Genomic DNA, 57,671 nt, shown 5'->3' with positions numbered 1-57,671 from the left:
AGAAGGATTCCCAGTCGATCTACTCGGTGTACAAGGAACTGATAGCACTAAAGGAGACTGATTTATTCTCAAAAGGGGATATCAAGAAAGTGGAGACAGAAGATAACGCGGTATTGGCTTTTGAAAGAAACTACGAAGAAGAGAAAGCCATCGTCTATCATAATCTATCTGCAAAACCCGTAACTCTTCCCTACGATGCAGTAGGGTATGAGGTAACGTGGAGCAACGGAAAGACAGATGTCAGTAGCGAAGGAATACAGTTAGGAGCTAGAGCGAGTGTAGTGCTCATCAAATGATATATAGTAATTAGTCTAAGTTTTGAGCCACCCAGACGGGTGGCTTTTTTTTTGGTCCTGTATTGAAAAAGGGTTGTAGCAGTTAGCCATTTAATCATAATGAAACCTACACTTGGCTATATGAATTTCATCATCTTTCACTTGATATATGAGTCTATGCTCACCATCAATGCGTCTTGACCAAAACCCTTGAAAATTATGTTTTAGTGGCTCTGGTTTCCCAATTCCAGTATAAGGCTCACGAGAAATAGCTTTTAGTAAATCATTTATTTTCTTGACGTATTTTTTGTTCGTTTTCTGCCAATACAAATAGTCTTCCCAAGATTCGTCTACGAAAATGAATTTCATTAGGACAAGAGGTCTTTTTCAAAGGAATCTTTACTTTTTAATTTTTCAATTGCTGAATCCAGTCGCTTCTTATTGGTAACGGATGACATTTCATGTTGCGTCGCACACAAGGAATTATATTCGTCCAGTGACATAACGACGATCCCACTGTCTTTGCCTCGATTTATAATCAAAGTTTCAAAATTATCAATGACACTATCCACGTAGTGTTTTATGTTTTTTCTAAAATCTGATAATGTAGCTATTAACATGATTTTTATATTTAGTACGTTATTGTGTACAATAATAGGTGTGTAATAATGAAATTCAAAATAGTATTCATCAGTTTGTGTCGGTAAACCAAACACTCGACTATTCTCAAAGGTTAGCGATTCCATATATTAGGAGATTTTAACTATTCTGAATCTCCGAATAGGGATGCGATTTTTGTTACCAAGTCTTCACCATGGATGTCCTTGGCGAGGATGATGCCTTCTTGGTTGATTAGGAAGTTTTTGGGTAGTGCCGTGACTGAGTAGTCTTGGCTGCTTTGCGTTTGGTAGCCTTTGATATTGGAGACGTTGATCCAGTTGCGGTTGTCTTTGTCGAGCGCTTTGACCCACGCCTTCTTGTTGTGCTCCATCGCTACGCCGTAGATTTCAAAGCCCTGGTCTTTGTACTGGCTGTAGAGCTTTTGTAAAGTAGGGTTCTCTGTGCGACATGGCGAACACCAGCTTGCCCAAAAATCTATCAGTGTGTAGGTCTTTTTGGAGGAATGCAGAGAGATAGTAGTGCCAGTTGTGTCCTGTGCGAGTATATCTTTCGCTGGACTGCCGATGGCGATGCGTTTCATTTTTTCTACCGTTTCGGTGACATAGGATGCTATAGTTGAGTTGGGGTACTTGGTAGCAAAGGCAGCCGCAATACTGTCGTAGAAAGGGATGTCTTGGTCATTGGTCCATCGGATAGTAGATGGATAGATCGCGAGAGATGTACCCATTTTTCGAACGGCATGGACTAAGGTGTCGCGATAGGCTTGTTCAGCATGCAGTTGTTGACGGCCTAGTTTTTCGATCAAGTCGGCATCTGCGGGGTTGTTTTGATCACGGAGTGCGTAGAGTTGCTCCCGGACAGGGTAGACTGTTTTTTGGAGTATTGATTTTCGGAATTGCTCGTATGCTTCGTACTGATCAGTGTCCTCTGATCCTGCTACAGCATAGTTTGATCCAGAGATTTGGACTTTGATGTGCTGGCCTGAGTCTGCCAAGATTGGAATCTGTAAGTCTCCAGCCTCTAGGATATAATAGTGTGGAGGGAGGTCGTAGTTTTTGAGTACACTAGTTCCTTGTCCTACTAGGAGTGTATCGACAAGCGCACGTTGCTGCTGCACCGGATTGGTTACTTGGTAGAGCAGTGCATCGTTTGACAGACCTGTTACTTCGAGAGAAAATACTGAAGAGGCTGACTGATCACTGGACGTGCATGCGGAGAAATAGACAAGGACGAGGAGGAGTAAGAACGAGGATGTTTTTGATGTCATATACTTGTAATAATTCTTGTTTTTAGGTTACTACGAAAGTAAACCGCTTTGAATCAATGTTTACATGATTTTTTTTGAGATGCTACTGCGCGCAACCATTCCCATCCATAAAGAGCCGTTGGTGTGATCTTCTTCTTTTTACCTTCCAGACCCTATACTGAATATTGATATCTACTATTATATTTGGATACCCAAAAATGATAGTATGAATGTAAAAGATGAGCTCCGTTTTGACGATACGGAAATTGCCTTTGGTGACAAGAGTAACTTTGATCTAAAGCGGATGTATTTTCTATTTTCAACCATGAATAGTCCTGTGATTGCCAAGACAGGGATTTGGTTGACCCAGGTGGCGCTAGGTATTCATCTACCCATCAAGTTTTTTATCAAGAAGACCATATTTGCACAGTTCTGTGGAGGCGAATCTTTGAAGGATTCTATGAAGACCGTAGAGAAGCTTGGCGCGTCGAATATTCATACCATTTTAGATTACTCTGTAGAGGGGGAGAGTAAAGAATCTGTTTTTGATCAAAACAAAGAGGAGATCATCCAGTCGTTGCGCCTCTCGAACCAGTCGACACACATTCCTACGGGTGTCATGAAATTGACAGGATTCGTATCCTTCTCGCTATTGGTCAAGCGTCAGCAAGGCAAAGCTTTCGATACCAAAGAGGAGCAGCGTTGGCAGCAGTTTCTAACGCGGGTGGATGAGATCTGTAGCTTTGCGGTGAAGAGTGGTAAGTACCTCTTTATTGATGCGGAAGAGTCTTGGATTCAGGAGCCTATAGATGAGATCGTCAATGACATGATGCGCCGATATAATCAAGACAAGGTCTATATTTTCAATACCTATCAGATGTATAAGAAAGCTTCGTTGGCTAATCTGAAAGCCATACATGAGGTAGCGAAGACTGAGGGATTCAAAATAGGTGCAAAGCTCGTCCGTGGCGCATACATGGAAAAGGAGCGTGAGCGTGCCGAGGAAAAAGGCTATGATGACCCCATACAGCCGAGCAAGGCAGCTACCGATCAAGCCTACGACGAGGCTTTGGCGTATTGTGTGGAGCACATCGATAATATCTACCTCTGTGCAGGCACGCACAACGAGCAAAGTTCTAAATACCTCACCGAACTGATGGCTGATCATAACTTAGCCAAGGACGATCCGAGGGTTTTTTATGCACAGCTCTATGGGATGAGCGACAATCTGTCCTACACACTGGCACATTTTCAATACAATGTAGCCAAGTACGTGCCTTATGGTCCTGTGAAGAAAGTGCTGCCGTACCTCATGCGCAGAGCAGCAGAGAACACCTCTATCGCAGGGCAGAGCAGTCGTGAGTTTCGGTTGGTCAAAAGAGAGATGAAACGCAGGAAAACAAAGTAATCCGAGAGATAGCCTGCTTTTGCTTGACAGCAAAGGTAAAAAATCGCTATCTTCCGATTTTTTAGTATGAGTAACGATTAGATGGTAAGAGAGAAACGAGAAGCCAGCCTACTGGAGGCATTTATACCCATCCTATTTCTGATTATATTTCTAACCATCAATGTGGCGGTTTTTGGTGATGCCGCTCTGGACGGATCCAATCAGATTGTACTCATTCTTTCTGCGGCAGTGGCTTCACTGATGGCTATTCGACTAGGTTTTAATTGGGACGAAATCCTTGGGGGGATTACCAAAAGTATCCATTCGGCCATGCCCTCGATTCTTATTTTACTCATGATAGGTTCGTTGGCAGGGAGTTGGTTGATCAGTGGTATCGTACCAGCGATGATCTATTATGGCTTGTTGATATTAAATCCTACGATATTCCTGTTTGCGGCCTGTGTGGTGTGTGCGATCGTGTCCATGGCGACTGGTAGCTCGTGGACTACTTCGGCGACTGTCGGTATTGCTTTGATAGGGATCGGGCAGACGATGGGGATTCACGAAGGTTTGGTGGCAGGAGCGATTTTGTCAGGGGCTTACTTTGGAGACAAAATGTCACCGCTATCGGATACTACCAATCTCGCACCAGCCATGGCGGGTACAGATTTGTTTACGCATATCCGTTATATGGCTTACACGACGGTACCGTCCATAGTGATCACTTTGATTGTGTTTTTGGTGTGGGGATTTACTTTTGATTCGGCATCAGGTGATTTAGGAACCGCTTCTGTACTGAGTGCCATCCAAGAAAAATTTTACATCTCATGGGAACTCTTCATCGTGCCTGCACTGGTGATATTCATGATTGTTCGCAAGGTTCCTGCCTTGCCTGCTCTGTTGATTGGAGCTTTGTTGGGGATTGTGTTTGCACTCATCTTTCAACCCAATATAGTCGCTGAAGTATCAAGCTATGATGGCGCCAGCTGGAAAGTGATGTTCGTCGGCAGTATGAAAGCCCTCTATGGGTCAGTAGGGGTCACGACCTCACATGAGATGGTCAACGAACTGCTGAGTTCTGGCGGTATGTATGGTATGCTCAATACGATTTGGTTGATCATCAGTGCCATGGTATTTGGTGGTGTGATGGAGAGCAGCGGCATGCTGAGACGCATCGCACGTGCCATCATCTCAGTGGTCAACTCTACAGGGTCGTTGATCGCCTCTACGGCGGGGACATGTGTGTTCTTCAACGTTACCGCATCGGATCAGTATCTGGCGATCGTCGTGCCAGGACGGATGTATGCTGATATATACAAAGACAAAGGCCTAGCGCCAGAAAATTTGAGTAGGACATTGGAAGACTCGGGGACAGTGACTTCTGTACTGATTCCATGGAATACTTGTGGAGCCTATCACTCATCCGTTTTGGGTGTGGGTACACTCACGTTTGCACCTTACTGTTTTTTTAACATCATTAGCCCATTGATGACCGTGCTGTTTGGATACCTGAATATTAAGATTCGCAGACTGACCAAAAAAGAAGATTGATGGAAGTAAGAAAAATAACAAAGCAAGAAGTAAATGATCTGCCACTCATCAAATATGAGGGCGAAAGCATCATCATCAATCACCCAGATGATGTAAAAGAAGCTGCTGAGTACCTCAGCCAATATGACCTGTTGGGGTTCGATACCGAGACCAAGCCTGCTTTCAAAAAAGGGCAAGTGCACCCTGTAGCGCTCCTACAGCTTGCCACGCCTGATAAAGTCTATTTGATCCGTCTGCTACAGACGGGGCTGCCGCAGGAGATTATCGATATTTTTGAGAATCCAAACATCACGATCGCGGGTATAGGGATTCGTGATGATATCAAGGATTTGAAAAAAATCAAGGAGTTTAAACCCCGTGGGTTTGTCGATCTCAACGAGAAGGCGAGACAGCTAGGGTTCGAAAGCATCGGTGCACGCAACTTTGCTGGGATGTTCATGGACGGACGCATCTCTAAGGGGCAGCAGGTCTCCAACTGGGAAAACGAAACGTTGACGGATGCCCAGATCAGTTATGCCGCGACGGATGCTTGGATATGCATAGACGTATTCGAGCAGATGGACGAGTTAGAAGATAAATAGGCATAGCGTGAGCCACCCAACCAGATTTCTCCAATCATTAGCGTTGCGCTGCAAGGAGCAGTTTGAAGAAAACTGTGGCGCGCTGCATGTGATTTTTCCTAACAAACGTGCCGGGCTGTATTTTGCGAGCTATCTGGCAGAATACTATGACAAGCCGGTTTGGTCTCCAGTCATCACTTCCTTTGAGTCCTTCGTAGAGGAGCAGCAGGACAAGAAGCTAGCCGACGAACTACAACTCAGTTTCATCCTCTACAAAGCCTACAAAATCCTCGTGCCGAGTGCTGAACCCTTCGATGCGTTTTTGCCGTGGGGTGAGATGATTCTCAAGGATTTCAATGACATAGACAATTACCTCGTAGAGACGGAGCATATTTTTAGCGTCATCAAATCCCAAAAGGAGCTGGACGACTCCTTCCAGTTTCTCTCCGAGGAAGACAAAAAAATCATACAAGGCTTTTGGCAAGGGTTCCTGCCAGAGCCGGACAAGAAGCAGACGGAGTTTATCAAGACTTGGTCTATTCTCGATCGGCTGTATGTGCAGTTTAACGAACTGCTGGCGGAACAAAACCTGATCTACAAGGGACGGTTGTTTCGAGACTTTTGCGAACAAAATGATGTGCTAGAGCAGCGTCAAGTCTGGTTCGCAGGCTTCAACGCCCTCACCAAAGCTGAAGAGCAAATCATCAAGGGATGTTTGGCGGGAGGTAACAGCGATATCTTCTGGGAGATCGACCAATACTACTACCAAAACGAGTTTCAAGAAGCAGGACTGTTTTTTAGAGCGTACGGTCAGGATGATGTGTTGGGGCCATCTATCAAAAGGGATGTGATCGAACAGCTCAACAGTCCAGACAAACGAATCGAGTTGGTCTCAGCACCTTTGAAGATGGGGCAGATCATGGCTGCCAATCAAAAGCTAGATGAACTAGCCGCCAGCCCCGAGGGACTCAAAGACACGCTAGTCATCTTGGCTGACGAGTCTTATCTGCCCAATCTGCTGGATAAGCTGCCAGCGTCTGTGAGCAAAGTCAATGTGACCATGGGCTGGTCTATCGGTCATGCGCGCTTCTATATCTTGATGCAAAAGATCATAGCACTAAAACTAAGCCTGACCCACCATCAGAACCGACAGCTCAACTACAAAGAAATCCTGTCGATCTTGGCATTCAATGACCTGCTGGGGATAGACAAGGCCTCAGTAGATGCTTTCGTAGCGCACAGCACAGAGAACAACCGCTTCTATTTCAGCCTTCAGGAAGTGGAGGTATTGCTGCCCGTACTGAGCCAACTGCTTCGGCCTACCGATGAGACCAATGAGTTCTTACAGATACTGGTGGATTATATCCATGGCTTAGACATGAGCCAACTACAGGAGTTGGACAAGTCTGTGGCAGTGGCACTGCATGCGACATTCAAGCGACTGGCGCAGGCCTCTGAGCAGTATCAGGTAGCACTGCAGATGGTGTCTCTTCTGCGTTTGTTCAAGAAGCTCGGCAACACGATCAAGCTCCCCTTCACGGGAGAGATCGATGGGGGCTTGCAGGTCATGGGGATACTGGAGACGCGTAACCTGAGCTTTACCAACGTACTCATACTGGGGATGAACGAGGGCTCTTGGCCCAAGGATTCGAGCCAGTCGTCCTTTGTGCCCTACAACATCCGAAAGGCATTTGACCTCCCGACGACCGAGCATCAGGACGCCATGCAGGCCTATTTGTTTTACCGCTTGCTACACAGTACAGAGAACCTATGGGTAACCTACAACAACATCACGGAGTTCAACAAAAATGGAGAACTCAGTCGGTACATCCAGCAGTTGAAACATGAGTCAGCGATCCAGTTCGCCGAAGCATCCGTGATGACACATGTGCAGGCCGAACCTGCGCACGAGATTACTAAAACCAAGGAAGGTGAAGCGCTGGTGCAGCTCAAGAGGTATCTATTGGGGAGTGAAAACCCAAGGCGGCTTTCACCCTCTGCGCTGAACACCTACATCGATTGCAGTTTAAAGTTTTATTTCAAATACATCGAGGAGATCTACGAGCCTAAGGAGATCAAAGAGGATATAGATCCGTCACTCCTGGGCAACCTGCTGCATACCGCCATGGAGTACCTCTATGAGGGTACAACGGAGCTCACGACCGATACCATCGCGACACTGGAGAATGAAATAGAGACAGCTGTCAAAAGTTCTTTTGTGTTTCATAAACTGGAAGTCGGAGAGGGGCAGCGTACCATAGGGAGACAGTTGATTGTACTCGAAGTAGTCAAGAAATTCGTCGTGGAGATATTGCGAGCAGATGGACGCTATGCGCCATTCGATATATTGGCACTGGAGTCCACAGACTACCTAGTCGACTACCCGATAGAGACAATGGAGGGCAGTGCCAAAGTAGCCCTCAAAGGTGTGATCGATCGGGTGGATCAAAAGAACCAGCACATCCGAATCGTGGATTATAAATCGGGTCGGGACGAGCGAGACTTTAGTGGCATCCCTGAGCTGATAGATGGCGACTCTGCCAATAGAAACAAGGCAGTTTTTCAGCTATTCTACTATGCCATGCTCTACAAAGAGAATCATCCAGATTCGCAGTTGCCGATACAGCCGCTGATGTACAACAGCAAGGACCTCTATCAGCGGGATTTTGATGGACAGATCCGACAAAAGAAAGGTACAGATCGCAAAGCACGAACAATCATGAACTACCAGGAGGTAGAGGAGGAGTTTCGTGAGGTCTTAGAAGGCCTGCTAACCGAGATTTTCAACACCTCCGTCAATTTTACCCAAACCGATGACACGAAGAAGTGCCAATATTGCCCCTACATCCAAATCTGTAGACGAGCCTAGCATAGTCAAGAAATACACGGTCAAGGGAAGCGCGAGATAAGCATCTATTCACCTGACGCACTACTCGAAACCCGAATAGCTCCTCCGTCAGGTTTTTGGAGCGATCAGCGCCTTGTTCGTCTTGTCACTTTCGATCTATTACCCTATTTTACTTTCTAGTATAGTTCAAAGCATTCTCGATCAAGTTCATTGATGGAGAATGCTTTGAGAAGAAAATAATTAAAAAATATAATCCGGATATGTGACACCATGTCACATATCCGGTTGTTATGTTCCACTACTGCAACTCGAATAACCACCATGAAAACAACATTTAGGATAGTTGGAATACTCGGAGGAATAATTGGAGTTTTTGTAATCATCTTCCTAATCATTATTTTCTCAACATTTCCAGATATGTGTGGGAACAGAATTTCAAGAACCATTGAATCCCCTAAAAAAGGGTGGAAGATTGTGGTATTTGAACGTGATTGTGGGGCAACCACGGATTTCTCCACACAAATTAGTATTCTACAGGCTAACCAAGAACTTCGTAACGAAGCTGGCAACATTTTTACCGCCGATAGTGGACACGGTAACGCTGAGATCAGTAAGTATGGGCTGATTTATGTCGAACCACATTGGTTGAACTCTAGAACAATCTTGATTAAGTACGATTCCATGGCAACTGTTTATGAACAAGAAGATAGTTTTAACGGCATAACGATCAAATACGAAAAGGTGAAAAGAGGAACATAACAAACTGTATGAGGCATGTGCTTCGTGCTTTCTACAAACTGCATTAGAACTCGACCGTTTCGTCTGCCGCCGAGAAAGTTTTGAGTTGTTTGCAGACTTCAGCTCGCGGGATTTTTCACTTCAGAACGCACTACATTCTACAAACTTTGGAAGCACCGGCAGACTTCACTATTTTAGTGCTGTCCACAGAGTGAGAGCACACGCCTCATACATGGTCGTTAGAGACAATTGCACCTTGAAAACAATCTCCCTTCCAGAACAATTAATTATCAATAAAGGCTCAAGCGTTGTAGCCTTCGATTACCAAGTGGAGCAAGAATCGACCAAACAGCAAGTAAACCTATCTATGAATACCTTCAGTTTCCTGACCGAAGGGAATAAAGAGGTTTACTCAGATACGAAATTTAGTGCCATTTCGAATAGCGAATTCCTTTTAATGAAGTCAGGTAAGTGCCTTATGACGGAGAAATTTACCGATACGCTGAAAAGGTATAGAAGCATTCTTTTCTTTTTCACGGATGAAGCTCTGCTACGCTTTATAAGGAAATACTCAATTGTGCTATCCAAGATGACAGAAAGGAAATCAGTTCAATCCATTAAATATGATGATTACCTACGATCTTTTGCTAAGAGTCTTGCTCACCTAGTCAACCTATCTTCTGTTCACAGGGATAAAGTTCTACAAGTGAAGTTTGAGGAGCTCATGCTGTATCTGATTGATAAGGAGGGGGTGGAATTACTCTCTTCATTCGTAATTAGTACAAACGAACATGAACATCACTTTCAGGAAATAGTAGAAAACAACAAACTCAACCGACTAACAATCAATGAACTCGCCTTCTTGTGCAACATGAGTATATCTACTTTTAAGCGAACATTTGAGAGACAATTTCATACTTCTCCAAGTAAATGGTTTCAGGAAAGAAGGTTAGAATATGCCGCCTTGTTACTTAAAAGCGAGGGGAAAAGACCCACCGATATTTATTTACAAGTTGGCTATGACTCACTGACCAACTTTATTCAAGCCTTCAAATCCAAGTACGGAATGACTCCAAAGCAATATCAATTGGATTGAGCTTTTAGCAATACTTTTTGAGCCAGCTCAACTAACGGCACTGTTGAATTAGAAATGATATTTGTCCACGAATTTAAAATATACAATTATGAAAAAGATAATCTTATCGGTTGCCTTTGGCATCATCACTCAAGTGTCATTTAGCCAATCAACATTTACTTTGACAAGTCAGAATCTTGGAGGACAAGCAACTTTAACAGAAGAGTTTAATGGTTTTGGTTGTGTAGGCAAGAACGAGTCGCCTCAATTAACATGGAAGAATGCTCCTGCAGGAACTCAAAGCTTTGCCGTGACGATGTATGATCCAGATGCTCCAACAGGAAGTGGGTGGTGGCATTGGGTAATGTTTGATATCCCGTCGGATATAAACGAATTAGTTAGTAATGCTGGAAATGTCTCGGCCGACCTTGCGCCAAAAAATGCTATTCAAAGTATCACCAATTATGGAGCTAAAGGATATGGCGGTCCTTGCCCACCCGAAGGTCATGGACTACATAAATATGTAATTACCGTATATGCCTTAAAAACAGCAAAGCTAGGCTTAGATGAAAACACAAATCCGGCAATAGTAGGATACTATCTATGGAGCAATACTATAGCGAAAGCAAGCATAATCACCTACTATCAAAGAGAGAAAAAGTAAAAGTCTCTAACAAACGATAGGGCACATGGTAGACACTCAGGCTAAATGCCCTCTAACGAAAAACGGTCTCACAGCAGTGAGACCGTTTCATGGTCTGATACTAAACATTGCTGATGATACCGGCCAGTTCCTCAAAACTGACATCATCGCTATTGATGATTCGTGCACAACACTTCTTGGGGAGGGTCCCAATACCAACAAAATAGAAGGAGAATAAGAATGATACAATACAAAATTGATAACATCAGAAAAGAAGAATATCAGGAAGTTGTAAATGTTTGGGAAGCCTCAGTTAGAGCAACTCATGATTTTTTGAAAGAGGAGGATATTGAATATTTCAAACCCTTGATTTTAAACACATACCTTGATGCGGTTGACTTGAGATGTGTCAGGAACGAAAAAGAAGAAATAATAGGTTTTAGTGGCGTTGCTGATGGTAATCTTGAAATGCTATTTATACATCCAGATGTAAGAGGAAATGGTATCGGGAAAGTACTTTTAGAATATTCAATCGAAGAACATAAAGTCACAAAAGTTGACGTGAATGAAGATAATAAACAGGCTGTTGGATTTTATGAGAAGTTTGGATTTAAAACATATGAACGTTCAGAGTTAGATTCATCAGGAAAACCTTATCCGACTTTACATATGAAACTAGAGAAATAAGAAAATACGAAATGCTAACAACTCAAAAACCTTCTAAAAAGGCATTTGAGCAGGCTTTATGCGCTTTGAACAAAAGCTTAGCTTACCTGAGCCTGAAGGTAAGCTTACCAGAGCCCCAACCTAAGCTTACTACAGGGTGAACCTAAGCTTACCTTGACCCTGAGGTAAGGCAACATGGGAGCCGAACTAAGCTTAGTTTGGACAGCTCAGGTCTCATCCCCCTCCCAATCCAAAATCTAGCACCCATCTCATCGCGTTTTGTGCTATTCGAAGGGATTTGCCTGTAGCCTTGGGAAATATCGACGGGAAATACTAGTTTGGCCTCACCAAGCCGATCAGCAGTCGGCTTCCCACAGCATAAGTTCGAGAAATAAGTACACGATCAAGGGAAGCGCGAAATAAGCTTTGAACCCTTCGCCTGAGGCATTACTCGGAATCCGAATAGCCCCTCTGTCAGGTTTTGGAGCAAGTAGGTATCATCCTAGGATTGTTGTTTGGTCACTAGACTATCACTATCTTCGAAGTGTGCAGTCATCTCTACCCTGTGGGCTATTCGCCCTATTGAGAGCTGTCACTACGTAGAAAAATAAAGAACAGTATAAAAGACATAGCAGATATAAAGTGCACAGTGCACAAATGTTGGAGCACATAGCTGCAACTAATTAGCACTTGAGTATTTGGGTGCGTAACTTTACTCCATGAACTTAGATACATCAAATCGAACATATAGACAATTGGTCGGAAACGGTCTCATTTATTCTGTTCCGAGATTTCAAAGAGACTATAGTTGGACACCAACAGAATGGGATGATCTTTGGCAAGATATTGAAGGACTATTCGAAGAAGGTGGAGAAGAGGAACACTACATGGGATATCTTGTATTGCAATCGAAGGATAGTAAGAATTTTGATGTAATTGATGGTCAACAACGACTTACTACTTTAAGTATTTTAGTTTTAGCATTTTTAGGAAATCTAAAGAAACTAATAGAAGATGGCTTAGAACCAGAAAAGAATCAACAGCGACTCGATCAACTTCGCGGTACTTTTATAGGTTATTTGGATCCTGTAACCCTAATTCCAAAAAGTAAACTCAACCTGAATAGGAATAATAACAATCTTTATCAAACATACCTAGTGCCTTTGGAGGCTGCTCCAAAAAGAAACCTTAAGGCAACAGAACATTTGATGAGAAAAGCCTACGATTGGTTTTTTAATGCTGTAAAACATAAATTTTCTAGCAATAGAAGAGGTGATGTGCTCGCCCAATATATTGACTCACTTTCTGATAAATTATTCTTCACAGTGATTACCGTCAATGATGAGTTGAATGCGTATAAAGTATTCGAAACACTGAATGCCAGAGGAGTAAAACTCTCATCAACAGATTTATTGAAAAACTACTTATTTGCAGTTGTTCATAATAACGGTTCTGATGAACGTGAGATGACTGAACTTGATAATCGTTGGGAGAGACTTGTTGGCTTAATTGGTAGCGATAGCCTACCAGACTTTCTGAGAACTTATTGGAATAGTCAGAATAAGTTTGTTAGGCATTCAGAGTTGTTTAAACGAATAAGAGAAAGTATTTCATCCAAAGGTGAAGTGTTTAGTTTGATGCGAGATCTTGAAAGTAGTGCTCACATTTTTGCTGCATTACCGAGTGGTGAGGATGCATTGTGGACTAATGAACAAAAGAAATATATCAAAACACTTCGGATGTTTAATGTTCGTCAACTTTATCCACTTCTTCTATCTGGGTATAAGAAATTTTCCGAAGCAGATTTTACATCCTTATTGAGATCATGTTGTGTTATTTCATTTAGATATAATATCATAGGTAATCTTGCTACAAACGAGCAAGAAAGAGTTTATAACAGATTGGCCGTTGAACTTTCAACTAATTCAAAAAACACTTTACAAGATTTAATAATCGCTCTAGGAACATTGTATGTTTCTGATGATAGATTCAGGGCTGATTTTTCAGAAAAAGAACTTAGAACTACTCAAGCTAGAAATAAACGAGTTGTTAGATATATTTTATTTGAAATTGAAAAACATGTTTCAAATAATGCCTACGATTTTGAGAGTGATTCATATAATCTGGAACATATAATGCCAGAATCAATCCAAGAAGGTTGGGATAACATTGAAGACAGAGATCATGATCAATTTGTTTATAGACTTGGCAATATGACCATCTTAAATAAAAGTGTCAATCGTGACCTGGGGAATGCTGACTTCTTGACCAAGAAAGCTAAATATCAAGAAAGTGAATTTTTCCTTACACTGAGAGTCGCAAACGAGAATAGTGAGTGGAATCCAGAAAGAATTGCCGAACATCAAAAATGGATGGCAAGACAAGCAACTTCTATTTGGAGAATCGCACAACTCAATTAGAAATAACGTGCTCCAATCGAGTAGACGGCTGACGGTCAAATGACCGCCAGTGCGCCTCTCACACCACCCAGCGTACGGTTCTCGTACTGGGCGGTTCATCCTTCATTTACCTCTGACATGGCACTCCAAAAGTTGGTTTACTTGGCCACTAGAAACATTGAAAAGAAATGGACATCACCATTACAAAACTGGAGTTTGACAGTACAACAACTAGCGATTAAATTTGGGGATAGATTACCATTAGATTTAGACCATAAACCTAATGAATAAAAAAAACAGACAGAGTTTACTTTACACTACCTAATTTAACCCGTAACTGACGGTTATACTAAACCGTTACAGTTCATGACTATTTTGCTGATTAGTAACTTTTAAGTTACATTTGTCGTGTGAACAAAATCAGAGAAGTAATAGCATACAAACATTACTTTGAGGACTTTCTTAAGAGCCAGCCAATTAAGGTTCAAGATAAAGTCTTCAAAATAATTGAGGCTATTGAAACTCTGGAACGAATACCAAACCAATACCTCAAGTATCTTGAAAATACAGACGGTCTTTATGAAGCAAGAATTAAGCTGGGCTCAAACATTTGGCGAGTATTTTGCTTCTTCGACAAGGGAAAATTGGTGATTCTATTAAATGGATTTCAGAAGAAGACCCAAAAGACACCTAAGAACGAAATACAAAAAGCACTTAAATTGAAGTCAGACTATTACAACGATAAACCGAAGAATCATGGAAACTAAATCGTGGAAATCAATCAAAGATGACGTCTATGGAGTCGAAGGAACAACAAGACGTGACCAGTTGGAACGAGAAGCCTCAAGTTTCTCTGTTGGACTGCTTTTAAGAAAAGCCCGAGAAGACAAACATCTGACTCAAGAACAACTAGGAGAACTCGTTGACAAGAAAAGAACCTACATTTCAAGAGTTGAAAACGACGGAAGTAACTTAACACTCAAGACTCTCTATGATATTGTTGAAAAAGGTCTTGGCGGCAAAGTGACGATCAGTATTGACGTATAAAAAAGAACTGTAACATGGTCTATATCCCATGGCGACTTAGCGGTGAGGTAAACTTTGCTGCTTTCTGCTAGCCCGGGAAAATCTCCTATTTTCCACATGAGGGTGAAAAGGATATGCGGAAAATAGGAGATTTTCCCTACTTTGTATCCGAAACATTAAATCACTTAAGCGCCACGTGACATAGACAGGCGATACCTGTAATGGCAACAAAAACAACCCGAATTCAATAACCTATATAAATATTTGATTCCATTCTCATTTTGACTACACAAACCCTCATTTAGAACACATTTCGCAAAACCAGCCATACGACTTTTGTATTTCAAAATTTAAAAGAGAGATATGAAAATAGTATTGACAGGCTCATTGGGCCGTATTGGGAAACCATTAACAAAAAGTTTAGTAAAAATCGGGCATTCGGTAACCGTTATTAGCAGTAAAACCGATAGACAAAAAGAAATCGAAACTCTTGGGGCAAAAGCAGCAATCGGCAGTATGCAGGATGTTGATTTTTTAAGTACAACATTTAAAGATGCTGATGTTGTTTACTTGATGATAGCCTGGGATGCCATAGGTAACATCTTTGACAAAAACATAGATTTCCCTACTGAATTCAGCAAAATTGCCAGCAAGTATAAGCAAGCCGTCAAACAGGCAGGTGTAAAAAAAGTGGTGCATTTGAGTAGTGTCGGGGCACATACTAACCAAGGTATTGGCAGCCTTTCTGTTTATAATGGTGTTGAGGACATAATGAATCAATTGCCTACTGATGTGTCCATCAAATTTATGCGACCTGTTGCATTTTATCCTAACCTTTTCAGGTTTATGGAAAGTATCAAGACCAATGGAGCTATTATGCAAAGTTATGGTGGCGACAAAAAAGAGCCATGGGTTTCACCATTAGATATTGCAGATGCTATTGTAGAAGAAATGGAGAAACCTTTTGATGGCAGAAACTCTCGCTATATAGCAAGTGATGAAGTTTCACCCAATGAGGTAGCTACAATTTTAGGAGAAGCCATAGGAAACCCAGATTTGAAATGGCAAACTGTACCGGCTGAAGAGTTACTGCGTGGTGTACTGGCGTCAGGGATGAATGAGTGGGTTGCTAAAGGTTTTATAGAAATGCAAGCCGCACAAGGAAGTGGCATTTTATACGAAGATTTTTATAAAAACAAACCAGACTTAGGCAAGGTGAAAATGACAGATTTTGTCAAGGAATTCGCAGCAGTTTATAAGCAATGAAAAAAGCACTAATTACAGGAGCCAATAAAAGTATTGGATTTGAAACAGCTAGACAACTATTGCAACAAGGGTATTATGTTTATATAGGTAGTCGTAGCATTGAAAGAGGAAATCTTGCCATAGAAAAACGGAAAAATAAAGGGTTAACAAATGCCGAATCTATTCATTTAGATGTAAACGATACCGCTTCGGTGGGTAAAGCAAGAATCGAATTAGGTAAAAAGACAGATGTGTTGGACGCACTTATAAACAATGCAGGTATTAATGGGGGAATGCCACAACAAGCATTGAGTACAACCATTGACCAATTGCAAACTGTGTTCAACACCAAACTTGTATGGTGTGGTGAGAGTTACCCAAGCATTTGTAGATTTATTAGGTAAATCAGAACAGCCTCGCATTGCAAAATATGCCACAATTGACGAAGATGGGCCGACAGGGAAATTCATTAGTGAAGAATATAACCCAAAAACAGGGTAATGTCCTTGGTAGAATGCCAGCCAAATATTTTGTAAATTCATAATATGAAAAAAGGGAAAAACAATTTTCAAGTATTTCAATCTTTATCCGACTTGCATCGGGTGCTTGGCTTACCAAAGCCGTTGCACCCGATGATAAGTTTCACAGACATTAAGGACATCAAAATTTTACCAGAAGAATTAGGAAATACTTATATCCTTAACTTCTACAAAATATCGTATAAATCAACCCTTTGCGGACAAGCTAAATATGGACAACATTATTATGACTTTGGCGAAGGCGGATTGGTATACACCGCACCAAATCAAGTTTTTGAATTGAATCACCAACCGAGTACTGGTTTTTTATTACTCATTCATCCTGACTTTTTGTTAAGCTATCCATTGGCAAATAAAATCAAGCAATTTGGTTTTTTTGGATATGCAACCAACGAGGCATTACATGTTTCAGACAGGGAGAAAGAGACTATATTCTCAATATTCAAAATAATTGATGAGGAATTACGAAGTAGAATTGATGATTTTAGCCAAGATGTAATCATCTCACAGATAGAACTATTATTGAATTATAGCAACCGCTATTACAAAAGACAATTCATCACCCGAAAAGTAGTAAACAACGACTTGCTACAGAAGTTGGAAGAAATTTTAGATGATTACTTCAACAATAATAAAACCTTAACTCAAGGGATTCCGACCGTACAGTCTCTTGCTGAACAGCTCAATATTTCATCAAGTTATTTAAGCGACCTTTTACGTTCTTTGATTGGGCAAAGTGCCCAGCACTACATACACAGTAAACTCATTGAAAAAGCCAAAGAAAAGCTGTCTACGACAAATTTTACGGTGAGCGAAATTGCCTATGAACTGGGCTTTGAACACGCTCAATCATTTAGCAAGCTTTTCAAGACAAAAACAAACCTTTCCCCCCTGGAATTCAGGCAATCCTTTAACTAAACCAACAGCCAACCGAAAACCACTACAGCTAACAATGTATATAGAAAATCACGCTTTAGGATCGTATAAAACTTTGTACTTAATCGAAAGTTAAGTGCTTCGAAATCGCCTACTTCTCATGTACTAAACGTTATCTGCAACCAGAGAACCCATCCAAATGAAGCAAAACCAAAATCAATCAACCCTTTTTGCCATTTGACAAATTCCGAATAAAATGCAATGACAATCTTTGTGACTATGGACAAATTAATAAACTATCTGTTGGAATTTGGGCAGCTAAATCAACAGCAACTTGACTTGATAAAGAGAAAAGCACAGGTATTGGAGTTGAAAAAAGGCAATTACTTTTCTGAAGCAGGGAAAATTCCAAGACAAGTAGCATTCATAGAAGAAGGCATCTTTCGAGTTTGTTACTACAACAGCGAAGGAGATGAAATTACCAAATACTTTGTTGATGAAAACAATTTTGTAGTGGACATATACAGCTTCAATCAAAAAATCCCATCTTCGGAATATGTACAGGCTGTAACAGATTGTACACTGCTTGTATTTTCTACAGAATCACTTAATGATTTATCAGCTACTATCATTCAATGGGACAGTATTATCAATAAAATAACCGAAAAAGCATTGGTTGATAAAGTAAATAAACTAAGCCCAATGTTAGCCGAGGATGCTACTACACGGTATCTAAATTTTCTTGAAAAGTTTCCGAATTTAGCCAACAGAATTCCGCTTTCCTATCTTGCATCCTACTTGGGGATCACACAATCATCACTAAGTAGAATTAGAAAAAGCATCTGAAATGAGCACCGAAGGCTTTCGGCACGAATTCCATGTAACCTTTAAAATGAATTAAATATACATGAATTCATTATTTGCCAAATGGCAAATGTTTTTGCTTTTGAAGCGCTGAACTTTGCTTCATCATTTAAATAAAAAGCAAAAAAATATGGATTCAATAATTATTACAGGTGCAACAAGCGGTATTGGTTATGAGTGTGCCTTACGAATGGCTCAAACTGCCAAAAACGAACAAATTATTATTCCTGCCAGAAATATAAAAGCAGGAAAAGAAGTGATTGAAAAGATAAGGGACAAAACAGGTCATAAAAACCTAACGTCTTTGGAATTGGATTTGGCTTCATTACAATCTATCCGTGAATTCTCGGAGAAATTATCAAGAGAAAAAGAATTATCCATTTCTATTTTGATAAACAATGCAGGCGTACAGAATATTGGCGAAACGCAATATACCACAGACGGATTTGAACAGACATTTGGTGTAAATCATTTAGGTGCATTTGCCTTGACAATGCAATTACTGCCCTTCATGAAAAATAACGGCCATATAACATTCACATCTAGTGAGACTCACGACCCAGCATTAAAAACACCCATAGAACCTCCTATTTATACAAGTGCCCAAGAACTTGCTTACCCAAAAGAAACTACCGAAAAGCCTAACATAGTTGGACAAAGAAGGTATTCCACGTCAAAGTTGTGCAACATAATGACGACATACGAATTACAAGAGCGATTAAAAAAAACAAATATCAGGGTAAATGCTTACGACCCAGGATTAACACCAGGTACAGGACTTGCAAGAACTTACACACCTGTCATGCGATTTTTGTGGAAAAATATCTTTCCTGTATTGACCTTATTCAAAAGCAATATCCATACACCAGCGCAAGCAGGAAAAAATTTAGCAAACCTTGCGTATTCTGAGAAATACAAAGACTTAAAAGGAATTTATTTCTCAGACAGTAAAGTGGTTAAAACATCTGTTGATTCTTACAACAAGCATTTTCAAAAAGACCTGTGGAATGGCAGCCTAGAACTGACAAAAACCACATTTACAGAATAATATAAAGATGTTTTCAAAAAAAAATGACAGCAGGTAACAATGTATAAAAGCAATAGCGGTTCTTGTGTGAACTCGAACCGTTTTTGTGTTTAGTTAAGTATTTTACCCAACAAGAATCCAAGTTTACCAAAACAAGAAATAAGGTTGGGTTGTACTCGATCAAATCAGAACGATCGACAAGCAAAGAATTATCAAATCCTATGACAAGCTTTCTGATAAAGAAATCTCAGAAGTCAAACAAGCAATCAAAGAAACATTTGTTGATTGAAAAGAAGGATAACAATGCCCATAGCTGTGTGACCCCATCAATGCCATAACATGCTCCGCCGATTCACTCGACTCGGGAAGCGGTAGAATACCGCAGAGTCACATCGCCATATCTGATCGTTCCACGCAATGTCATCTGCTTGCCATGAAAACATGCCAATCCTCCTTTTGGGCTGCCTAGGCAATGTAACTACAGGTTTCTGAGGTCTTTCTTGTTTAGAGCACAGAGCTTCTTTGGGGGGAGCTAACGGTTATTCTGAGATATTTCCTACGGTTTTGGATGTAAGCCCACAAGGGATAGCATTATATTGCAACCGAAACAATCCGCCTTACAATAAGTACGAATGATGTATAGGCGATAGTCAGTATAAACAAGGACGTGGAAACGGAAATCCCTAAGGTGTTCTTTAAAAAGAACGAAAGCATTGATATTGAGGTGGTCAATTTTTCTCAACTAGCTGAGAAGTTGATACAATCGAAATACCATGATCCTTATGCTGCGCATAGAATAGAATTCTTCCTGATATTGATTCTTACCAAGAACAAGTATACGCACATTGTCGATTTCAAATCATTCACTCTGACGGAGGGGAGTGCACTCTTTATTGCTAAAAATCAGGTACATCATTTTACTCGGGAGTTAGCTGATGCCGAAGGCATTTGCATGATATTCAGCGGCTCTTTTATGGAAAAGTACTACTTCTTCTCCGACAGCTTCAAACTAAACCGGTTATTCAATTACCATATTGAATCACCCACCATTCATCAAAACGAAATGGGGGAGGATAGCTTTGTGGATATTGCCTATCGACTTCATGATGAATACCTACTGCCCAACCACTTCGCCAAATCAGAAATGCTACGCGCATGGCTGCATATCTTATTTCTCAAAGCTGAGAGAGCAAAAGAAACCCAGGACATAAGTGGCGTCAAAATACACTGGTTGGAGATCTTCAGTACATTTAAAAATAGGCTTGAAAAAGAGTATGTAAATACAAGGAATTCAAGAGTATACGCCTCAGAGATGTTTGTTTCCTACAAGTTTCTCAATGACATAGTGAAAAAAATAACCGGGAAAACGGTCAAAGCCTTTATAGATGATTTTGTCACGATGGAGATCAAACGTTACTTGCTATCCACCTCCTTATCCATAAAGGAAATATGCTACAAAGCTGGATTCGATGAGCCGGCCAACATGATCAAATTTTTCAAGAAAAACACGAATACTACCCCACTCAAGTTTCGAGAGCAAATTTAGTGCTGGTTACACTTTTATTATTTTCATCATCATTTTGATTGCGATAGTGCAATGCCCGCATAAGAGCTTTGCATTATTAATTATTCTAAATCAAAACAAAGAAATGATGAAGTCCTTAAAAACAATTTTTCTAGTAGCATTTGTAGCGAGTCTATTGATTGCCTGCAGTGAAGATGACAGTTCACAACCAAATGTTGTAGACTTTGGAGATGCACCATCCAGTGCATTAATTACAACTGGTGTGGTGAATGTAATTACCGAAAACACGGTGAGATACCACACAATTGATTTCGGTGATGCACCGTACACCGTAACCATCGTGGAGACCGAGAATGCGATAGTTCTGGTAGACCTAGGGCCGGCACCCGCTTTTGCAGCGGAACTGGAGGCTTATGCAGATGCAATCAGTAAGTCTGCTTCGGTAATAATCACCCACAATCATGGAGACCACTATGGTGGAGCAGGAAGCTTTACAGCTCTTGACTTCTATGCAGAAAGTGCGGTTGCTACTCAGTTGAATGCCACTGATGACTTTGCGGCACTCTATTCAAAAAGCGTAATAGGTGTTACGGAAACTCAAACCATTGGAGGTCTGGAATTCACGTTTGACAAAGTTTCAAATGCCGAAACAGGAGAAAATGGCTATTTCTATAATGAGGAGCACAAAATAGTCTTTGCAGGAGATCTTATTTACAATCTCTCACATCCCTATTTGCGAGAATACACACCAAAAGACTCAGAAGATGAAATTGATAATTGGGTAGCTGGATTAAATGAACTGAAAAGCAATTTTTCAGATTACAATCATGTATTTGTAGGACACAATGGGTCTCGTTCGGACGTAGGGACTGTACTCGACGAAAATATAGACTATCTACAACAAGCGCAGGGTCTTATCAAAGGAACGCAAAGCCTTTCAGTAGGAGGAACGGCATCCTCCAATCAAGAAGTTATAGAAGAACTGGAACTGCTGTTCACCAACTATAAAGAAGGGGGGCTTTTATTGTCAGGTACTGATGCGTTCTTCCCTGGAGATACTGGTGCTGACTGGTTCTAAATCATTTACCAAACAACTAAAAATTAACAATCATGAAATATTTATCAATAATCATATTATCATTTGTCTTGTCTGGTTTTGCAACAGCACAATCAGTCAATAAAGACCTTTCAAATAAAGAGAAAGTAGTGGCGCTGTTGAACAGTTTCAATACTGGTGACCCAACGCCAATATCTTACATTAACCCGAACAAATACATCCAACACAATTTAGCTGTTGGAGATGGTTTGCAAGGATTTGGAGAAGTCATGCACCATGCCCCAGCAGGCGGTTTCAAAGCAAATGTGATTCGCGCTTTTGAGGATGGGGATTATGTATTTACACATACCGAATATGATTTCTTTGGTCCTAAAGCTGGATTTGATGTATTCCGCTTTGAAGACGGGCTCATCGTAGAGCACTGGGATAACCTCACAGCGACTACACCTGTGAACCCCAGCGGAAGAACGCAGTTTGATGGAGTTACGGAGATCAATGACCTGAAAAAAACAAAAGCCAACAAGAAAATTGTGAAGGGATTTGTGGAGAAAGTCATCATCAATCATGAAATGGACAAACTGACCACATATATCAATCCAGAGCAATATATCCAGCACAACCCTGAGATTGCAGATGGTTTGGAAGGATTTGGGGCAGCCATGAAGTATTTTGCAGAGCAAGGGTTGGTTATGGAATTCACTAAAGTGCATAAAGTGCTGGGTGAAGGGAACTTTGTCTTAACGATGAGTGAGGGCAAGTTTGGGCAATGTGAACCCACTGCGTTTTATGACCTATTTAGACTGGAAAATGGACAAATCGTGGAGCACTGGGACGTGATCGCTCCGATCCCCCCGAAAACAGAGTGGAAAAACGAAAACGGGAAGTTTTAGACTTATTCCAAAAAATCAGAAATCAAAGGGGACTACTTGCATCTGGTAGTCCCCATTTATATTCAAGTATCTATGATCATCGAAGAACAAATACAAGAAACCATCTCTCATCTATATGACGAGAAGAAGTACGATCACCTCAAAATCATAAAAAGTCTGGCTAAGGGTGTTTTCAGACCAATGCAGCCCGTGGACTTCAAAGATGTAGCTCTTTCTATTTCCAAAGAGCAGGGAAAAGATTTAGTGCAACTTATCGAGCAAAACAAACTCAGGAACATTGTTGAGTTTGGGACTTCATTTGGGATCTCTACTCTGTTCTTAGCTCAGGGTGTCATGGCAACTGGAGGTCATGTCATCACTACTGAATTGATTGAATCCAAAGCCCTAAAGGCAATAAAGAACTTCAAGGATGCGGGTGTAAGTGAGCTAATTGAAGTTAGAATTGGCGATGCGTTGGAGACCTTAAAAAATCATTCTGAGCCAGTAGATTTATTGCTGTTGGATGGTTGGAAAAGTTTGTACTTGCCGTTGTTTCAAATGCTTGAGAATAATTTTCATGAAAACACAATGGTGTATGTAGACAATGCAGACATGGTAGAAACACAAGTTTTTCTAAATGTAGTCAGTCAAAATGCAATCTATCAGCTACAACCCAAATTTGAAGGTAAGGCGGTTGTAATAACTATAAAAAAGTAAAAAAATGAGTCAAGTAACGATTTGCCCAACGTGTGGCAGTAAATCAAAATTCAAAGAAAAAGAGGGGCAGGTTTCCTACCAGGCCATTCAGGATGAGGAAGCTTTCACTAAAATAGGTCAGCTAAAAAAGGCGATGGAAAAGTTTAAGGCCAAAGCTGAGCAACTTGAAAAAGAGTTGATTGAATTGAAAGCCAGTAAATGATGGGGGTCCTTAAGAGAAATTACGGTTGGTGGATTGTTGCCCTCTTGGCCACATTGCCATTGATTCCGCTTTTGAGCCTGGTGAACGTTGAATTCAGCAATGGCTTAGCTATCTCACCAGTTGAAGGCGATAGTGTAGAAATGCTGTATCATATTTCTGGTGAGTTTGCCATCAGATGGATGACGGCAGTTCTGACCTGTACACCCTTTTTCATACTCTTCGGGGTTAATAATCTGTTCGTAAGGCAATCCATGGGGATTGCAACGGCCGTTTGGAGTTTACTTCACTTTATCATTTTCATTTGGACTGAAGGGGTTCTCGAAACATTTACTCAATTCAACTACATCGTTGGGTTTATTGCTGTTTTGATATTAATACCATTGCTTTTTACGTCCAATAGAAAATCAATGAAATGGCTAAAGGCAAAATGGAAACAACTTCAAAGTATGGCGTATGCAGCTATTTTTTTGAGTCTTTTGCATGTAGCCATATTAGATAAAACCTGGATTCTCTATGCCGTAATTGTTGGCGTTGGCTTTGTAATGCGAATTCCGTTTATAAAAGAAGCGTTGATTGCATTTCGAAAGAAAAGAGGAGTAGGCAAAGCATAAATAGTTTTAAAACAAAAAGGAATAAAATGAAAATAGCAGTAACATCAGCAAGCGGCCAATTGGGGTCAGCCATTGTAAGACAACTAGTAAAAGAAATAGGTAGTGAAAATGTGATCGGGATTGCCCGAACACCAGCCAAGGCCACACACCTGGGGATAGAAGTCAGAAAGGGCGACTACAACGACCGAAGCGAATTTGATCAGGCGTTGCAAGGTGTAGACAGAGTTATGTTACTCTCTGGCATGGATGCTCCGGACCAAAGAATTCAGCAGCACAGAAATGTCATTGAAGCAGCGAAGCTAAATGGCGTGCAGAAAATCGTGTACACCAGCATAGTGGGAGCCGAAGAAAACACGGCATTTAGTCCCGTGGTGCAGAGTAATCGCCAGACAGAACAAGATGTACGGGAATCAGGATTGCAGTGGGTAATAGGCAGAAATGGCATTTACATAGAACCCGACCTTGAATATCTTGACAACTACATCAAAGAAGGCGAGATTCGAAACTGTGCGGGAGAAGGCAAATGCGCTTACACAAGCAGAGGTGAACTGGGGTATGCCTATGCACAAATGTTGCTCAATCACGAACACAATGGCCAAACATACAATCTAGTAGGCGAACCTATCACACAGGCACAATTAGCCGACTTAATGAATCAAGTCTTTGGTACAAAACTCAAATTCCATTCCATTCCGATCGAAGACTATTTAGAAGAAAGAAAAGCTGAACTCGGAGATTTTATTGGTACTGTTATAGCTGGAATTTATGAAGGGATCAGAAATGGAGTGAACGATGTACCTTCAGATTTTGAGAGGGCTGCAGGTAGATCTCATAAATCCGCATTGGAAATGATTAAAGCATTCCAGAATAGTCTAAAGCATTGATTGAGCCCCATGCTTTTAGCAAGAACGCCACTACATTAATAGCTTGAATACCGCTAACAAACGATATAGCGTATGCCTCTTCTTAGTTACTTGAAGCCGAAGAATAAAATCGATACTGTAGTAGATATTTGAAAAGTTCAGAGACACGTGCCATATACTAAACGCTACCTGTAATTCCACTCACCTTCCATGCTTTTGTGAAGAGTACCGATTTTCTTTTTTTGCTACATAGGATATGCAACTACAGGTTTATGAGGTCTTCCTCGTTTAGAATACAGTATCTTTTTTGGGAGAGCTAACGGTTATTCTGAGATATTTCCTACGGTTTTGGATGTAAACCTGCTGGACTTCCCTCTCAACTCCCCGCAGGTTTAGCCTCAAACCTGCGCGGCTTTCTTTTCAAACCCCCGCAGATTTAGCCTCAAACCCCTGCAGGTTTAGCCTCAAACCTGCGCGGGTTTGGAGTCGTATATTTCCTGCTCGTGAGACCATTTTTTAGTGTTGTTTGATTGCGGTAGGTTGACTTCATCGTTTTACCTAGCCAAACGCTATCAGTCATTGTGCACAAACTTTGGGCAAAGGAAGGTTTCGAAGGGTCATAAAAAAGCCCTTCGCATCGTAGACACAAAGGGCTAAACCAAACAATCAATTTTGGGTTATAGCCTCTGGAACTTTCGTGTTAACTTTGTTAAAACATGCACATACTGGGCACACATACAATCGGCTATTATTCATATACTAAACGTTGAGCTTCATGCCGAAAGAGCCTTTAAAACATGAATAGGATGAATGACCTTAGTAGATCTGACAAGGAAATATTGTTTACGTTTTTTAATTCAGCTTGTCACCTTGCGAAAGAAACATTTGAGGAAATAAGCATATATTTCATTAAGCGCTCTTACAAAAAAGGGGAATCTATTTTAAAAATAGGAGAGATTGAAACTAAGGCAAACATTGTTGTTAAGGGTGTTGTACACCAATATATTTTCGATGAAGGTGAATCTAAGACCGTCAATATTACTCCTAAAGGACTGGGCTTTAATAATCTTAAAAGTTACATAGTAGGTTCTCCATCCATTGAAGTTCATGAAGCAATAACCGAAGTTGAAATCATTTCCATTGAAAAGAGTGATATGGAAATGCTAGTGCAAAAGAATCAGGAAATTAGCTACCTCATGTTTAAAGTTTATGAAAGAATTCTTCTCGATCGTGAAAACAGAATGATCGTATTGCAAAATCGAAACCCGTCAAAACGCTTTTCTCTTTTTTATGAAACAGTAGAAAGGGCCAATCGGATTTTGAAAGATACGCAAGACAAGTACATAGCTAATTACTTAAATATGACACCGCAGCAATACAGTAAGGAAAAGAAATTTTTTTTTAGAGAAAATTATCGGACTAAGTTATCCTGAGGCAACTTTACTATTCCATGCAAAACATACTTTTGTGTAAATCAAATTAATAATTTAAGACATGCTTAAGTATATAATTTTTACACTAGCTAGTTTGATGACTCCTTTTTTGGCATTTAGCCAAATTTCAAACAGTGGAACAACTCCTAAATCAGATATTTCATCTGAAATTAAAAACGATGATACTAACTATTTTAACGCGTCCAATACCAATCAATTAAATGAATATACAACTAGCGGAGCAAAACTAAGTTTAGATAGTATTATTTCATATAGTAAAAATGAATTAACAGGAGAGTGGGATAAGAAAAGTTTTAAAGAATCCTTCTTGTACAACAATTATAGAGACACCGTAGTTGAAAAATCCAGATGGGATAATGTTGATAACGAATGGAAAATTGTAGTAAAGGAAACAAAAAGATATAATGAGCTAAATAAGATCATATGCTATGAAAACCATCTTATTTCAAAGTCGAAAAAGAGGATAGATTATGCCTATACTGACAAGGGCGATTTAGCAGAAATTATAAATAGTAAATGGCTAATTGACTCGGAAGAATGGTTGCAGATAGAAAAAACGACAAAGTACTACAATTCAAACGGCTTGTTACAAGTTGATACATCCTATACTAAATATACCGATTCGGATGAGTGGGTGTTGAGAGATAGGAAAGTATACAATTATGATGAAGAAGGTAATATTCTAGCTGATACAACGTATATCAAACAAAAAAATGCACAGGACTGGGAGAAGTTTGGCACCACTCAATACGAATATGATTTAGGGCATTTGAAAAAGATGGTCTTTGCAAGATGGAATAATGAATCGGCCCAATATATACCGACTACCAAAGAAGAAACGGTCTACGAAACCAATAATTGGAATGTACTTGAAATAAGCGAATATAAATGGGATAGGACCAACAACGATTGGATAATGGAAGTGAAGCATATCTATGGCTTGGATTCACATAATTTTTTGAACTCAATTACCAATATATACTTTGACAATGATACGACAAGTAAGAAAAACGTTTTTAGTTTTGACTTCTCAATCGCGAAAGATGAAATAACCTTGCCTTCATCATACTCTAACTTTGTTGCCTTCCATCATAAAATTACAAGCAATGAATACTTTAGTAACGAATTGGAAAAATATCGTGAAGCAAAATTCTATTACTCAGAGGATGTTTTATTAGCAATAATAGACAAAACACCTCAAGGAGTCTTAACCGTATATCCTAATCCCGCCAAGGAAAGCCTATTTGTAAACTTCCCCAATAAATGTAATCAGGCATTGTTTGAATTATATGATATTAGGGGTGAAAAAATAATATCTTTAAGTACCAATAAAGGTGAAGAAATAAAAATAAATGAACTAGGGCAGGGGCTATATATATATAGCATTATTTGTGAGCAAAATAGAAGTACAGGGAAGCTAATCAAAGACTAGATTTTATATATAATTTTAAGAAAAAACCGTTTTCATAAATCTTGCAAAGAACTATTGATGCTGGCTATTCAAGAAAAAGAGGGAATCAATGTCTGCCATATTCTCAAAATTAATCAACATTGAATATCATTTCTACGGTTCACGAACAGAATACAAAAAAGCACAACTCGTGCTATAAATAAATTGGCAGTCAGTGGTTTGCGCAGTTCTGTTCTTTTAATTACGTTTATTGCAAGTTGATGCCAAAGTGCTATTGTGCACAAACTTTGGGTGGCAAAGGAAGGTTTCGATTGATAATAAAAAAAGCCCTTCGCATCGTAGACGCAAAGGGCTAAACCAAACAATCAATTTTGGGTTAATTAATTGGTTTAATCAAAGAGTGTATTTGTTTTCGGCGATCATTTGATCGGCAATCTCACGTCGGAGTGCTTTCACGTTGACGGGGTTTGTCTTGGTGAATCGTTTCAATCCCATCAGCATGACCTTTTGTTCGTCTCCAGTGGTGAACGATGCGATGGCATCCTTGCCTGCTTTGTTGATTTTGTCTGCTGCATCATAGAGGTATACTTTCGCTGCATTGATTTGCAGTTTGCTCGCTTCGGCTCCTTGGATAGACACGAGCTTCTCCGCGCGTAGTACAGCGGACTCAGCAGCGTAGATCTGAATCATCATATCCGCTACATTCATCATGATCTCTTGCTCTGTCTCAAATGCAGGGCCAAAAGTCTGTGCAGCCTTACCCGCTACCATGAGCACGGATTTCTTGAGTCGCTTGAGGACTTCTTTTTCTTCGGCAAAGGGCTTGGACATATCTGGCATGTCGAATGACGGCACTGCAGTCAATTCTTTGGCGACTGCCATGGCAGGTTCCATGATGTTGAGCTCGCCTTTCATCGCGCGCTTGAGGATCATACCGACCATGAGCATGCGGTTGATCTCGTTGGTACCTTCGTAGATGCGTGTGATCCGTGCATCTCGGTAGGCACGTGCCATAGGCGCGTCTTCTGAGAACCCCATGCCACCGTAGATCTGTACGCCTTGATCGACTACATAGTCGAGGGCTTCTGATCCGATGATTTTGATGATGGCGCACTCGATGGAGAACTGCTCAAAACTCTTGAGTTTGGCCTGTCCGTCTTCCATGCCGTCGGCGATCAGATCCGCGATGCAGTCGTCGATGTTTTGACCCGCACGGTAGGAGGCCGCTTCGGTGACCCAAGTTTGGATGGCCATCTCTGCGAGCTTGTGCTTGATAGCGCCAAAGCTAGAGATCGCCGTGTTGAACTGCTTTCTTTCGTTGGCATAGTTGACCGAGTAGTTTGCTACTTCCTTGCACCCTCCGAGTACACCCGCACCGAGTTTGATTCGGCCGATGTTGAGGATGTTTACCGCGATTTTGAAACCGTTTTCTCGGTCAGAGAGCATGTTTTCTACGGGGACTTTGCAGTCGTTGAAAAAAACTTGGCGGGTCGATGACCCCTTGATTCCCAACTTCACTTCTTCGTCGTTCATCGTGATCCCACCAAATGTCTTTTCGACTATGAAAGCCGTGAGTTTTTTGTCATCATCGATCTTCGCAAAGACGATGAATAGATCTGCAAATCCCGCATTGGAGATCCACATTTTTTGTCCGTTGATGAGGTAGTGCTTGCCGTCATCAGATAGTGTTGCTTTGGTTTTGCCAGAGTTGGCATCTGATCCAGCGTCTGGTTCCGTGAGGCAGTAGCAAGATTTCCACTCGCCCGATGAGATGAGGGGGAGGTACTTTTTCTTTTGTTCTTCGGTACCGTAGTAGAGTATAGGGAGTGTGCCGATCCCTGTGTGAGCTCCGTAGGTCGTCGAAAACGAACCCGTCTCGCCGATGATGTCTGCGATCAGCATGGAGGTGTTGAAGTTCATGCCCAGCCCGCCATACTCTTCGGGGATGGATACACCCAGTAGGCCGAGCTCACCCGCTTTGGTCATCAGGTCAGGTACGATGTTGCCTTCTTGCTTTTCGATCTTCTCACGAACTGGCTGAATTTCTTTGTCGATAAAATCCTTGGTGGCCTGCGCCATCATCTTTTGCTCTTCGGTGAACTCCGAAGGAATGAAAATATCTGCAGCGGCAGTTTCTCTGATGAGGAACTCTCCGCCTTTGATAGATCTTTTTGCTGTTTGGGCTTCCATATGCTTTAACTTTATGATGTTCGGTTTTTTGTGGTCTGTTATGCATGCATAACAATATCAAATATATATGAAATATATTATGCGTGCATACTAAATTGAGAATTTTATTTGTGAAAGGATTCGCTCAGATGAAAAAGAAATAGAGATTTATATTGCTCAATAGCAGGTGTTTCTTATGGGGATAGTGTCCACTATTTATCATCGAAAGAGCAGGTAGCATATGTGACCAAACCTTCTGATCTGGATAGAGTATAACGATAAGGAGTGATACTTGTATTGCCACTGGTGGAAAAGTGGTTTGACCTAGTGTCCAAATGCGATATCATTGCGACCTGCATGATGAGAGAGACGAGACACAACCCCCATGGTCTGTACAGGCCGATTTGAACCCGTCGAATAAGAATGAGAAGTTGGAAAATACCTAAGGAGTCATTCCTGATTACGATTTTGTTGGCCAGTCTGGTGACACTATCGCCGTTTGCTATAGATACTTACCTAGCCGCTATGCCGATGATGGCAGAGGTGTTTGGCGTGCATCTCAGCGTCATTGAGCTTACGATTACGCTGTATTTTCTAGGGTTTGCCATCGGGAACTTTATAGGAGGGCCGCTGTCTGATTCGTTTGGTCGCAAGACCGTGGCTCTGCTAGGAATAGGGCTGTATGGGCTTTCGTCTTTGCTGATCTCTGTCAGTACTTCGATTGAGGTGATCTTGGTGCTGCGGGTCTTGCAGGCATTTGGTGGAGGTTTTGCCACAGTCACCTCCAATGTCTTCATCAGTGACTGGTACGAAGGCAAGCATGTCGCTCGGCTGGTGACCATTACCAGTATGATGATGATGCTTGCACCATTGATTGCTCCTGTGTTAGGCGCTGTTTTGATCAGTCATTTTGGTTGGGAGTCGGTCTTTTACTTTCTGTTTGGTTTTTCATGTGTGCTGTTTCTGGTCTTCTCGGTTTTTGTATCCGAATCTAGGGATCAAGCCTTGATCACGCGGAGACTCACGACACGGCAGTTGTTTGACAAGTACAAGAGCTTCTTTGAAGACCGCCAATCGATTATATTCTTGTTCTCGATTAGCCTGTCCATGTCTGGAATGTATGTTTTCATCACCAGTGCATCCTTTATCTATTTGGATTTCTTCGCGGTTGATCCGGATTACTTTCCGTATTTGTTTGCCGCCAACATCATTTTGAATGTCATGTTGTCTTTTGTCAATACGCAGTTGCTCAAGTACTATCGTCCGAGATACATTCTGCGTGCGGGGATGCTGTTGCAGTTGGTGGCGGGCGTGATTCTATTCGTGTCTGTCCGCCTGGACGAACCTTCGTTTTGGGGAGTGTTCGGAGGTGTCGTGCTTTTTATCGGTAGTCTTGGGTTGGTGTTTGGCAATGGCACAGCGGTCATCTTGAATCACAACCCCAAGGTGAGTTCGTCGGCCAATGCTGCGATAGGGATTTCTAGGTTTGTTTTGGGGTTTCTAGTAGGTAGTGTTATCGCACTGTTCCACGCCGATGACTTGGTGCCAGTCGGTACGGCGATGTTTCTCTGTACCCTTGCGGGGAATGTGATGTACAACATCGGGATGCGCTACAAAGGGCACAGGGCAGTCAGCTGATGCTGGGCGTCATAGATCAGCGGTCTACTAGATAAGTGGCAGAGGCCAGTCTCTGTGTTTGGTCCTGTGCTCAGGAGGTAAAATGTATGAAACACGATTCCGGTTCATTCAGTTTCTTTCACAGTTCATTCTCAAAATCCTACAACTCACCCATTTCCATTATGTAATCATTGCCTGTCATTCGATGTTTGAGCTATCAAAATCAAACAAACCGAATGAAAAATTCAATTCTAACCGCATTATTTAATCTACTCTGTATTCCCATCCTTTTGGGACAGATCACGGGACAGGTACATGACACGGATGGCGAGCCATTGCCGGGCGTGAGTGTCTACATCATGGGGAGCTATGATGGCACTACGACGGACATAGAGGGCCGGTTCTCGTTTCGCACATATGAGGTAGGCGAGCAGACTTTGGTCGCTAGTTTCATCGGGTACAAGACCCACGAGGAGGTACTGACGATGGGCGAGTCACATCGCTTAGACATTCGTCTCAAAGAGGAAGTCAACCGCCTCTCAGGTGTCACCATCACGGCAGGGAGTTTTGAGGCGAGTGATGAGCAAAAGGCTACCGTACTCAAACCGCTGGATATTGCGATGACTGCTGGTGCGGGGGCGGATGTTTCGGGCGCACTCAATATGCTGCCCGGGACGACTACCAATGGGGAGACGGGACGTCTCTTTGTCCGAGGAGGTACAGCCAACGAGACGCAGGCCTTTGTCGATGGGATCTGGGTGAGCAACTTCTACACCACTACACCGAGCAACGTCCCTAGCCGGGGGCGATTCGATCCGTTTTTATTCAAAGGGACATTCTTCAGTACTGGGGGCTACTCTGCGGAGTATGGGCAGGCGCTGTCTTCTGTGCTTTCACTCAATTCGCTGGATCTGGCCGATGAGACGATTACCGATATCAGTCTGATGTCGGTAGGAGGAGCTGTAGCCCATACGCAGCGTTGGGATCAGGGGTCGGTGTATGCCAAGATAGAATACATGAACCTGGACCCCTACATGAACCTCGTCAAGCAGACGTACGATTGGAAGGATGGTTTCACGTCAGCCAATGGCACGTTTATGCTTCGACAGAAGATCAACAAACAAGACATGCTGAAGGTCTATGCCAACTATGACCGCAGTGGATTTCATGCCATCATCCCCAGCATCAACAACCCCGCGGGAGACGATACCAAAGTCCAAAACGACAATACTTATCTCAATGCGACTTACAAGAAAGGTCTTGGGGATGCAGGCATGGCTTACTTTGGGGTATCCTATGGTCTATACCACCAAGATACCGACTACAATGCCATCCGGGTAGAGGGGCAAAATAAGGCAGTGCATGCCAAGAGCTACTATACCACGGACATCGGGAGTTTGTCCCTCAAAGCAGGAGGGGAGATGATCCGCGCGGACGAAAAGGAGGATACCCGATTGGTGGACAACTCAGCGTTTGATCGTGCCTATGACAATACACAACTGGCGGGGTTTGTAGAAGGGGACTATTTCCTGACACAGGCACTAACGCTGCGTGCAGGTCTCCGCTATGCGCACTACTCGGTGTTTGAGGAGGGGCAGTGGTCACCGCGTGTCTCGATGGCTTACAAGACAGGTGAATACTCGCAGGTCTCCGCAGCTTTTGGGCAGTTTCATCAGTTGCCGCAGCGTGACCTGATGCTCGCCGCGCAGGATTACATCCTGCCAGAGCAGGCGGATCACTACATCCTCAGCTACCAGCGCATCAAAGAAGGTTTCACCTTCCGCGGGGAGCTGTACTACAAGACCTATGAGGATTTGGTGAGGTACGATGCGGATGATATTTACAACCCGACGACCTACACCAATTCGGGGGAGGGCTATGCGCGCGGGATCGACTTATTCTTTAGGGATGCCAAAACGATCAAGAATGCAGACTACTGGGTATCGTACTCCTTCATAGACAGCAAGCGAGACTACCGCAACTATCCTCAGCAAGTGCGACCGGAGTTTGCGGCGATGCACAATGTGTCAGTGGTGTACAAGCATTTCATTCCTGTGATCCGTACGCAGATTGGTGCGACGTGGGACTTCAACAGTGGTCGCCCGTACAACGACCCCAACGAGGATGAATTCAACAATCAGAAAACGAAGTACTATGCCAATTTGAGTTTCAACTTTGCCTTTTTGTACCGACCCCATGTCATCCTCTATGCATCTGCGACCAATCTGCTCGGCAGAGACAATGTCTTCGGCTATGACTATGCCGACACGCCAGATGCTAGCGGAGTGTACGATTCGCAAGCGATAGGCCAGCAGGCCAAGCGCTTCTTCTTCGTGGGCGTGTTTATCTCCCTGACCAAAGACAAGAAAACCAACCAACTAGAATATTTATAAATCAACTTAAATCTTACAAATCATGAAAAAACTATTTCTTATCGCCATGTGTTTGTTGACCTGGACTGCTCAGGCAGGAGGCAACAAACACCAAGTGACCGTAGTGGTCAAAAATATCAAAGCCAATACGGGGGAGATCAGAGCAAGCCTGTATGTCAGCGAATCGAGTTTCCTCAAAGAAGGAGTCTACGTTTCTCAAAAGGTAACGGGAAACGATGAACTGACACTGGTCTTTGACCCTGTAGAAGCTGGCGTCTATGCGGTCAGCATCTACCATGACGAAAATGCCAACGGCGAACTGGACACTTGGGTGTTTGGGATCCCTGCCGAACCCTATGGTTTCTCCAATGACGCCAAGGGCTCTTATGGCCCTCCGAGTTTCGCAGATGCGCAATTCGAGGTAGCGACCGATCAAAATATTACCATCACACTTCATTAAAAACTAAAACATTCGAAATCATGAAAACGATATTCACACTATTACTCGCAATTTGTTCCCTCACAGTATCAGCTGACAATGGAAAGTACGAAAAAGCCATGCTGGACAATATCCAGTCCATCTACACCGCTGCGTCTACAGCAGACCTAGACCGACTCACGAATACTTTTTCCCGGATAGGGGATGCCGAAAAGGACAAATGGGAACCCTACTACTATGCGTCTTTGTCGCAGGTGTTCAAGGCATTTCGCATCAAGGATGCACAGGTGCAGGACAAGGTACTGGACGAGGCATTGGTGAGTTTGTCCAAGGCGGATGGTCTCAGTGCAAACAATTCGGAGATCAAGGCCATGGAGGGATTCATCTACATGATCAAAATAGGCGTGGACCCTGGTACGAGAGGGCAGACGCTGTCTCCGAAGATTTACGGCTTGTTTACCAAAGCCATGCAATTGGATCCTAATAACCCAAGGGCAGTACTGTTTATGGGGCAGATGCAAATGGGTACAGCGGAGTTTTTTGGACAGCCACTGGGTCAATCCTGTCAGTTGATCATGAAGTCACTGGAGATGTTTGATACGCAAGCGCCAAGCAATCCACTCGCGCCGACCTGGGGCAGCTATGGGCTCGAAGAGTGGACCAGTAAGTGTAACGGAGCAGAATAACCTTTGTTAGCAATTGGTATTTAGGCCTTAGATTTTAGACAAAAATGGGGAAGCCTGTTCGGTCTAAGGTCTAGTGGTCTCAAGCCTTGATTCTTAACTCTTGTTATCTAACGAGATTGATGATTAGATTTGTTTGATATGACGAATGAAAATGGCGGATGTGTCTCCCGCAGAGACAAATGGAAGAGACAGGTACGAATGCTTGTGGTGATTCCGATCATCGGGAGTTTGGTAATCTCCTACTTTTTTTGCCCGCAGTGCATCAGTGAGGGGGACTATGGTCAGTTTGCTCTTTCGGTATTGGTGTCGTACCTCTATTGGATCGCACTCTCGGTAGGCAACAGCTTGTTGGTAGATGGTCTGGGACGATACCTTGATTGGTTGCACAAACCTGTCGAGCGAACTATCGCCTCGTTGATCCTGATGATTCTCTATACGGTGTTTGTCGTTTTTGTGATGAACTATGTCATCGTAGCGTACTTGATGCACAAGGACTTTTGGGAGATGCTGTACGGTGGACACCTCAAGGGGAGTATCATTACGACGGTTTCTATTGCCTTGTTTATCTCGATGTTCTTTCATGCGCGTGGTTTTTTCGTGTCGTGGCGAGATGCAGCGGTGCAAAACGAGAAACTGAATACGGAAAACGCTACGTCCAAACTAGAAACCCTCAAGAGCCAGGTCAATCCGCACTTCCTGTTCAACAGTCTCAATGCCCTGACTTCATTGGTCTACGATGACCAGCAAAAGGCGGTGGACTTCATCCATAAGCTGTCGGATGTCTACCGCTATGTACTCCAAAGCCAAAATCAGGAATTGGTGCCGCTCTCGGACGAACTGGCGTTCACCCAGTCGTTTGTCTATCTCAACGAGATCCGCTTTGGGAAGAACTTTGCCGTGACCATTACCGGTATGGATCAAATGGCTGGCCAAGATCATGTGCCTCCGCTGGCGCTACAGATGCTTGTAGAGAACTGTATCAAGCACAACGAGATCTCCAAAGAAAGGCCCTTGTCGATACAGATAGACTATCGCTCAGACTCTGTCCTCGTGTCCAATAGCCTGAATCCGATACAGCAAGAAAAGCCCGATTCGACGGGACTAGGACTGAAAAACATCACTTCGCGCTACAGCTATCTCAGCGACCGTGAAGTCAAAGTCACGACCGATCAAAGCCAGTTCACCGTCGAGGTACCCATCATCAAACTAGAGACCTCATGAATGTACTCATCGTAGAAGACGAGGGGATCGCTGCGGACCGTTTGGCGAGACTGCTCGGAGAGCTCCAGCCCGACCTTAGGGTATTGGAAGTGTTGGATACCGTCAAGTCTGCTGCGGCTTGGTTGCGATCCAACCAGAGCCCTGATTTACTGTTCTTTGATATTCATCTGGCCGATGGGTCTAGCTTCGAGATCTTCGAACAGGTGAGTGTTGATTGCCCGGTGATTTTCACCACTGCCTATGACCAGTATGCCATCAAGGCCTTTGAGGTCAACAGTATCGACTATCTGCTCAAGCCCATTGTCTTGGAGAAACTGGAGCGGGCTCTGGACAAGTTTGAGCACCTCAGCAAAGCCGCCAATCCAATGATCGATGTGTCACAGCTCCAGCAGATGCTGGGAGCACCAGCCAAGTCCTACAAGGAGCGCTTTGTCGTCAAGATCGGAGAGCACATCAAGACGATCCCGACGGATGCCATCGCCTGCCTCTACAGTGAGGAGGGGAGTACCTATTTGCAGCACGAGGAGGGGAAAAAATTCATCATTGACTTCACACTGGATCAACTGACCGAGCTACTTGATCCAAGTGTTTTCTTTCGAGTCAATCGCAAATTCATCGTACAGATGAAAGCCATTCGAGACATCGTCTCTTACTCGAACAGTCGGCTCAAGATCGTCTTGCCGCACTGGGACAACAATGAACTCATCGTATCTCGCGAGCGCGTCGCAGCATTCAAAGCATGGCTGGATGGCTAACAAAAGGATGCCCAAAAGCATGACGGGAACGGGGAATCTCCAAAAATACAGCCTTCCTGAGTGCTAGGAATGCAGAAAACTGTAGAAAATGATCTTCCAGAACGCTAGGAATGCAGAAAACTGTAGAAAACAGCCTCCCAGAATGCTAGGATGATAGAAAACTGTAGGAAACGACTTTCTGTAATGCTAGGAAGGTAGAAAACTGTAGGGAACGACCATTCAGACAATGATTATTGAAAAAAGGTGCACTTACACCCAATGTCATAAAGGTTAGATTTCTGTCATTTCGACGATAGGTGAAATCTATACACTAAAGCACAAATCCTTTCAGAATGGCAAAGATCCCTCCCCCGTCGGGATGACCCAACGGAGCGTATGCGTTTAACTTAACGACATTGAGTTCGCACCAGCGGAGGTGTTGAGTCATTCTACTCTAGAGAACCGACGTTATCCAATCAGATGACGCTTGGTGTGACCTTGGTGCCTTTATATACTCAATAAACTTTTGGAGTTAAAACCCTAGCTTTTTTGGCTGGCTTGTCAAGGTTCTAATAATCTAGAATCTTGACGTTGGTAGCGTAGAGAATTTTAATCATTGCTGCAATCCAATGGTATTGAAGTCTATAGAGGCGTAGTGATCACTGATCAGTGTAGTGACCACTCTTGCATGTAGCGGTCGATGTACTCGAAGGCTCTTTGATCCATCCAACTATAATTTTTTCCTCTCAGGCCAAACCCTACATGTCCTCCGCACCGGGGTGTTTCTAGGGTCAGTGTTTTGCTGTTTTGACAAGTTTCGTAGGGATAACATTTTTCGCCTAGCAGCGGATCATTGAGCGCATTGACGATTAGAGACGGGACGGTAATGCTGTGGTAGTGTAGATCCGAAGAGGAGGTGCTGTAGAAGTGGCGTGCATTGCGAAACCCATGCAAGGGAGCCGTGTAGCGTTCATCGAATAGCCCAAATGACTTAATCCTATCAATCGCAGAAATATTTACTGCGTCAGGGAACTGTGCATGCTTTTGTTTTACTTTTTGAATGAGTTTTTTGAGGAATCGCTTACGGTAGAAGGTGTTCTTTCTGAATGTTAACTGGTGGGCACTATCCCAGAGATTGCAGGGGACAGAAAATACTGCCGCTGCTACGATGTGTTTGGGGACGTTGACACCGTTTTCTCCCAAGTATTTTAGGGTAGTGCTGCCTCCCATGGAGTAGCCGACGAGTCCTATTCTTTTGTAGCGTCGTGTGGAGATGGTATGCTGGATGACCGTCTCCAGATCATCGGTGACGCCATGATGGTAGAGGCGTAGTGTGCGGTTGATCTCTCCGCTACAGGATCGGTAGTTCCATGCGAGCACATCGTATCCTTTCTGATGAAAATACCTGACGCAGCTCTTGATGTAGTGCCGGGTAGTGTTGCCTTCTAGTCCGTGCGATACGATGATGAGTTTGTTAGAGCCCGTCTGTACCCAGTCCAAATCCAGAAAGTCACCATCTGGCGTGTCGATGCGCTCTCTTTCGTAGGGTAGCCCTTTGATTTTTCTGAATACACTGGGGTATATCGTCTCTAGATGGCCATTTCTGAACCATGAAAAAAAGTTGCCGTATGGAGATCGTGATATGACAGGCATTATTTTAAAGATAGGGATTTAAAAAGTAGCACCATAGTTCCTTTTGTCTTGTTGGTGTTCTATTTTTGGCGGCTAAAAATAGGGATAAAATGGCTGAATACGTACTAGGAATTGATATTGGAGGCACAAATACCAAATTTGGGTTAGTGGATAGAGAAGGGAATGTAAAAGATGAAGGACACTTTCCTACCCAAGCTGACGCTGATATCAATGCTTTTTTGTCTCTATTGGAAACCCATATCAGTCATTTGATTGCCGATAACCAGGTGATCGGAGCGGGCGTAGGGGCACCCAATGGCAACTACTACAAGGGAACGATCGAGCATGCACCTAATCTCAACTGGGGCGAGATCGTCGAGTTTAGAGAGTTGTTTCAAGAGAAATTCAAGATTCCAGTAGCCTTGACCAATGATGCCAATGCGGCAGCACTGGGAGAGATGCTATTTGGTGGAGCAAAGGGGATGAAAGATTTCGTTCTCTTTACACTCGGTACTGGACTGGGTAGTGGGATCGTAGTAGATGGTAAACTCGTCTATGGCTACTCTGGAATGGCAGGTGAGATTGGTCACGTCAGTGTCAACCCTGATGGTCGTCACTGTGCATGTGGTCGCAAAGGGTGTTTGGAGACCTATGTGTCCGCTACGGGCATCAAGCGTACCGTGTCTAAACTCATGGCTGACTACACACGACCTAGTGTACTGCGTGATGTGCCTTATAACCAAATCGATGGGAAGGTAATCACCGATGCAGCCAAGAATCATGATTATATCGCCATCAAGGCATTTGAATATACAGGGAAAATTCTCGGACAAAAATTGGCAGATACCGTTTTGCATACGAGTCCAAAGACAATCTTCTTGTTCGGAGGATTGGTGAAGGCGGGAGAGTATCTCCTAGACCCTGCAAAGCACTACATGGAAGAGAAGATGTTCAAGCCCTTCAAAAACATGGTTGATTTGCGCCCATCGTCTTTGATGGATAAAAATGCTGCCGTGCTAGGTGCTGCTGCGCTTGGCTGGACAGAATTCGACAAAGTAGCCCCATAGTAGGGGGGATTGCTCTGGGGAATATTGGTTTAATTTGCTTCATGAATAAAGCATTTTCCCGAATCAAATTTTTTATTCTTGTTATAGGCTTGTCATGGGTATCTATCTACACATACGGGCAAGAGCTCATTATCAAGGATGCTAATACGCTATTGCCTATCGAAGGAGCCATTGCTATGCAAGAGGAAGTACTTCTAGGCGTCAGTAATACTGACGGGGTGATTAGGTTGCCTACTGGGACGGCTGGTCAACTTGTTCTCCAACATACGCAGTTTTATGGGAAGACCATTGATTTGCCTGGAGGTGAGGGTGAATCTATTCATGTCCTGATGGATGAAAAAATCCGACAGATCAATGAAGTCGTCATATCAGCCAACCGGTGGGGAGAGGGTCGCAATCAGGTGCCTAATGAACTCTTATCTATATCTCACCAAGAAGTTGAATTTGCCAACCCTCAGACTGCGGCAGATATGCTGGATCAGAGTGGTCAAGTTTTCGTGCAAAAGAGTCAGTTAGGAGGGGGCAGTCCCATGATTCGAGGCTTTGCTGCCAATTCTCTATTGATTGTACTCGACGGTATTCGTCTGAACAATGCCATCTATCGTAGTGGCAACCTGCAAAACGTGATCATGTTAGACCCGAATATGATGGCTTCTACGGAGGTGATCTATGGGCCTAGTTCATCCATGTATGGGAGTGATGCACTGGGCGGGGTGATGTCATTTTATACCAAAAAAGCAGGGTTCGCTAAGGATGATGGCTGGAAGGTGTCTGGTGGCAGTATGTTGCGCTATTCGACAGCTAATCATGAAAAAACAGCCCACCTTAATGTTTCCATCCGAAACAAACGATTTTCGAATTTCACAGGAGTGACGGTGAGTGATTTTGATGACCTCAGAGCAGGAGCAGTACACCCTAAGGATCATCCTGATTTTGGTAAGCGAGAAAGCTATGTCATCCGAAAAGAAGGAGTGGATGAGGAGGTGAAGAATGATGACGTAAACCTCCAGCGATTCTCAGGATATAGTCAGTTCAATGTCATGAATAAGGCTGCTTTGAGAATCAATAAATCTTCTGAGCTAGCTTACAGCTTTTATCTCACAGGGTCTACAGACATCCCTAGGTATGATCGACTGATACAGCCACAGTCTGATGGCTCACTCAAGAATGCTGAATGGTACTATGGCCCTCAGGACTTTATGCTCCATGCGTTGACCTTTAGCAATGATACAGAGAACTGGTTCTACAGCCATGCCAAATTAACTTTGTCCACACAGCGTGTGGAAGAGTCTCGTCACAACCGTAGCGTAGGCTCGAATGGATTAAATCACAGGACGGAGCGCGTAAAGACCTATGCAGCTAACCTAGATCTGGAGAAAAGAATATCTGACTATAGTAACCTATACTATGGTCTCGAATGGGTGTACAATGATGCCGAGTCTACGGCTCAAAAAGAGGATATTGTAACTGGGGAAATGAGTCCACTTTCGACACGCTATCCTGACGGTGGAGGCAGTATGAATACCTGGGCGGCATACCTGTCCTACAAATATGCCTTGCGTGATTGGGTGCATTTGACAGTGGGAGGACGCTATTCTGATGTGGGTTTGAGAGCAAAATTTAACTCTACTTCCTTTTTTAGTCTGCCATTCGAGGATATCGATCAGCGCAATGCTGCGTTGAGTGGTACAGCGGGATTAGCGATTCAGGTCACGCCACAGCTCAAGTGGGACGTGTTATTTTCTACGGGGTTCAGGGCGCCTAACCTTGATGATGCTGGAAAGGTATTTGATTCGGGTGATGTGGTCGTAGTGCCCAACGAAGACCTAAAACCAGAATATACCTACAACTACGAAACGAATGTGACCTGGAACCTAGGAGAGAAGTTGATATTAATGGGAGGGCTGTTTTATACCCAATTAAGGGATGCGATGGTCAGGCGTGATTATTCATACAACGGCATGGACTCTGTCTACTATGATGGAGAAACCTACCGAATGGCTGCCTTGGTCAATGTGGGTAAAGCTTATATATGGGGCTTCTCGGCAGGGTTAGACTATGCGATGACACAGCATTTTTTGCTGTCGGCGAGACTCAGTGAGAGTTTTGGTGAAGATCAAGTGGAACGTATTCCGCTACGTCACACGACACCATTGTTTGGAAATGTATCACTGACCTACCAGAGAGAGCGACTTAGGCTTGAGTTTTATACCAAGTTTCAGGGCAATAGAGCATGGGATGACTTAGCGCCTTCGGAGCAGGACAAGGATTACTTGTACACGAGCGATGGATCTTTGGGATGGTACACGCTTAATTTGCGCTCGTCCTATCACCTGACACCAAAACTAGTCGTGACTGCTGCCTTAGAGAATATTCTTGATCACCATTACCGTACCTATTCGTCGGGTATCAGTGCACCAGGTATCAACGGCATTTTCAGTGCAAGATTTGATTTTTAACCCAGATCATGCAATAGCATCAACAGAGGGATAAAAAAAGGCTTTGAAATTTTTCAAAGCCTTTTTTGTGAAGTTCCTGTTCTCGTTCGTTAAGCGATGCGGCTTTTTAGGTCTGTCATGAGTTCGGATAAGTCCATCTTCTCCGTGAGACTATCGATTCTGCTCATGGCTTCTCTTAGACTTTTTTAACCCCTTCCTGAGGTGAGGAGAAAGCTCCTGACTTTTAGGTGGAGACGATAGTTCTTCCCCTAAAAGAGGTAACAAAATGGGGTATGAGTTGATCTACAAGTGAAATCAAGGAGGAAGTCGAAAATCCGCGATAAAAATAGAGTAGACAGTAAATAAATCACTTGTATTATGAAAAAGATCAACTTAACAATGAGAAGTCTTATGGTGGTCCTATTACTGGCCATCGTGAGGTATCAGGTAGATGCACAGTCGTGTACAGTTCCTGATTACATTCCTGTTTTTGCACAGGAGCTGAATCTGGTCAACTTGACAGAATTTGACTCTTTTGCTCGGCCTGATGAGTCAAACCGTTATTTTTATCGTCCTCAATGCGGTGTGAGTCAAGCTCAGTTTCGCTATAGTACTACCAAGGGTAGTCTCAAGCTACAGATGTATCTAGAGGTGTATCGTCAGAGTTATGACTGTATGGGTAACCTCGTAGGGACTAAAACGCAAATCATGACTACTCCTACCATCGAATACGGTAGTGGTGGCGGAGAGATATTTGCCTATTTTGATCTTGTCATAGAGCCAGGTGCCTACTATCAGGTAGTGGCTAAGAGAAGAAGCAAGTTTATAGTTTGGGGGGCTTGGAATACTGATGCTTATAGCAACAACGTACGCTTTATAGAGGGCATAGACCAGCCAACTCCCGATGGACAATTTGTAGACATGCTCAGTAGTAGGTCTGCAACTTCTACAGGTACTGGTTGGACGATCGATATAGCTCAGTTGGACGTGAATGATCCAGTGCTTTTTGATGCGAACGCTAGCTCCTGTGAGAGTATTTGGTCTTATGAGATATCGGAATTTGACCTTGATAATTGGGTCAGTAGTAGTACCTATAGTTCGCCCTGGTTATCCGGTCAGGCCAATACAATCAATCTGACGGGGTCTTATGGACCAGGGTTTCAGAGAGGAAAACTCTATTTGCTCAAACTGGTCGTGGGTACTGGCTACCATCCAGAATACTGGTGGTTCGAAATCAAAGATGCTACCATTGACGCCAGTCTTGATCATACTACGACTGTAATTGAGAGTGTAGGCATATTGGGCGGAGGTATAAAGTTTTATACCCTGCATGAGCGCTGTCAGTATAACAGCCTCCTCCTCAATACGAGTGGTACCCAGTCTGCGAATCAATACCGCATAAGTGTACAGGAGGTTAACGCTAGCTATACAACTACAGGTCTATTGGCTAGTACTGGTTGGCAGGTGGGGGCTCCACCAACGAGTATATCTCTCAATAGCCTGTTCGGTGGTTTTGCATTGGGTCAGCGCTATAAACTCACATTTGAAGTGGGAGATCCGGTACAAACGCGCGTGTTATATTTCCGATACAAGCAGTGCAAAGTGTACCCAGAAGACCCTGTAGAACTGGGAAGGTCAAAACAAACGGAAGCGGAGGAGCTCGAAATGATAACGTATCCTAACCCTACTAGTGGACAACTCACTATTGAACTCAAACAAGAGACGGAAGAATCAGTAAGCCTCCGAGTGGTCGATCTGATGGGGAAAATAGTCTATGCTACGGAGCAGTACGGCATGCGTCAGGTTAGTATAGACCTGTCAGGTAACCCTCCAGGAGTTTATTTTATTGAATTAAGAGCGGCTGAGATGAAATCGGTTCATCGTGTGATCTTTAGATAGTCTATTGTTATGAGTAACTGAATGAAATAGAAGCGAGGTGAGTTTTTAGGTTGCCTCGTTTTGGTACAAGAAAGGGCTTTGAGATTGTTCTCAAAGCCCTTTCTTGTGCAGCAGTAATTTGTATTCCTAAGCAATGCGGCTTTTTAGGTCTGTCATGAGTTCGGATAAGTCCATCTTCTCTGTAAGACCATCGATTCTGCTCATGGCTTCTCTTAGACTTTTTTGGTAGTCTTTGCTTTGCGGGTTGTAGGGCGCATGATGCGTCTCGCTCAGTAAGTTCTCGATACAAAGAATATCATCTTTGAGCGATGGGTCTAAGTAGCTCTCTACGAATTTTTTGAAGATGTAATCCGTTGCAAGTTCATTCGGATGGATGAGATCTTTTTCATAGAACTGATAGTCTCTCAGGTCACTCAATAGGAATTCATAAGCAGGGAAATATTTGACATAGGCAAACTCACTCATGATCATGTGACAGGCCAAGCGTAGTACCGATTTGCTCACAGCATTGAGCGTCAACGAATCACGGGTGTGCTGCACTGGGCTCACGACAAGGATGATGTTTTTGACATGGTTTAGCGAGCTATAGATTCGTCTGAAACCATCTACAATTGCCTGAGGTGTCAGTAGGTCTTTGGTGAATAAATTGGATTCTGCACGGTGGCAGTTGGCGATCACCTTGTTGGTACTGTCTAGTTTGTATACGAATGCTGATCCAAGGGTGATGATTAGATAGTCTGTTTTTTTTAGATACTCATGGGTAGTTTCTACACGTTCTTGTAGGCTGTTAATTAACTCGGACTTGGATGAAAAGTTAGCCTTAGGGTGAAAATTGAAATGATTCCAATAACCTTCGTTTTCGGTGATTAAATCTTCGTTGATCTCTCCATTTTTGGTCGTTTGTTCTATAAGGTTAAATATAGAGATAGGGTTATATATAGTACCGTATGGGTTGTTAGTGATGTTAAAGTTGTATTTGGAAAGTGGGTCCGCTAGCGCTTTGGTAAACCCAGACCCAATAGACAAGATTTGAGAATTGTATTTAATTTTATCTGGGTTCTCGTCTATGAATAATTCAGTCCTAAAATGTGTCATAGCTTTTTTATATGAATATAAAAAGAAACTGTTTGATGCAGTGTGAAATGCTGATAAAAATAAGATTTAATTCGGGTTGTTTCCTTGGGTTAAATGGTAACTCTGTCTAGCAATTTCGTACTCCTCGTCAGTAGGGATGATGAGTATTTTTACTTTTCCTTTTTGAATTTCACGTAAGCCAGGTTTTCTAGTTTCATTGAGGGTATCATCTATGTCGATACCAAAGTGTTCCAGATTACTACAGCACATCTTTCGCGTTACAGCATCATTTTCTCCAACCCCTGCAGTGAACACGATGGCATCCAATCCTCCGAGGATGGTCATGTAAGAACCGATGTATTTCTTTATTCGGTAGGCATACATTTTTAGTGCTAGTAGAGCTGCTTCATCACCATCTTTGGCTCTGGTGTTGATGTTGCGGAGGTCATTGTCTCCTGTGAGTCCCTTCATGCCGCTTTGTTTGTTGAGCAGTGTTTTGATTTGTTCGATTTCGTACCCCTGCTCTAGCAAATAGAAGATTACCGATGGATCAATGTCACCAGAGCGCGTACCCATGATGAGCCCAGATAATGGGCCAAGTCCCATAGATGTGTCTATGCTTTTTCCATTTTTGATGGCCGATATGCTACATCCATTTCCGAGATGAATGGTGATGATTTTGCTGTCTTTGTTTTTCAATCCCAAGTAATCGATCGCTTTGTTGGAGACATACCGGTGTGATGTGCCATGAAAACCATAGACGCGCGTACCGTATTTTTGATAGAGCTCTTCTGGGATGGCAAAACGGTAGGCTTCTTCGGGCAAGGTAGTGTGAAATGCCGTGTCGAAAATAGCATACTGCTTGGCGGAGCTAAATACTGTTTCGGCAACTTCTATCCCCTGAAGGTTAGCAGGGTTGTGAAGGGGAGCGAGCGAAAAGAGTTCTTTGATCTCAGCTTTGACTGATTCGTCGATGAGGGTACTGGCGGTGAAATGCTCCCCTCCATGCACAACTCTATGACCGACCGCAGCGATCTCATCTGAAGATTGGATGAGTTTATAGTCGGGGTTCATGAGAAGTTCTGAGACTTTGTTGAGTGCTACTTTGTGATCTTCGAAAGGCATGTTCACGGTTACGGTTTGCGTGCCATATTCAAAGCTGAGGTTCCCTTCTGTTTCACCTATTTTTTCTACTAGCCCAGCACAAAGGACAGTGCCTGCTGGCATGTCAAACAACTGATACTTGAGCGAAGAACTACCCGAATTTAAAACCAATATTTTCATCTCTATGTGTTATTTCTTTTGTGATTGAATCGCTGTAATGACCACTGTATTGACGATGTCTTCTACCGTACAACCTCTACTGAGGTCATTGACGGGCTTATTGAGGCCTTGTAGAACTGGTCCAATGGCGATGGCTCCTGTTTCGCGCTGTACAGCTTTGTATGTATTGTTTCCGGTGTTGAGGTCTGGGAAGATCAAAACGGTGGCTTGTCCAGCGACCTGAGAGTTGGGCATTTTCTTCTTACCCACTTCTGGATCAACAGCTGCATCATATTGTATAGGACCTTCTATCATGAGTTCGGGTGCAAGTTCCTTAGCTAGTGCAGTGGCTTTTCGGACTTTCTCCACTTCTTCTCCTTTGCCTGATGCGCCAGACGAGTAGGAGAGCATTGCTACACGTGCTTCTACCCCGAATGCCATGGCTGTATAGGCAGAGGAGACGGCGATCTCTGCGAGTTGCTCGGCTGTGGGGTTAGGGTTGACTGCACAGTCGCCATAGACAAGTACGCGGTTGTCCAGACACATGAAGAACACCGAAGAGACGACTTTAATCCCAGGCTTGGTTTTGACGAATTGTAAGGCTGGGCGTATCGTATGCTGTGTGGTGTTGACCGCACCGGATACCATACCGTCTGCGTCTCCTTGCTGAACCATCATGGTGCCGAAATAGGAAACGTCATTCATCAAGTCTTCGGCGATTTCCATGGTGATACCTTTTTCTTTGCGGTATTCATAGAGTTGCGAGACGTATTTGTTGAAGTTTGGTGATTGGGCGGGTGCTACGATGTTGATTTCATCTAGGTCGATATCTAGTCCTAAGTCTTGGATTTTTTGGGTGACCTCATCTGGGTTTCTGTAGAGTAGTGTGAGGTTGACTAGCTTCATCGCTTGGAGTTGTTCGGCTGCCTTGAGGATACGGTCGTCATTGCCTTCGGGCAGGACGATATGCATCTTTTGAGCGAGCGCAGTTTGGTTCAGGTTGTATTTAAACATTTTTGGCGTCATGCCTCTTGGTTTCACCCCTATGATTTTATTCTCAAGGTTGGTCGCGTCGATCTGCTGGTCAAAATACTTGAGTGCCAATGCTATCTTGTTGGGGTTATCCATCGATAGGTTGGACTTGACGTTGTTTAGGTTGATGGTTGTTTGGAACGTGTTTGGTGTGACCTTGAGTATAGGGATGGTTGCTGTCAGCCCTTTCAGTAGTTTGTATATCGGTTCGGGCAGATCGAACCCCCCCGTGAGTATGATTGCGGATAGGTTAGGGTATGTTGTCGACTGATGAGCCTGTAGTGACCCCATGATGATCTCGGCTCTATCGGCAGAGGCTACTACGGCACAGTTTTCTGTCAAGAATGTCAAGTAATTGGCCAAGGTCATGCCAGCAACTGAGTAGCGATGGACGATCTTTTGGTGGAGGAGTTCCTCTCCGAAGAGTACTTTGGCGTTCAATTCCTCGGCGATTTCGGCTACACTAGGGCTACTCAGAATGTCATTGTTGGGGATGACAGCTAATTCTTTGTTTTTACCCGTACCTCCCAGTTTTTTCTTTAGGTTCGTTTTATAGTCTTGAATTTTTTCTTCCTCGACTCTATTGAGAATTGCGCCTATGACCTCTGTCTCTTCTTCCTCGAAGGAGTCTAGTGCAAATTTGAGCGTACTGGCGGCCTCTTCAGGTGTTTTGTTTTGTCCTGTAGCGACGATCAAGATGGGACTACCCAAGTTTTTAGCGATGGCGGCATTGAGTTCAAACTCAAAAGCGATGTTCTCTCCCACGAAATCAGTTCCTTCTATCAAGATGAAATCGTACTGTTTTTCGAGCTTTTTGTAGTGGTCTAGAATTTGGTCTATGACTAGATCGAACTGGCTATCTCCGAGCATCTTGTTGACCTGATTGCCCGTGAAAACGTAAGTGTCTTCATAATTTTGATTCAACGTAAAATAGTCTAGAATTAGTTGGGTATGATGATCTTTTCGATTTGGGTTCCCTTTGATGATGGGTTTGAAATAGCCTATTTTCTGTGTTTTCTTTAGCAGGAGCTCCATTAACCCTAGTGAAATGAGGGATTTACCCGAATTAGCTTCGATGGTGGAGATGAATACGGCGTTGGACATGTGGTTCTTTGGTTGTGGTGAAACGTCTAATGCAAGACTAAAATAAAACGGAGATGAATAGCATGATGCACATCATTAAAAATACTAATGAATATCTTTATTTTCTATCAACGTAAAGTTTTAAAATATGAAACGAGTAGTGGTATTGACAGGTGCAGGGATCAGTGTGGAGAGCGGTATTCGTACATTTCGAGATTCGGATGGATTGTGGGAAGGGCATGACGTAATGGAGGTGGCATCTCCACAAGGATGGGCAGCTAATCAGGAGTTAGTTATGGATTTTTATAACCAGAGAAGAAAGCAGGCAATGGCTGTACAGCCAAATCTGGGCCATTTCGCATTGGCGGAGTTGGAGAAGGATTTTGAGGTGACGATCGTGACACAAAATGTAGATGGCTTACATGAGCGTGCAGGGTCGTCTCGGGTCATTCATCTCCACGGTGAACTGTCCAAGGTTAGGAGTAGTGTCGATGAAAGTATCGTGTTCGAGCTAGAGGGTTGGGAGCTTAAGTCTGGAGACCTTTGTCCCAAAGGGTCACAGTTGAGACCACACATCGTTTGGTTTGGGGAGATGGTACCGATGATGGATGTGGCGATAGCAGAGGTGCGGAGGGCAGATATTCTTCTGGTGGTGGGTACTTCGTTGGTGGTGTATCCAGCAGCCAGTTTGATGAGCTACACGAGGGCAGGAATCCCCAAGTATGTCATAGATCCTAAAATGCCTGAGCTACCCAAGGATTCTATGCTCTATTGTGTGGAAGAGAAGGCAAGTACAGGTGTGGCTAAGGTGGCTGATGAGTTGAGAAAGCGGTATCAGTAATGTGGTTAAGTAACAATTATCGAATTGCTGTTTCGCAGTTAGAAAATTGTGCGTAGTGTTTTCTCGTAAATTGCTAAGTGTAAATGCGTATAAGGTGCTGATATTAAGGTGTTTCGTTGTGTGTTGTTGAATTAATTTTTTATATTCACCATGATTTTAAAATTCAATGTCTGAAATAACGAATCAGTATCAATTTTTATATCCACAGCTATGGCAACAAACTTAGAACTACGAAGCACTTATTTTTATACCGAAGGCATGGGCAGTATACCTACTGCCACCAGTCCCAAACCACTCAACACCGCTTCAGAGATAAGTTCAGTTTTTAAAAATAAGTTTGCCGTAGCGACACACATTAGCGAATCGATACACCGTGGGATTGGTAAGGAGTTAGCTTCTATGACCACTAACCTCAGTGCGAAACGTTTGGCATCTAAAATCAATTCTTCTCTAGACAATACCAGTAAGTATTCGCTTGCTGACATTGTGGATGATTTGAGAGGTTATGATTTCAATGAGGAATCTAGTTTTGATGCTTTGGTGAAAACCAAGTTCTGTGTCAAATCAGGAGCACATAAAGGTCATGCGATTTTTCATGTACCTGCTTTTATTCCTATCAATGACATCAAAGTACCTAAGCAGGCTACTAACTTTAAGATATCGGCTCGTCTGGTATCTGTATCCGATTTTTTGATCAAAACAGATAGTATAGAGATGCTTTCTCCCAAAGCAGATAGTAAAAAGGGGAGTTTTCAGTCGCCTATGTTGCCGATATTGCAGACATCTACCGAGCCTATGACTGCCCAGTTGCGGTTATTAGAGACAGGGCCTATCGCACAAAATGCCTCTACTGTTCTAGTGATCGGGGTTATGTTTTATCGATACGAAGACAAGAAATTTGTTGCACTCGATGAAGAAGGGATTATCTCTATTAGAAACGTTTTTTAAGCTGAATCACCCACCAATCGTAGACATGGACTCAGTGATTTGAGTGTTTTTTTGTCGGTTTATTTCTGCTACGAATCCATTGACCTCCTTGCGTTGCACGGTCTGAATGAAAGTCTCTTTGAGTGCTTCGTCAGAGATGCCAGTTCTCAATATACCTTTTACATCTAACACACCTTCGTCATATAGACAGTTTTTGATGCTGCCAGTGGCGGTAAGTCTGATACGATTGCATGTACCGCAGAAGCTACGGGTATATGCCGCTATGATACCTAAACTCCCAGCATAGTCAGGGATTTGATAAGCAGTAGAGGGTGAATTTGGTTCTTGCGCGATCTTCTGTAGAGCAGGGTAGTGGTGTTTTAGTTCGTCCAGTATGTCTTGAGCAGAGAATATTTTAGCATTTTGATCGTCAGACCCGTTGAAGGGCATCTCTTCGATAAAGCGTACCGAGATATTTTTGTTCTTGGTTAGTTTGGCCATGGCTTGGATTTCATGTTCATTGCGTCCATTCATGACCACCATGTTGATTTTGGTTTTGATCCCATGATCTAGCAAGCCATCTAGCGTTTGCATCACTTTGTTATACTCGTCACGTCTCGTGATAGCAAAGAAATTCTGCTTGTCCAAGCTGTCCAAACTTAGGTTGATGTGATCGATTCCGATCTCTTTGAGTTCTTTGAGATGAGGGTAGGTTAGTACTCCGTTGGTGGTGAGATTGAGTGAGGTGATGCCATCTATTTCTGTGATTTTTCGGAGCAACTGCATGAGGTCCTTTCGGAGGAAAGGTTCTCCGCCAGTGATTCTGATCTTTTTGACACCCAGTTCTGCTAGATTTTGTGTGACACGAAGGATTTCTTCGTAGCTCATGAGTTCTTTTTTTGGGAGGTATTGTATCCCTTCGGCAGGCATGCAGTAGAAGCATCTCAGATTGCAGCGATCGGTCACGGCGATGCGGAGGTAGTCCATTTGCCTACCCCATTTGTCTGTCAATATCGTTTGCTTGTCTTGGTTCACTTCGTTTTGTTGTGGGTTGCTTGAGGGTTGGGGAAACTGTCCGATTCATCCTCACCCGGTCTTTTGTGCAGGCATTGAAAATCCTTCTCTACCAAAACGCGCATTTGGCTTTGGTCTTTGTTTTCAAACCCAACCTCTGTAGGATCCATCCATTTGTCTGCCATCTCGCTAGGAATGCCTACGATGATTTCGTTGTTGGCAAAGTTAGCGGTGACATCTTTTGTGTCTGCCAGTGCAGCTACGGTGTATTTTAATCGATTGGTACCAAAGGCGATTTCAGCCGATACACATCCTTTCTCTCCGAAAATGTCAACCTCTGTTTGGCTTAACCTGAGCCGGATTGAATCATTCAATATTCTCAATTTCATCTTCAAAACTACTGCTTCTTTGGCCTTGATAGAACAGATGGGTGCTTTTTCTTGACTTTATGTAATGTCTGTGATATATCTCCTGTCAGAGCGTTTATCTTTGGGTTTAAAATCAATAGGATGGAAATATCAGTTTTAGCTTTTGGGATAGCACGTGATATCATCAAGGCTCGGTCTGTCGTGCTAGAAGTGACTGATGGAGAGTCAGTCGCAGGCGTAGTAGCTCGTCTCAAACAGCAGTATGACGGATTGGAAAAGCTACCGTCGGTACTCCTGGCAGTCAATGAAGAATATGTGGAAGATAGCTATGTCGTATCACAGGGTGATGAATTGGCGATAATACCTCCTGTAAGCGGTGGATGATATGATAGAGATAACTTCTAAAACCATAAGAACAAGTGAGCTTATAGACTATGTCAAAGAGAGTGGTGCGGGTGCGATCAATGTGTTTATCGGGACGACACGTAACCAGACGGCTGGTAAAAAGGTTATAAAGTTGGATTTTGAAGCCTACGAGCCCATGGCGGTCAAAGAACTACAGAAGATCGCTGATCGAGCCGTTGAGCAATGGGATATCCTCAGCTATGCGATAGTGCATCGCGTCGGTATCGTAGAGATCGGCGAGGAGGCTGTCGTGATCGCTGTATCTACTCCACACCGAAAGGATGCATTTCAAGCCTGCGAGTTCATCATCGACGAACTCAAAAAGACCGTCCCCATTTGGAAACGCGAAGTGTTCGAAGATGGGGATGTCTGGGTAGCTGCACACCCTTAGTTCGTTACTTTATCTCTTTAATTGCTGCCTCGTACTCGTCAGGGGTATTTACATTTCTAAGTACAGAAGGATCATCCAGATGCACGAGTTCAATGTCCGTATTGATGAGGACTTTTCTGGGGCATGAATATCCCTGACTCAGGAACTGCAGTAAGTAAGGGTAAGATTTGGGCTCCCAGATGGTGATGAGGGGTTCAGGAAAATCCGTATCAGGGTTATAAAATGCAGTAGCGACCTTTGACGGATTTCTTTTTTTGATCAATAGATCGATGACTTCATGAGTGAGAAAGGGTTGGTCACATGCTGTCACGAGCCATGCAGCATTCGGGTCATGTCTAAATGCCGATAAAATGGCTCCATAAGGCCCTAGTCCTGTAAAAGTATCCTTGATACTGTCCTTCTCTTCTGCTTGATCTTCTCGGATCGCGAAAAATGCTTTTTGCGTAGCATCGGAAAGTAGGTCGAGCATGTGTGTTTTTTGACTTTTCCCGTGGTAGTTGATTTGGGATTTATCTTTTTGCATGCGCTCACTTTTTCCTCCGGCGAGGACTAACCCATTGAGAGGAGCGATCGACTGTTTTAGTTGTTGGTCTATCCACTGCGTCAGCTGACTCAGGTCGTTGATGAGGTAGTTTGGGATTTGGTCGATGTTTTCTATATGATGACGGAGGTAATCAGGAATGATAGATTCTCCTTCCGGCAGCAGAATGAGTACGACGTTCGTTAGCTTGTGTAGCTTTTTTTCGAGCGATTTTCGGGAGTCGATTACGACAATTTGTTGTGATGCTTCGAAGTGATTGCCGTTGACGATTACTAACTCTTGGTCATTGAAGTAGGGACGGAAAAGCCACGGGTTCATGGCAGATCGTGTGTCAAATCTATGGAAATTGATCTTGTCAACGTACTCTAGTTCATTGCCATGGTCAAGCGATGTGCCAGTGAGAGTACTGTCATCTGCGCTCTTGTGATCTGCATCGACATAGGCAATGCTGTATTGATCTGCGAGAGCTTCGCTGATGGTTTGGCTTATTTTTTTGATTTCTCCGCATGGAGTGCCCAATATAGCTAACTCCTGTCGCGCAAACTGACCGTAGTTTGGTTTGGTGATTTTGGCGTGCTTTTGGTGTTTTTTACTCATGATGAAAATCCTTTTTGCCTCCTGTTTTGGCGATTAATCGCGTCTCGCGGATGACTATGTCGTGTGACATGGCCTTACACATGTCATAGATGGTGAGGGCTGCTATACTCGCTCCAGTTAATGCTTCCATCTCTATACCTGTTTTGGCAGTGACGCTGCAGGTACACCGTATGACGATCTCTTTGTGATCAACTTTGATTTCTATGTCACAGCCATCCATGCCGATAGGGTGACATAGGGGGATCAATTCTCCTGTTTTTTTGGCAGCCATCGTGCCTGCAATAATGGCAGTATGAAACACTGGACCTTTTTTGGACTGGATGTCACCATCCTCGATGAGAGCTAGGATTTCGTCTGATACTACGACGATGGATCGCGCGGTAGCGCTGCGGCGGGTCACTTTTTTTTCTCCCACATTGACCATAGCGGGGGCATTGTTGTCATCGATATGTGAAAGTCCTGACTTTTCCATGATTGCAATGTGTTCAGATGTGTTAATTTTAAATTCAAAATTATAAGATCATTGGATGATTAGTGTCGAAGAAGCTAGAAATATTATCCACGCACAAGCTCCAGAGTGGGGCGAAGAGCGTGTGCTATTGCATGAGAGTATCGGTCGCGTATTGGCTCAGCCGGTGGTAGCAGATAGAGATTTTCCTCCTTTTCATCGCGTGACGATGGATGGGGTTGCGATACGTTATGAGGATTTCAAGCGAGGAGAAAGAAACTTTAAGGTCGTCGGTACCCAATATGCTGGTGAAGAGAGTCGGGCTGTTTCTAACCCCGGAGAATGTTTGGAGATCATGACAGGAGCAATGCTGGATGCGAGTTGTGATGTGATCGTACGATACGAGGACGTAACGTTTGAAGATAAGAGCGACGGGAAGTGGGCGCATATCAGTGACGAAGAAGTGTTTCGATTCAAAAATGTACACCAGCAGGGTTCGGATCAGCAGACAGGAGAGGTTCTCGTAGAGTCAGGGGCTCAAATTCATACAGGTATCGTAGCGATTCTAGCCACTGTAGGGCAGGAGCAGGTGACAGTGAGACGTTTGCCCAAAGTAGCTGTTGTATCCACAGGAGATGAATTGGTAGAAGTTGGTGATACGCCTCAAGCTTATCAAATACGAAAGTCTAATGTGACGATGATCGTGGCGAGCTTGATGCGTCAAGGCATAGCCTGTCAGGCATTTCATCTCAATGATCGTGTGGAGGAACTGGTAAGAGAACTGCCGGGCCTCTTAGAGGCGCATGATGTGCTGCTGCTGAGTGGTGGGGTATCGAAAGGGAAAGCGGATTATTTGCCCGAAGTACTGGAGTCACTCGGTGTGCAGAAGGAATTTCATCGTGTGGCGCAGAGACCTGGGAAACCGTTTTGGTTTGGTAGTTATGGAGAGAAAGCTGTATTTGCTTTTCCAGGCAATCCGATATCTACGTTGATGTGTTTTCAGGTCTATTGTCTGCCATGGATTCATCAGCAAGCGGGAGTACCTAATTTAGGACTAACCGCAGTGTTAATGGAAAATTTTGTATTCAAGCCTGATTTGGGATATTTTTTGCAAGTATCGGTAAGCCATGAGGGAGGACAGTGTCGCGCGACTCCTGTGCAGGGTAACGGCTCGGGAGATTTGGCGACCTTGGCGAAGGTAGATGGTTTTATATACCTACCAGCAGGTCAAATGGTGTACGGCAAAGGAGACGTCTTTCCTTACTATCCGTTAGGACTTTGACAGGAGTCTTACTAATTTCAATTCCATATCAACTACAAACTATCTCGTCATGGAAGAAATTAAACTCGATAAACCGCTCGAAACAATAATAGGAAAGTTAGAGTCATGGTACGATGCATTTATCTCGATGTTGCCTAATATGGCAATGGCACTAATTGTCTTTCTATTCTTCTTGGTACTGGCACGATTGGCCAGAAAAGTATTCTCTAGGTTGTTTGAGAAAACTTCTACAAACAAGGCATTGGAGAGCTTGTTTTCGACTATCATTTATTATACTGTGATGGGGCTGGGGTTGTTTATTATCCTCGGGATATTAAAATTGCAAACGGCGGTGACCTCACTGCTCGCTGGGGTAGGGGTGATTGGTCTGGCGTTAGGGTTTGCCTTTCAAGACATAGCTGCCAATTTTGTGTCAGGGATTATATTGGCATTTCGTACGCCCTATCTTATTGGAGACATTGTGGAGATTAATGGTATCACTGGGACTGTCAAGGGGACAAATTTGAGGGTGACGATCATTGAGTCTTTTACTGGGCAAGAGACCTATGTGCCTAACAAAGAAGTTCTGGCTAACCCGATTACGAATTTTTCTGTAATGAAGAAAAGAAGAATTGATTTATCTGTGGGAGTGTCTTACGCAGAGGATTTGGATAAAGTAGAAGAGATTGTACTCGAAGTGTTCAATTCGATGGACGGAGTTATTCATAAGGATCAAATGTTCTTTGACTATGAAGAGTTTGGGGGCAGCTCTATCAATTTCAATATTCGATTTTGGATCGAGTTTCCAGCTGGTCCAGGTTATTTGGTGATGAAGACTAGAGCCATCAAGGCCATCAAAGTAGCTTTTGATAAAAACGATATTTCTATTCCATTCCCTATCCGAACTTTGGATTTTGGTATCAAAGGAGGGAAAACCTTGTCAGAGATGAGAGTAGCAACTGAGGGTGATGAAAAAACGGATACAGGAGCTTAACTAAACGGCATTGAATTCAGGTCAAAACCTGTAGTAGTTGTTTTATGGTTTTAGATTTCTTTTTCGGTTGTGATTCGCCTGGGTTACATGTTGCTTTTGAGGATTCTAGAAATACCTGGTCATAAAATCCAGCACCTTTTTTTTGAAATTCCCGATTGGTGGATAGAAGAGCATGGCGTTGGTGAAGCCTACACGTTGTTTGAGCACGGACTTTTGGTTGGTGAATTCTAGGAAACCATAGTGTCCATGAGCTTTGCCTATACCGCTTTGATTGACCCCTCCGAAGGGGAGGTTGGGATGAGCGTACTGGAGTACTACATCATTGATGACCATAGAGCCAGCGGTGGTCTCTTGCGTGACTCTCTCTTGCGTGCGTCGATCCTTGGAGAACAAATAGAGGGACAGCGGTTTGTCATTTGCACGGATGTGTTCGATGACGTTTTCTAGACTATCATAGGATTGTATAGGCATGACTGGTCCGAATATTTCTTCTTTCCAGATCGATGCGTCAGCAGGTATATCGACCAGTAGAGTGGGTTCTATAAAGCGACTTTCTAGATCATATGTGCCGCCTATAGCGATTTTAGCTCCTTCTTGTAGTGCTGATTCCATGAGGTCTATGATGCGCTGTGTGTGTCGTGGATTGACGATACGGGCATAGCCAGAGGATTGACGCATTCCCACGGAAGAGGGATCAAAGAGTTTTCTGATGTGTTTTTTGGCAGAAGCTAAGAAATTTTTCAACTGAGTGTGATGTACAAATAGGTAATCGGGGGCGATGCAGGTTTGTCCGTTGTTGGTGAAGCGTCCCCAGATGATTTTTTTTGCTGCATCGTCTACGTTGGCCGACTCATCGATGATTA

55 protein-coding genes and 2 pseudogenes (2 of these 57 cut by a window edge) are annotated in these 57,671 nt (G+C 43.1%); 44 read left to right on the top strand and 13 right to left on the bottom strand.

From position 1 onward, the window contains the following. A protein-coding gene (locus BUB99_RS03735; protein WP_221407481.1) for an alpha-amylase family glycosyl hydrolase crosses the window boundary here: on the top strand, window positions 1-296 show its 3' end. Its footprint begins 1,228 nt before the window's first position; only the last 296 of its 1,524 coding nucleotides appear in the window; the start codon falls outside the window, past its left edge; its stop codon occupies window positions 294-296. Window positions 297-386: 90 nt separating this feature from the next. Here the strand turns inward: BUB99_RS03735 and BUB99_RS03730 are convergent, their stop codons facing one another. From BUB99_RS03730 to BUB99_RS03720, 3 genes are read right to left on the bottom strand one after another with little or no spacing between them, the layout of a single operon-like run. After that, a complete protein-coding gene (locus BUB99_RS03730) occupies window positions 387-644 on the bottom strand; it encodes a Txe/YoeB family addiction module toxin (RefSeq protein WP_073119533.1) in 258 nt (85 codons plus the stop codon). Continuing rightward, complete coding sequence (locus BUB99_RS03725) at window positions 644-1,021, bottom strand: type II toxin-antitoxin system Phd/YefM family antitoxin (RefSeq protein ID WP_245816786.1); 378 nt, start codon at window positions 1,019-1,021, stop codon at window positions 644-646. Before BUB99_RS03725 ends, BUB99_RS03730 begins: the two co-directional genes overlap by 1 nt. A 17-nt stretch (window positions 1,022-1,038) precedes the next feature. Then, window positions 1,039-2,163, bottom strand: coding sequence for a TlpA family protein disulfide reductase (locus BUB99_RS03720; protein ID WP_073119531.1), 1,125 nt, complete (start codon window positions 2,161-2,163; stop codon window positions 1,039-1,041). Between the two features lie 205 nt (window positions 2,164-2,368). Here BUB99_RS03720 and BUB99_RS03715 point away from each other — a divergent pair, with 205 nt between their 5' ends. The 28 genes and pseudogenes from BUB99_RS03715 (at window position 2,369) to BUB99_RS03580 (ending at window position 28,316) form a co-directional block, all read left to right on the top strand. Beyond that, window positions 2,369-3,550, top strand: a complete 1,182-nt coding sequence (locus BUB99_RS03715) for a proline dehydrogenase family protein (protein ID WP_073119529.1) — start codon at window positions 2,369-2,371, stop codon at window positions 3,548-3,550. An 81-nt stretch (window positions 3,551-3,631) separates the two neighbouring features. Continuing rightward, window positions 3,632-5,080, top strand: coding sequence for a Na+/H+ antiporter NhaC (gene nhaC / locus BUB99_RS03710; RefSeq protein ID WP_073119528.1), 1,449 nt, complete (start codon window positions 3,632-3,634; stop codon window positions 5,078-5,080). Continuing rightward, a complete protein-coding gene (locus BUB99_RS03705) occupies window positions 5,080-5,661 on the top strand; it encodes a 3'-5' exonuclease (protein ID WP_073119526.1) in 582 nt (193 codons plus the stop codon). The genes nhaC and BUB99_RS03705 overlap by 1 nt, the downstream gene beginning before the upstream one ends. Window positions 5,662-5,668: 7 nt before the next feature. Then, window positions 5,669-8,509 (top strand): PD-(D/E)XK nuclease family protein, encoded by a 2,841-nt coding sequence (locus BUB99_RS03700; protein WP_139280882.1) that lies wholly within the window; start codon window positions 5,669-5,671, stop codon window positions 8,507-8,509. A gap of 300 nt (window positions 8,510-8,809) precedes the next feature. After that, window positions 8,810-9,247 (top strand): hypothetical protein, encoded by a 438-nt coding sequence (locus tag BUB99_RS03695; RefSeq protein WP_073119522.1) that lies wholly within the window; start codon window positions 8,810-8,812, stop codon window positions 9,245-9,247. Between the two features lie 235 nt (window positions 9,248-9,482). Next, entirely contained in the window at window positions 9,483-10,322 is an 840-nt protein-coding gene (locus BUB99_RS03690; protein WP_073120572.1) for a helix-turn-helix transcriptional regulator, read from the top strand. Between the two features lie 88 nt (window positions 10,323-10,410). Further along, complete coding sequence (locus tag BUB99_RS03685; RefSeq protein WP_073119520.1) at window positions 10,411-10,965, top strand: YbhB/YbcL family Raf kinase inhibitor-like protein; 555 nt, start codon at window positions 10,411-10,413, stop codon at window positions 10,963-10,965. Window positions 10,966-10,990: 25 nt separating this feature from the next. Beyond that, window positions 10,991-11,182, top strand: coding sequence for a hypothetical protein (locus tag BUB99_RS03680; RefSeq protein ID WP_073119518.1), 192 nt, complete (start codon window positions 10,991-10,993; stop codon window positions 11,180-11,182). Window positions 11,183-11,184: 2 nt separating this feature from the next. Next, window positions 11,185-11,631: an acetyltransferase gene (locus BUB99_RS03675; RefSeq protein WP_073119517.1), complete on the top strand. Its 447-nt coding sequence runs from the start codon at window positions 11,185-11,187 to the stop codon at window positions 11,629-11,631. 698 nt (window positions 11,632-12,329) lie between these two features. Next, on the top strand, window positions 12,330-14,030 hold the full coding sequence (locus BUB99_RS03670; RefSeq protein ID WP_073119515.1) for a DUF262 domain-containing protein: 1,701 nt from the start codon (window positions 12,330-12,332) through the stop codon (window positions 14,028-14,030). A 102-nt stretch (window positions 14,031-14,132) separates the two neighbouring features. After that, window positions 14,133-14,300 (top strand): annotated as a pseudogene (locus BUB99_RS20775) (IS256 family transposase); the annotation flags it as partial. Between the two features lie 119 nt (window positions 14,301-14,419). Further along, the gene (locus tag BUB99_RS03660; protein WP_073119510.1) at window positions 14,420-14,776 is read left to right on the top strand and encodes a type II toxin-antitoxin system RelE/ParE family toxin; all 357 of its coding nucleotides are present in this window, start codon (window positions 14,420-14,422) and stop codon (window positions 14,774-14,776) included. Beyond that, window positions 14,766-15,056, top strand: coding sequence for a helix-turn-helix domain-containing protein (locus BUB99_RS03655; RefSeq protein WP_073119508.1), 291 nt, complete (start codon window positions 14,766-14,768; stop codon window positions 15,054-15,056). The genes BUB99_RS03660 and BUB99_RS03655 overlap by 11 nt, the downstream gene beginning before the upstream one ends. A gap of 342 nt (window positions 15,057-15,398) precedes the next feature. Then, window positions 15,399-16,301 (top strand): NmrA family NAD(P)-binding protein, encoded by a 903-nt coding sequence (locus BUB99_RS03650; RefSeq protein ID WP_073119505.1) that lies wholly within the window; start codon window positions 15,399-15,401, stop codon window positions 16,299-16,301. Next, complete coding sequence (locus BUB99_RS03645) at window positions 16,298-16,684, top strand: SDR family NAD(P)-dependent oxidoreductase (RefSeq protein WP_245816785.1); 387 nt, start codon at window positions 16,298-16,300, stop codon at window positions 16,682-16,684. The genes BUB99_RS03650 and BUB99_RS03645 overlap by 4 nt, the downstream gene beginning before the upstream one ends. Window positions 16,685-16,825: 141 nt before the next feature. Beyond that, window positions 16,826-17,737 carry a helix-turn-helix domain-containing protein gene (locus BUB99_RS03640; RefSeq protein WP_073119502.1) on the top strand — a complete coding sequence of 304 codons (912 nt, stop codon included), beginning with the start codon at window positions 16,826-16,828 and terminating at the stop codon, window positions 17,735-17,737. Window positions 17,738-17,974: 237 nt separating this feature from the next. Continuing rightward, window positions 17,975-18,541: a Crp/Fnr family transcriptional regulator gene (locus BUB99_RS03635; protein WP_073120571.1), complete on the top strand. Its 567-nt coding sequence runs from the start codon at window positions 17,975-17,977 to the stop codon at window positions 18,539-18,541. Between the two features lie 148 nt (window positions 18,542-18,689). Further along, window positions 18,690-19,607, top strand: a complete 918-nt coding sequence (locus BUB99_RS03630) for an SDR family NAD(P)-dependent oxidoreductase (RefSeq protein ID WP_073119500.1) — start codon at window positions 18,690-18,692, stop codon at window positions 19,605-19,607. Window positions 19,608-19,761: 154 nt separating this feature from the next. Continuing rightward, window positions 19,762-19,875 (top strand): annotated as a pseudogene (locus BUB99_RS20675) (type II toxin-antitoxin system PemK/MazF family toxin); the annotation flags it as partial. A 378-nt stretch (window positions 19,876-20,253) separates the two neighbouring features. Further along, the gene (locus BUB99_RS03620; protein ID WP_073119499.1) at window positions 20,254-21,132 is read left to right on the top strand and encodes an AraC family transcriptional regulator; all 879 of its coding nucleotides are present in this window, start codon (window positions 20,254-20,256) and stop codon (window positions 21,130-21,132) included. 103 nt (window positions 21,133-21,235) lie between these two features. Beyond that, window positions 21,236-22,189: an MBL fold metallo-hydrolase gene (locus tag BUB99_RS03615; RefSeq protein WP_073119497.1), complete on the top strand. Its 954-nt coding sequence runs from the start codon at window positions 21,236-21,238 to the stop codon at window positions 22,187-22,189. A 32-nt stretch (window positions 22,190-22,221) separates the two neighbouring features. After that, window positions 22,222-23,058 (top strand): nuclear transport factor 2 family protein, encoded by an 837-nt coding sequence (locus tag BUB99_RS03610; RefSeq protein WP_073119496.1) that lies wholly within the window; start codon window positions 22,222-22,224, stop codon window positions 23,056-23,058. Window positions 23,059-23,130: 72 nt separating this feature from the next. Continuing rightward, on the top strand, window positions 23,131-23,754 hold the full coding sequence (locus tag BUB99_RS03605) for an O-methyltransferase (RefSeq protein ID WP_073119494.1): 624 nt from the start codon (window positions 23,131-23,133) through the stop codon (window positions 23,752-23,754). Window positions 23,755-23,758: 4 nt separating this feature from the next. Continuing rightward, entirely contained in the window at window positions 23,759-23,956 is a 198-nt protein-coding gene (locus BUB99_RS03600) for a hypothetical protein (RefSeq protein ID WP_073119492.1), read from the top strand. After that, window positions 23,953-24,567: a cytochrome b family protein gene (locus BUB99_RS03595; protein ID WP_245816784.1), complete on the top strand. Its 615-nt coding sequence runs from the start codon at window positions 23,953-23,955 to the stop codon at window positions 24,565-24,567. Before BUB99_RS03600 ends, BUB99_RS03595 begins: the two co-directional genes overlap by 4 nt. 26 nt (window positions 24,568-24,593) lie before the next feature. Beyond that, window positions 24,594-25,451 carry an SDR family oxidoreductase gene (locus BUB99_RS03590; RefSeq protein ID WP_073119491.1) on the top strand — a complete coding sequence of 286 codons (858 nt, stop codon included), beginning with the start codon at window positions 24,594-24,596 and terminating at the stop codon, window positions 25,449-25,451. A gap of 785 nt (window positions 25,452-26,236) precedes the next feature. After that, window positions 26,237-26,863 (top strand): Crp/Fnr family transcriptional regulator, encoded by a 627-nt coding sequence (locus BUB99_RS03585; protein WP_170863726.1) that lies wholly within the window; start codon window positions 26,237-26,239, stop codon window positions 26,861-26,863. A 61-nt stretch (window positions 26,864-26,924) separates the two neighbouring features. After that, entirely contained in the window at window positions 26,925-28,316 is a 1,392-nt protein-coding gene (locus BUB99_RS03580; protein ID WP_073119487.1) for a T9SS type A sorting domain-containing protein, read from the top strand. A 372-nt stretch (window positions 28,317-28,688) separates the two neighbouring features. Here the strand turns inward: BUB99_RS03580 and BUB99_RS03575 are convergent, their stop codons facing one another. Further along, a complete protein-coding gene (locus BUB99_RS03575) occupies window positions 28,689-30,485 on the bottom strand; it encodes an acyl-CoA dehydrogenase family protein (RefSeq protein ID WP_073119485.1) in 1,797 nt (598 codons plus the stop codon). 402 nt (window positions 30,486-30,887) lie between these two features. Here BUB99_RS03575 and BUB99_RS03570 point away from each other — a divergent pair, with 402 nt between their 5' ends. The 6 genes from BUB99_RS03570 to BUB99_RS03545 all read left to right on the top strand — a co-directional run bounded on the left by BUB99_RS03570 (window position 30,888) and on the right by BUB99_RS03545 (window position 37,554). Beyond that, window positions 30,888-32,102 carry a multidrug effflux MFS transporter gene (locus tag BUB99_RS03570; RefSeq protein ID WP_073119484.1) on the top strand — a complete coding sequence of 405 codons (1,215 nt, stop codon included), beginning with the start codon at window positions 30,888-30,890 and terminating at the stop codon, window positions 32,100-32,102. Between the two features lie 215 nt (window positions 32,103-32,317). Next, the gene (locus tag BUB99_RS03565; protein ID WP_073119482.1) at window positions 32,318-34,474 is read left to right on the top strand and encodes a TonB-dependent receptor; all 2,157 of its coding nucleotides are present in this window, start codon (window positions 32,318-32,320) and stop codon (window positions 34,472-34,474) included. A 22-nt stretch (window positions 34,475-34,496) separates the two neighbouring features. Next, on the top strand, window positions 34,497-34,913 hold the full coding sequence (locus BUB99_RS03560; RefSeq protein ID WP_073119480.1) for a DUF2141 domain-containing protein: 417 nt from the start codon (window positions 34,497-34,499) through the stop codon (window positions 34,911-34,913). 20 nt (window positions 34,914-34,933) lie between these two features. Next, window positions 34,934-35,578 (top strand): tetratricopeptide repeat protein, encoded by a 645-nt coding sequence (locus BUB99_RS03555; protein WP_084190325.1) that lies wholly within the window; start codon window positions 34,934-34,936, stop codon window positions 35,576-35,578. A gap of 138 nt (window positions 35,579-35,716) precedes the next feature. After that, window positions 35,717-36,799, top strand: coding sequence for a sensor histidine kinase (locus BUB99_RS03550; RefSeq protein ID WP_073119477.1), 1,083 nt, complete (start codon window positions 35,717-35,719; stop codon window positions 36,797-36,799). Next, a complete protein-coding gene (locus BUB99_RS03545; RefSeq protein ID WP_073119475.1) occupies window positions 36,796-37,554 on the top strand; it encodes a LytR/AlgR family response regulator transcription factor in 759 nt (252 codons plus the stop codon). Before BUB99_RS03550 ends, BUB99_RS03545 begins: the two co-directional genes overlap by 4 nt. A 645-nt stretch (window positions 37,555-38,199) precedes the next feature. Here BUB99_RS03545 and BUB99_RS03540 read toward each other — a convergent pair. After that, window positions 38,200-39,186, bottom strand: a complete 987-nt coding sequence (locus tag BUB99_RS03540; protein WP_073119474.1) for a YheT family hydrolase — start codon at window positions 39,184-39,186, stop codon at window positions 38,200-38,202. An 89-nt stretch (window positions 39,187-39,275) separates the two neighbouring features. On the opposite strand from BUB99_RS03540, the gene BUB99_RS03535 reads away from it, so the two are divergent. From BUB99_RS03535 to BUB99_RS03525, 3 genes are all read left to right on the top strand, one after another. After that, entirely contained in the window at window positions 39,276-40,232 is a 957-nt protein-coding gene (locus BUB99_RS03535) for an ROK family protein (protein ID WP_073119472.1), read from the top strand. 41 nt (window positions 40,233-40,273) lie between these two features. Next, on the top strand, window positions 40,274-42,691 hold the full coding sequence (locus BUB99_RS03530; protein WP_073119470.1) for a TonB-dependent receptor plug domain-containing protein: 2,418 nt from the start codon (window positions 40,274-40,276) through the stop codon (window positions 42,689-42,691). A 357-nt stretch (window positions 42,692-43,048) separates the two neighbouring features. Beyond that, window positions 43,049-44,569, top strand: a complete 1,521-nt coding sequence (locus BUB99_RS03525) for a T9SS type A sorting domain-containing protein (RefSeq protein WP_084190324.1) — start codon at window positions 43,049-43,051, stop codon at window positions 44,567-44,569. Window positions 44,570-44,695: 126 nt separating this feature from the next. On the opposite strand, the gene BUB99_RS03520 is transcribed toward BUB99_RS03525, so the two are convergent. From BUB99_RS03520 to pta, 3 genes are all read right to left on the bottom strand, one after another. Further along, window positions 44,696-45,664: a GSCFA domain-containing protein gene (locus BUB99_RS03520; RefSeq protein ID WP_073119467.1), complete on the bottom strand. Its 969-nt coding sequence runs from the start codon at window positions 45,662-45,664 to the stop codon at window positions 44,696-44,698. A 66-nt stretch (window positions 45,665-45,730) separates the two neighbouring features. Continuing rightward, the gene (locus tag BUB99_RS03515) at window positions 45,731-46,927 is read right to left on the bottom strand and encodes an acetate/propionate family kinase (protein WP_073119465.1); all 1,197 of its coding nucleotides are present in this window, start codon (window positions 46,925-46,927) and stop codon (window positions 45,731-45,733) included. A 9-nt stretch (window positions 46,928-46,936) separates the two neighbouring features. Further along, window positions 46,937-49,042, bottom strand: a complete 2,106-nt coding sequence (gene pta / locus BUB99_RS03510; RefSeq protein WP_073119463.1) for a phosphate acetyltransferase — start codon at window positions 49,040-49,042, stop codon at window positions 46,937-46,939. 127 nt (window positions 49,043-49,169) lie between these two features. Here pta and BUB99_RS03505 point away from each other — a divergent pair, with 127 nt between their 5' ends. After that, window positions 49,170-49,862: an SIR2 family NAD-dependent protein deacylase gene (locus tag BUB99_RS03505; protein ID WP_073119461.1), complete on the top strand. Its 693-nt coding sequence runs from the start codon at window positions 49,170-49,172 to the stop codon at window positions 49,860-49,862. A gap of 210 nt (window positions 49,863-50,072) precedes the next feature. Beyond that, window positions 50,073-50,810, top strand: coding sequence for a hypothetical protein (locus tag BUB99_RS03500; RefSeq protein ID WP_073119459.1), 738 nt, complete (start codon window positions 50,073-50,075; stop codon window positions 50,808-50,810). A gap of 6 nt (window positions 50,811-50,816) precedes the next feature. Here the strand turns inward: BUB99_RS03500 and moaA are convergent, their stop codons facing one another. Continuing rightward, the gene (gene moaA, locus BUB99_RS03495) at window positions 50,817-51,824 is read right to left on the bottom strand and encodes a GTP 3',8-cyclase MoaA (RefSeq protein ID WP_262501860.1); all 1,008 of its coding nucleotides are present in this window, start codon (window positions 51,822-51,824) and stop codon (window positions 50,817-50,819) included. Further along, window positions 51,821-52,192, bottom strand: a complete 372-nt coding sequence (locus BUB99_RS03490; RefSeq protein WP_073119457.1) for a DUF7009 family protein — start codon at window positions 52,190-52,192, stop codon at window positions 51,821-51,823. Before BUB99_RS03490 ends, moaA begins: the two co-directional genes overlap by 4 nt. Window positions 52,193-52,312: 120 nt before the next feature. Between BUB99_RS03490 and BUB99_RS03485 the strand changes: the two genes are divergently transcribed. Together BUB99_RS03485 and BUB99_RS03480 are read left to right on the top strand one after the other, a co-directional pair. Next, complete coding sequence (locus BUB99_RS03485; RefSeq protein ID WP_073119456.1) at window positions 52,313-52,555, top strand: MoaD/ThiS family protein; 243 nt, start codon at window positions 52,313-52,315, stop codon at window positions 52,553-52,555. Between the two features lies 1 nt (window position 52,556). Then, window positions 52,557-52,967: a molybdenum cofactor biosynthesis protein MoaE gene (locus BUB99_RS03480; protein WP_073119453.1), complete on the top strand. Its 411-nt coding sequence runs from the start codon at window positions 52,557-52,559 to the stop codon at window positions 52,965-52,967. Between the two features lie 4 nt (window positions 52,968-52,971). Here the strand turns inward: BUB99_RS03480 and BUB99_RS03475 are convergent, their stop codons facing one another. Further along, window positions 52,972-54,105, bottom strand: coding sequence for an NTP transferase domain-containing protein (locus BUB99_RS03475; protein WP_073119452.1), 1,134 nt, complete (start codon window positions 54,103-54,105; stop codon window positions 52,972-52,974). Further along, window positions 54,098-54,577: a cyclic pyranopterin monophosphate synthase MoaC gene (gene moaC / locus BUB99_RS03470; RefSeq protein WP_073119450.1), complete on the bottom strand. Its 480-nt coding sequence runs from the start codon at window positions 54,575-54,577 to the stop codon at window positions 54,098-54,100. The genes BUB99_RS03475 and moaC overlap by 8 nt, the downstream gene beginning before the upstream one ends. Window positions 54,578-54,632: 55 nt before the next feature. On the opposite strand from moaC, the gene BUB99_RS03465 reads away from it, so the two are divergent. Both BUB99_RS03465 and BUB99_RS03460 read left to right on the top strand, forming a co-directional pair. Beyond that, a complete protein-coding gene (locus BUB99_RS03465; RefSeq protein ID WP_073119448.1) occupies window positions 54,633-55,835 on the top strand; it encodes a molybdopterin molybdotransferase MoeA in 1,203 nt (400 codons plus the stop codon). Between the two features lie 49 nt (window positions 55,836-55,884). Further along, window positions 55,885-56,808 (top strand): mechanosensitive ion channel family protein, encoded by a 924-nt coding sequence (locus tag BUB99_RS03460; protein WP_073119447.1) that lies wholly within the window; start codon window positions 55,885-55,887, stop codon window positions 56,806-56,808. Between the two features lie 105 nt (window positions 56,809-56,913). Here BUB99_RS03460 and BUB99_RS03455 read toward each other — a convergent pair whose 3' ends face one another. Next, on the bottom strand, window positions 56,914-57,671 hold the 3' portion of the coding sequence (locus BUB99_RS03455; protein WP_073119445.1) for an aldehyde dehydrogenase family protein. The gene runs 655 nt beyond the window's last position; the window shows 758 of its 1,413 coding nt (coding positions 656-1,413); its start codon lies beyond the right edge, outside the window — the gene reads right to left on this strand; its stop codon occupies window positions 56,914-56,916.

Source organism: Reichenbachiella agariperforans (genome assembly GCF_900142205.1).
Classification (GTDB): domain Bacteria; phylum Bacteroidota; class Bacteroidia; order Cytophagales; family Cyclobacteriaceae; genus Reichenbachiella; species Reichenbachiella agariperforans.
This window is presented reverse-complemented; position numbering and strand designations above follow the sequence as displayed.

Bases quoted from the DNA above. Each gene is read 5' to 3' on its own strand.
- BUB99_RS03600 (WP_073119492.1), top strand. From the start codon at position 23,759: ATGAGTCAAGTAACGATTTGCCCAACGTGTGGCAGTAAATCAAAATTC.
- BUB99_RS03650 (WP_073119505.1), top strand. From the start codon at position 15,399: ATGAAAATAGTATTGACAGGCTCATTGGGCCGTATTGGGAAACCATTA.
- BUB99_RS03545 (WP_073119475.1), top strand. From the start codon at position 36,796: ATGAATGTACTCATCGTAGAAGACGAGGGGATCGCTGCGGACCGTTTG.
- BUB99_RS03580 (WP_073119487.1), top strand. From the start codon at position 26,925: ATGCTTAAGTATATAATTTTTACACTAGCTAGTTTGATGACTCCTTTT.
- BUB99_RS03610 (WP_073119496.1), top strand. From the start codon at position 22,222: ATGAAATATTTATCAATAATCATATTATCATTTGTCTTGTCTGGTTTT.
- BUB99_RS03565 (WP_073119482.1), top strand. From the start codon at position 32,318: ATGAAAAATTCAATTCTAACCGCATTATTTAATCTACTCTGTATTCCC.
- BUB99_RS03680 (WP_073119518.1), top strand. From the start codon at position 10,991: ATGGTAGACACTCAGGCTAAATGCCCTCTAACGAAAAACGGTCTCACA.
- BUB99_RS03705 (WP_073119526.1), top strand. From the start codon at position 5,080: ATGGAAGTAAGAAAAATAACAAAGCAAGAAGTAAATGATCTGCCACTC.
- BUB99_RS03630 (WP_073119500.1), top strand. From the start codon at position 18,690: ATGGATTCAATAATTATTACAGGTGCAACAAGCGGTATTGGTTATGAG.
- BUB99_RS03465 (WP_073119448.1), top strand. From the start codon at position 54,633: ATGATTAGTGTCGAAGAAGCTAGAAATATTATCCACGCACAAGCTCCA.
- BUB99_RS03555 (WP_084190325.1), top strand. From the start codon at position 34,934: ATGAAAACGATATTCACACTATTACTCGCAATTTGTTCCCTCACAGTA.
- BUB99_RS03670 (WP_073119515.1), top strand. From the start codon at position 12,330: ATGAACTTAGATACATCAAATCGAACATATAGACAATTGGTCGGAAAC.
- BUB99_RS03485 (WP_073119456.1), top strand. From the start codon at position 52,313: ATGGAAATATCAGTTTTAGCTTTTGGGATAGCACGTGATATCATCAAG.
- BUB99_RS03635 (WP_073120571.1), top strand. From the start codon at position 17,975: ATGGACAAATTAATAAACTATCTGTTGGAATTTGGGCAGCTAAATCAA.
- BUB99_RS03645 (WP_245816785.1), top strand. From the start codon at position 16,298: ATGAAAAAAGCACTAATTACAGGAGCCAATAAAAGTATTGGATTTGAA.
- BUB99_RS03695 (WP_073119522.1), top strand. From the start codon at position 8,810: ATGAAAACAACATTTAGGATAGTTGGAATACTCGGAGGAATAATTGGA.
- BUB99_RS03530 (WP_073119470.1), top strand. From the start codon at position 40,274: ATGAATAAAGCATTTTCCCGAATCAAATTTTTTATTCTTGTTATAGGC.
- BUB99_RS03480 (WP_073119453.1), top strand. From the start codon at position 52,557: ATGATAGAGATAACTTCTAAAACCATAAGAACAAGTGAGCTTATAGAC.
- BUB99_RS03590 (WP_073119491.1), top strand. From the start codon at position 24,594: ATGAAAATAGCAGTAACATCAGCAAGCGGCCAATTGGGGTCAGCCATT.
- BUB99_RS03605 (WP_073119494.1), top strand. From the start codon at position 23,131: ATGATCATCGAAGAACAAATACAAGAAACCATCTCTCATCTATATGAC.
- BUB99_RS03595 (WP_245816784.1), top strand. From the start codon at position 23,953: ATGATGGGGGTCCTTAAGAGAAATTACGGTTGGTGGATTGTTGCCCTC.
- BUB99_RS03640 (WP_073119502.1), top strand. From the start codon at position 16,826: ATGAAAAAAGGGAAAAACAATTTTCAAGTATTTCAATCTTTATCCGAC.
- BUB99_RS03550 (WP_073119477.1), top strand. From the start codon at position 35,717: ATGACGAATGAAAATGGCGGATGTGTCTCCCGCAGAGACAAATGGAAG.
- BUB99_RS03585 (WP_170863726.1), top strand. From the start codon at position 26,237: ATGAATGACCTTAGTAGATCTGACAAGGAAATATTGTTTACGTTTTTT.
- BUB99_RS03525 (WP_084190324.1), top strand. From the start codon at position 43,049: ATGAAAAAGATCAACTTAACAATGAGAAGTCTTATGGTGGTCCTATTA.
- BUB99_RS03685 (WP_073119520.1), top strand. From the start codon at position 10,411: ATGAAAAAGATAATCTTATCGGTTGCCTTTGGCATCATCACTCAAGTG.
- nhaC (WP_073119528.1), top strand. From the start codon at position 3,632: ATGGTAAGAGAGAAACGAGAAGCCAGCCTACTGGAGGCATTTATACCC.
- BUB99_RS03720 (WP_073119531.1), bottom strand. From the start codon at position 2,163: ATGACATCAAAAACATCCTCGTTCTTACTCCTCCTCGTCCTTGTCTAT.
- BUB99_RS03570 (WP_073119484.1), top strand. From the start codon at position 30,888: ATGAGAAGTTGGAAAATACCTAAGGAGTCATTCCTGATTACGATTTTG.
- BUB99_RS03715 (WP_073119529.1), top strand. From the start codon at position 2,369: ATGAATGTAAAAGATGAGCTCCGTTTTGACGATACGGAAATTGCCTTT.
- BUB99_RS03675 (WP_073119517.1), top strand. From the start codon at position 11,185: ATGATACAATACAAAATTGATAACATCAGAAAAGAAGAATATCAGGAA.
- BUB99_RS03505 (WP_073119461.1), top strand. From the start codon at position 49,170: ATGAAACGAGTAGTGGTATTGACAGGTGCAGGGATCAGTGTGGAGAGC.
- BUB99_RS03540 (WP_073119474.1), bottom strand. From the start codon at position 39,186: ATGCCTGTCATATCACGATCTCCATACGGCAACTTTTTTTCATGGTTC.
- BUB99_RS03730 (WP_073119533.1), bottom strand. From the start codon at position 644: ATGAAATTCATTTTCGTAGACGAATCTTGGGAAGACTATTTGTATTGG.
- BUB99_RS03500 (WP_073119459.1), top strand. From the start codon at position 50,073: ATGGCAACAAACTTAGAACTACGAAGCACTTATTTTTATACCGAAGGC.
- BUB99_RS03655 (WP_073119508.1), top strand. From the start codon at position 14,766: ATGGAAACTAAATCGTGGAAATCAATCAAAGATGACGTCTATGGAGTC.
- BUB99_RS03475 (WP_073119452.1), bottom strand. From the start codon at position 54,105: ATGAGTAAAAAACACCAAAAGCACGCCAAAATCACCAAACCAAACTAC.
- BUB99_RS03460 (WP_073119447.1), top strand. From the start codon at position 55,885: ATGGAAGAAATTAAACTCGATAAACCGCTCGAAACAATAATAGGAAAG.
- pta (WP_073119463.1), bottom strand. From the start codon at position 49,042: ATGTCCAACGCCGTATTCATCTCCACCATCGAAGCTAATTCGGGTAAA.
- BUB99_RS03490 (WP_073119457.1), bottom strand. From the start codon at position 52,192: ATGAAATTGAGAATATTGAATGATTCAATCCGGCTCAGGTTAAGCCAA.
- BUB99_RS03560 (WP_073119480.1), top strand. From the start codon at position 34,497: ATGAAAAAACTATTTCTTATCGCCATGTGTTTGTTGACCTGGACTGCT.
- BUB99_RS03725 (WP_245816786.1), bottom strand. From the start codon at position 1,021: ATGGAATCGCTAACCTTTGAGAATAGTCGAGTGTTTGGTTTACCGACA.
- BUB99_RS03515 (WP_073119465.1), bottom strand. From the start codon at position 46,927: ATGAAAATATTGGTTTTAAATTCGGGTAGTTCTTCGCTCAAGTATCAG.
- BUB99_RS03575 (WP_073119485.1), bottom strand. From the start codon at position 30,485: ATGGAAGCCCAAACAGCAAAAAGATCTATCAAAGGCGGAGAGTTCCTC.
- BUB99_RS03520 (WP_073119467.1), bottom strand. From the start codon at position 45,664: ATGACACATTTTAGGACTGAATTATTCATAGACGAGAACCCAGATAAA.
- BUB99_RS03535 (WP_073119472.1), top strand. From the start codon at position 39,276: ATGGCTGAATACGTACTAGGAATTGATATTGGAGGCACAAATACCAAA.
- BUB99_RS03615 (WP_073119497.1), top strand. From the start codon at position 21,236: ATGATGAAGTCCTTAAAAACAATTTTTCTAGTAGCATTTGTAGCGAGT.
- moaC (WP_073119450.1), bottom strand. From the start codon at position 54,577: ATGGAAAAGTCAGGACTTTCACATATCGATGACAACAATGCCCCCGCT.